Source organism: Roseburia sp. OM03-7AC (assembly GCF_003462625.1).
Lineage (GTDB): Bacteria > Bacillota > Clostridia > Lachnospirales > Lachnospiraceae > Roseburia_C > Roseburia_C amylophila.
Genome location: NZ_QTZJ01000001.1, coordinates 173,015 through 230,685 on the forward strand (window position 1 = coordinate 173,015; position 57,671 = coordinate 230,685).

Below are 57,671 nucleotides of genomic sequence, written 5' to 3' on the forward strand. Positions count from 1 at the left end.
GGGTGATACCAAGGCAACTACCATTTCCGGTATTATTGCAGATGAAATGGCACTTGGAATGATTAACCAGAAGACTACAGCAGCCCGTCTGATTCCGGTAATCGGAAAGGGAGTAGGCGATACTGTAGAATTTGGTGGATTATTCGGCTATGCACCGATTATGCCGGTAAACCAGTATTCCTGTGATGCATTTATCAACCGTGGGGGAAGAATTCCTGCACCAATTCACAGCTTTAAGAACTAGGATTTTTTGAAATGGAGAAAGAAAATGAGTGATATCCGTAAACTTGTGTTTTTTGAACGAGGCGTAGAAACATTAACTTATTTTTCACATGAGATGGCAGCGTCATTTCGCAAGATGGGATATCAGATTTTCTTCTTTGACATTCAGGCAGAATATGCTGACACAAAACGATTAAGCCGCTTTTTAAAAAGTGGCGAGACCGCAGTCATTACCTTTAACTTTATCGGATTAAGCGGAGAGGAGTTCCTGTTGGAGACAGAGTCTCAGTCTGTCTTTGCCAGCAGAAATATTCCGGTCTATTGTATTCTTGTGGACCATCCGTTGTATTATCATAAGCAGCTTGATGAGACAATTCCGAATCTGACTGTGTTCTGCATCGACCGTCAGCATATTTCTTATATGAAACGGTTTTATAAAGGGATTCCCTGTCATTTTTTACCATTGGCAGGGAATTTTCTGATGGATAAGGAAGAACGTATTTCTACAGACTTTATTCCATATGAGAACCGGGAATATGAAGTGGGTTTTATCGCAAACTATGTGCATCTTCCGGCAATTGAAGAGCATTTTACCAGCCAGACGAAGGAATATATTGATTTCTATCATGAGATATTAAATTATCTCCGCCTGCATCCGTCAGAGCCGTTAGATTCTGCCATGGAGCATTTTGTCCGCCGGGAGATTCCGGAAGTAACGGAGCGGGAGCTGATGGCATGCTTTGCAGGAATGCTTTTTTTGGATATGTATAACCGGACTTATTTCCGTGGAGAAACGGTGCGGACATTGGTAGACAATGGAGTACGGGTACATGTTTTTGGCAAAGGGTGGGAGAATCTTAAGGTAAAACATCCGGAGAATCTTATTTTAAACGGAAGGCAGCTTGATTCTGCCGAATGCGTAAAAATCATCCGGAATACCAAGATTGCATTGAATACCATGCCGTGGTTTAAGGATGGAGCCCATGACAGAATTTTTACAGCCATGTTAAATAAAGCAGTATCCCTGACAGATGGCAGCATTTATTTAAAGGAGTGTTTCTGCGATGGAAAAGATCTGGCATTTTATGAGTTAGAGCATCTGGATGCATTGCCGGAACAGGTATTATCCATGCTGGGACATCCGAAGAAAATGAAAGAAATCATAGAATATTCTTATGAACGGGCACTTAAGGAAGATACCTGGGCGAACCGTGCAGAACGTCTGAGAGAGTTCTTATAGGAAGAATTCCTTGACAAGTGTTTTGGAATATGTTTTACTAAATTCAGGTCATATGACTGACGGAACCGTGGGAATAACCACATGAAGTATGACCTGAGAAAGCCGACCGTCTGGGCAGTTAAGCTCGGGATACGTGTCGGTATTTTTTATGCATGCAAACAGGAAAAGTCACAGGAAAAATTCGAAAGAGAAAGAGACTTTGACGAAAGCTGCAGCAACTTTAAAAATTACATGGAGCGTAAGAAGGAGGAACAAAAATGAAGATGACTTCATTAGCAGAAGAACTTGGAAGCACTACTTATCCGGGAAGAGGAATTGTAATTGGAAAGTCGAAGAATGGAAAGTATGCGGTAACTGCTTATTTTATCATGGGAAGAAGCGAGAACAGCCGTAACCGTGTATTTGTTGAGGATGGAGAAGGAATCCGTACCCAGGCATTTGACCCTGCAAAATTAAGTGACCCAAGTCTTATTATTTATGCACCGGTTCGTGTACTGGGCAATAAGACCATTGTAACCAATGGAGACCAGACAGATACCATTTATGAACTGATGGATAAACAGCAGACCTTCGAACAGGCATTAAGAACCAGAGAATTTGAGCCGGACGCACCTAACTATACACCGCGTATTTCCGGAATCATGCATGTAGAAGATGGAAAATACAATTATGCAATGTCTATTTTAAAGAGCAACAATGGTAATCCGGATGCCTGCAACCGTTATACATTTGCTTATGAGAATCCGGTAGCAGGAGAAGGACATTTCATTCATACTTATATGAATGATGGCAATCCATTACCAAGCTTTGAAGGCGAACCGGTACTGGTTGATATCGGAGATGACATTGATGCATTTACCGAGCTGGTATGGAATAACCTGAATGCAGACAATAAGGTATCCTTATTTGTAAGATATATTGATATTGAAACCGGAAAATATGAAAGCCGCATTGTAAACAAGAACAAATAGGATTTTGTGAATAAGATTCGTGCGAGAGAGGAAAATAAAATGAAAGAATTAGAATTAAAATATGGTTGTAACCCAAATCAGAAACCATCCAGAATTTACATGGAAAATGGCGAATTGCCAATCAAAGTATTAAATGGTAAACCAGGTTATATTAACTTCTTAGACGCATTCAATGGCTGGCAGTTAGTAAAAGAATTAAAGAAAGCAACCGGACTTCCGGCAGCCACTTCTTTTAAACATGTTTCTCCGGCAGGTGCAGCAGTGGGACTTCCACTTTCTGAAGTAGAGCGTAAGATTTACTGGGTAGATGACATGGATGTAGAATTTACACCGATTGCCAATGCATATGCAAGAGCAAGAGGCGCTGACCGTATGTCCTCTTTCGGAGATTTCATTTCTCTTTCTGATGTCTGTGATAAAGCAACCGCACTTTTAATTAAAAGAGAAGTATCTGATGGAGTCATTGCACCGGGCTATGATGATGACGCATTAGAAATTTTAAAAGCAAAGAAAAATGGCAATTACAATGTCATTGAAATTGATCCTGACTATATTCCGGACCCAATCGAGCGGAAACAGGTATTTGGCGTTACCTTTGAGCAGGGAAGAAATGAGTTAAATATTGACGAGCATTTCTTTGACAATATTGTAACAGAAAACAAAGAGCTACCGGAATCAGCAAAGAGAGATCTGGCAATTTCCATGATTACTTTAAAATATACACAGTCTAACTCCGTATGTTATGTAAAAGACGGACAGGCAATCGGTATTGGTGCCGGACAGCAGTCCCGTATCCACTGTACCAGATTAGCAGGCTCCAAAGCAGATAACTGGTGGTTACGCCAGTCTCCACAGGTACTGAATCTGCCATTTTTAGATAAAATCCGCAGAGCTGACCGTGATAATGCAATCGACCTTTACATTGGCGAGGATTATATGGACGTACTTGCAGATGGCGAATGGGAGAAGATATTTAAGACCAGACCTGCTGTATTTACGGCAGAAGAAAAACGTGCATGGTTAGATAAGAATACCGGAGTATCTCTTGGCTCTGATGCGTTCTTCCCATTTGGAGATAACATCGAGCGCGCCCACAGAAGTGGCGTGCAGTATGTAGCACAGCCGGGCGGATCTATCCGTGATGACCATGTAATCGAAACCTGTAACAAATATGGTATGGTAATGAGCTTTACCGGAATCCGTCTGTTCCACCACTAAGAGCTGGAAAATCAGATAGGATTTGAAAGATAAGATTTTGTTTTGTGAAAGGACATTTAGTTCCTGCTATAAAATTCCGCAGTTACTAAGCAGTTTGTTTTTCTTTTTGAGATAAAAACAGTCTTTCCAATGTTTGACAAGATGTCTGTACGGTTCGTCGAAGTACGGATGCATAATAAAGGCTGTTAGGGGCACTGGGAATTTCGTCTGGCAACAGGCAACGCTGGCACAGGGATGTGCCAGCGAGGCGCATTTGAACATAGATGTGAATTTGCGCCGGTTGCCAGATAATGTGATGTATTATCCGAAATTCCCAGTGCCCCTTGCAGGCTTTATAGAGCATCCGTACCCGACGGACAGTGCAGACATCCGGTCAAAGCAACGGAAAGACAGTTTACATTCAAGAAAAACAAACTGCTAAGAACTGCTGAAATTTTACTGCCAAAGAACTAAGATGTCCTTTTACAATCAAAATCTTAGTTCTTATCAAACGCTCTTTTGATTTTTCCACCAACCAAATGGTGGAATCAGACGGCACGGCAAATTCACACCCTTACAATATTGCGTACAAACTCGCTTCTGGCATCCTGCCCGGTTTTTCCGGACAGGATGTTTTCATATAATTCTCCGGCAAAGACATCCAGATCAAAAAGGCGTGCAGCATCAGAAGATAGCATAGAGGCTGCGTTGGCACTCTTAGAAATCATCGGAACATCCGCATAATTGCTTAAAATCGTGAGGAGCCGGGAGGCGTCTTTACGGAATCCTAAGATACGAAGATAAGGAATATAATCTAAAGATTTTCCCAAACGATAATCTTCAGATGTAATCTGAAGCAGAAGGTGCGTGAAAATCCGGCTGATTCTGGTATAAGTCATATCCTTTGTTTTCAGTAACTGGCAGAACTGCTCAAAGGAATGAAACTGTTTTTGCATATTTTTTATCCGGCGGGCAATTGCTTCAGTGGAATCACCATAGGAAGCCAGTTGTGCTTCACTCTGCTGTAACAGAAGGTAAGAGAGCGGAGCAGAAAAATCATTGGCAGAAACCGGCGGATAAAGATTAAGATATTCTTTTAAAATAGAATAAGCAGCTTCCGGCAGATATGGATTTAATGCAGTGATGTCATTCCAGCTGTTTGAAAGAAGCTCTTTTCTTATGGCAGTGGCAGAGGAAAGACTGCTGTTAAGTGCCGCTTCGTGATAGCTGTCTCCGGTCCGCTGAATCAGATAAGGGGTGATGGCGGCATTCTGAGCCTGAATCGCTTTTAAATATTCAATAGCAAGAATATTATTTGGCTCATTTAAAAGGCAGGCAAGTTCATCTGCCGGGATTTGCTGGTTGGCTTCTTTTAAATAGCTGCATACCGCCTGACTTCTTGCGGCAGGATAGGACATTCCTTTTTTGAGACAGGAAGAGAGAACTTCTTTGTAGTCCTCTGGTTCGGATACGAGCAGGGAAGCAACTTCTTTTAATAAAGAAAGCTTGTCTGTTTCTGCACCAAAGCAGAGGGTGTCTACACAGCCACATTTACGCATGAGTGCAACACCTGCAGAAGCAAAAAGTTCGGCAGAAGCAGTTGCCCAGAGGGCTGGCAGCTCAATTACCAGGTCAGCACCGCAGCTTAAAGCCATTTCTGTTCGTGCATATTTGTCAATAAGAGCCGGTTCTCCCCGCTGGACGAAATTTGCACTCATGGCTGCGATAACGAAGTCAGCCTGGGTCAGGGAACGGATTTTTTCTATCTGGTAAGCATGACCGTTATGAAACGGATTGTATTCTGCAATGATTCCTATGATGCGCATAAGTCCTCCAAAGTTACAAATAATATAGTTCTATCATAGCATTATTCCCATATTTTTGGCAAATTACTTATGGAAAGCATTCATAAGAAGAATTTCGAAAAAATATTTTTCTTTGCATTTTTTCAGACACTGTACTTGAACACCATTTAAAATAGGCGTATACTAAACATACATATGCGGATTTGTAACAATGAACCGTAAAAAAATAGCAGTGAGGAGAAAACAGATGAACGTATTAGTTATTAACTGTGGAAGTTCTTCTTTGAAGTATCAGCTTATTAATTCAGATACAGAAGCTGTACTGGCTAAAGGACTTTGTGAAAGAATCGGAATTGATGGAAGATTAGTATACCAGCTTGCTGGCCATGATAAAGAGATAACAGAAGCACCAATGCCGACCCATAAAGAAGGTATCCAGATGGTACTGGATGCACTGGTAAACCCAAAGACAGGTGCGGTAAAGAGTCTTTCTGAAATTGATGCAGTAGGACATCGTGTCGTACATGGTGGTGAGAAATTTGCCCAGTCTGTTGTATTAAATGAAGAGGTATTAGCAAAAGTGGAAGAGTGTAATGAGCTTGCACCACTTCATAACCCTGCAAACTTAATTGGTATTCGTGTATGTCAGGAACTTATGCCTGGTGTACCAATGGTAGGTGTGTTTGATACCGCTTTCCATCAGACCATGCCGCAGAAGGCTTATCTTTATGGTCTGCCATATGAATATTATGAGAAATACAAGGTAAGACGTTACGGTTTCCACGGAACAAGCCACAGCTTCGTATCCAAACGTCTGGCTGAGTTCTTAAATCTTGATTATAACAATTCCAGACTGATTGTTGCCCACCTTGGAAATGGAGCATCCATCAGTGCTGTATTAGATGGTAAATGTGTAGATACCTCTATGGGACTTACTCCATTAGAGGGACTTGTAATGGGAACACGTTCCGGTGACATTGACCCGGCAATCATGGAATTCATTGCAAAGAAAGAAAACCTTGACATCGACGGAATTATGGATGTATTAAATAAGAAATCCGGTGTAGAGGGACTTTCCGGTGTATCCAGTGATTTCCGTGACCTCGAGGCTGCTTATCATGAAGGAAATCCAAGAGCAATTGCAGCATGTGAAGTATTTGCTTACCGTGTAGCAAAATATATCGGTGCTTATGTGGCTGCAATGAACGGAGTAGATGCCATTGCATTTACCGCAGGAATTGGTGAGAATACATCTTTCATCCGTGAGAAGATTCTTGCATACTTCGGATATCTTGGAATTACCATGGATAAGGAAGCAAATATGGTTCGTGGAGAGGATAAGATTATTTCTACTCCGGATTCCAAAGTAACCGTATGCATTATCCCGACCAACGAGGAACTTGCAATCGCAAGAGAAACCGTAGCTTTGGTAGGCTAAAAAAGGAAAAATATTGTTGACAAAAGCTATAGTGCTATGTATAATTGTTTAGGTGTGAAAAGGAGACAAACGTGATATTAGATTTAACCGATGTATGTTCATGTGAAAATAAAGAGCTTACGAAAGAGGCTGTAATTGAATTGACATCCTTTGATTCAAAGTTAGGTGTGTTTCCGTTCATAGAGAAAAAGCCATTCGAGCTGCGTATCGTTAATGAAGAGAATAAGGATTTACTGATTCACGGAGAAACGGACGTAAGGATAGCAATACCATGTGACCGCTGCTTGGAAGAAGTTCCAACAGATTTCCACCTTGTATTCGATAAGAAGTTCCCATTGGAAGATGCGGATGCTTCGGAAGAAGAGATGGATGAGGCAGACTACATGAAAGGATTTCAGCTTGATATTGATAAAATGGTCTATGATGAAATCTTGGTGAACTGGCCAATGAAGGTTCTGTGCAGAGAGGATTGCAAGGGGATTTGTAAGAAATGCGGTACGAATCTGAATGTCAAGACTTGTGACTGCGAGAAATCTGAGCTGGACCCGAGAATGGCAGCAATTCAAGATATTTTCAATAAATTTAAGGAGGTGTAACCAGATGTCAATTTGTCCAAAGAACAAATCTTCCAAAGGAAGAAGAGATAAAAGAAGAGCAAACTGGAAAATGACTGCTCCAAGTTTAGTAAAATGCAGTAAGTGCGGCGCTTTGATGATGCCTCACAGAGTATGTAAGAACTGCGGTTCATACAACAAGAAAGAAATTATTCCTCAGGACTAATTAAGAAGTGACCGGGAGTGTTTGCAAAAACACTCCCTTTTTACTTTATGAAAAAGATAGGCATTTGCAGAACAATTCAGGTTTTGCGAATGCCTATTCATAGAAAAGGAGAAGGTATGAGCAATATTTTTAATTATAATAATAAGCTCTTTAGTGCATTTGATAAAGTGATTAACATATTCTGCCTGAGTTTAATCTGGTTCATGGCATGTATTCCGGTTTTTACCATTGGAGCATCCTGCACTGCACTTTATTATGCAGTGAATAAAGTAATCCGCCATGGCAGAGGATATATCTGGAAAGAGTTCTGGTCATCCTTCCGTTCTAATTTCAAACAGGCAACCGTAATCTGGCTGATTTTCTTACTGATTGGTCTTGTTATGGGAGCAGACTGGTTTATCATGTTCCAGTTTATGAAAGCCGGAGCAGCGTGGGGCAAGGCTTTTGTGATTTTCGTTGTTATGCTGGTATTTGAGATTGCAATCTGGTTATATGTATATCCGAACATTGCCCGTTTTGAAAATACCAATAAAGCAATTGTAAAGAATGCGGCACTGATGTCATTTGCACATCTGCCAAAGACCATTCTTATGCTGGTGATTTTGCTGGTAATTGCATTTTTAGTATATCTGATTCCATTTTTATTAATTTTTGCACCGGCGGCATTTATTGCAATTCAGAATGGAATTATGGAGAAGATTTTCTTGCGTTATATGTCAGAGGAGGACATTGCCAAAGAAGAGGAACGGAACCGGGAATATTTCAATTAGTTTTCTGTTGATTTCTATGGAAAGTTATAGTATATTTCAATATAGGCTTAATGTGATGGCAGATTTACAGGAGGAATGTATATGCAGGAAGTCATTAGAGTGGCAGTTGATGCAATGGGAGGCGACAACGCGCCGGGCGAAATTGTAAAAGGTGCCATCGAGGCAGTAAATACACGCAGAGATATACAGGTTGTACTGGTTGGACAGCAGGAGGTTATTGCTGAAGAATTGAAAAAGTATACCTATGAGAAAGACCAGATTGAAATTAAGAATGCAACAGAAGTAATTGAGACTGCGGAACATCCGGTAAATGCAATTCGTAAGAAAAAGGATTCATCAATTGTTGTGGGAATGAATATGGTAAAACAGAAGGAAGCAGATGCATTTGTATCGGCAGGAAGTTCCGGAGCCGTATTAGTTGGTGGACAGGTGATTGTAGGAAGAATCCGTGGTATCGAGCGTCCGCCTTTGGCACCGCTGATTCCGACCGAGACAGGAGTATCCCTGCTCATTGATTGTGGAGCAAATGTAGATGCCCGTTCTTCACATCTGGTACAGTTTGCCAGGATGGGTTCCATTTATATGGAAAATGTTGTGGGAATCAAGAATCCGAGAGTTGCAATCGTAAATATCGGAGCAGAAGAAGAAAAAGGAAATGCACTGGTAAAGGAAACATATCCTTTATTAAAAGAATGCAAGGATATCAATTTTGTGGGAAGTATTGAAGCAAGAGAGATACCACATGGCGGAGCAGATGTCATTGTCTGTGAAGCGTTTGTAGGAAATGTAATCCTTAAACTTTATGAAGGACTTTCCAGTACGCTGATTGGTGTAGTAAAGCAGGGAATGCTCAGCAGCCTAAAGAGTAAGATTGGTGCAGCATTGGCATTGCCGGCACTGAAGAGGACATTAAAATCTTTCGATGCATCCCAGTATGGCGGGGCACCATTGCTTGGACTGAATGGACTGGTGGTTAAAACACATGGAAGCTCCAAGGCGAAGGAAGTAAAGAATTCCATCATTCAGTGTGTTACATTTAAAGAACAGGATATCAATAATAAAATCAAAAAAAATATAGTAATTTCTGAAACAGAAGAATAGAAAGGAAAAGATTATGGAATTTGAAAAACTGAAAAAAATTATTGCAGAAGTCCTGAATGTGGACGAAGAAGAGATTAGTATGGAAACTACTTTTGTAGATGACCTTGGCGCAGATTCATTGGATGTTTTCCAGATTATCATGGGTCTGGAGGAAGAATTTGATATTGAGATTCCAAATGAAGAAGCAGAGAAAATTGTTACTGTAGGCGATGCGGTAGAGCAGATAAAGAGTGCGCTGAACTAAAAGCAGAATAGATAGTATTCTTCAAAGGAAGCATATTGTGCGAAAGAGTCCGGCATGCCGGATTCTTTTTTGCTTTACAGGAAATTTCTTTCCTGTAAAGTAAAAAACGCTCCGCGAGGATGCACACTGCGGCGTATAAGGTAGATGCCGCAAGCGACCGCCGCAGGCGGCTTGCAAAGCGTGTTTCCCGTAGTTTGCGGGCAGCATCGACAGTTAGAAGGAGAAAACAGTGAGCAGATTACATGAATTTGAAGAAGTGATAGGATATCATTTCAACAATCAGGGATTATTAAGACAGGCATTAACCCATAGTTCCTATGCCAATGAAAGACATATGAAGAAGCACTCAGATAATGAGCGGCTGGAATTCTTAGGCGATGCAGTGCTTGAGGTTACATCCAGTGAATTCTTATACCAGAAGTATCCGGATTATTCGGAAGGTGAACTGACCAAGCTCCGGGCAAGCCTTGTGTGTGAGCCGACACTGGCATTTTGTACCAGAGCAATTGATTTGGGAAAATATCTGTATCTGGGAAAAGGAGAGGATTTAACAGGAGGAAGAAATCGGAAATCCATTCTTTCGGATGCATTGGAAGCAGTAATAGGAGCAATTTTTCTGGATGGTGGTTTTGCTAATGCAAAAGAGTTTGTGTTAAAATACATTCTGACAGACATTGAGCACAAACAGCTCTTTTATGATAGCAAGACTATCCTGCAGGAGATAGTACAGGCAGGATATAATGAAGAACTGAATTATCAGTTGATTCGGGAAGAAGGACCGGATCATGATAAGCGGTTTGTGGTAGAAGCCAGAATCGGAGAAAAGTCCATTGGAGAGGGAATGGGACATACAAAGAAAGCAGCAGAACAGGAAGCTGCATATCAGGCGCTGCTTAAGCTGAAACAGCAGGAGAATAAGCGCTCTTAAACGGAGGAAGTTATGTATCTCAAAAGTATTGAAATTCACGGTTTTAAATCATTTGCAAATAAAATTGTATTTGATTTTCACAACGGAATCACAGGCATTGTGGGGCCAAACGGTAGTGGAAAAAGTAATGTTGCGGACGCAGTGCGCTGGGTATTGGGAGAACAGAGTGCCAAGCAGCTTCGTGGCGCAAGTATGCAGGATGTTATTTTTGCGGGAACAGAGAATCGTAAGCCATTAAGTTATGCATATGTTGCGATTACATTAGACAATGCAGACCATCAGCTTGCGGTAGATTATTCAGAAGTAACGGTAGCCCGAAGAGTATACCGTTCCGGAGAAAGTGAATATCTTATCAATGGCAATCCATGCCGTCTGAAGGATGTAAGCGAGCTTTTTTATGATACCGGTATCGGTAAAGAAGGTTATTCTATTATCGGACAGGGTCAGATTGAGCGAATCTTAAGCGGTAAGCCGGAGGAAAGAAGAGAACTTTTCGATGAAGCGGCAGGAATTGTAAAATATAAGAGAAGAAAAGTAACCGCCCAGAAGAAATTAGAAAGTGAGCGGGAGAACCTGGTACGTGTCAATGACATTTTGACAGAGTTGGAGCGTCAGGTAGGACCGTTGGAGAAACAGTCAGAGACCGCAAGAATCTATCTTAAGAAAAAGGAAGAGTTAAAGACCTTGGATGTTAACATGTTCCTTTTAGAGATGGAGCGGATTGAGACCCAGACCAAAGAAGTAGAAGAAAAGTTTAAAATTGCAGATACCCAGTTAAAAGAAGACAACGAGGCATACGAGAATATCAAAGCGGAGTATGAGAAAAAAGAGCAGGACATGGAAGAAATGGATGCGAAAATCACAGAAATCCGCGAAGAACTCAGCAATACCAATGTCATGAAGGGAAAACTGGAAGGTCAGATTAATGTATTAAATGAGCAGATTAAGGCTGCACAGATGACAGATGACAGCTTAAAAGCACGTTTGGAACAGTTAGAAAGTGACCGGAAAGAAAGAAAAGAACAGCAGGAGCATTATCTTGCACAGAAGCAGGAAATTGACAGCCAGGTAGCAGAGATTGAAGCACGCAAGCAGGCAGCTTCTGATGAGTTAGAAAAGATTCAGAAGGAAATTGCCCGCTGTACACAGGGCATCGAAGAAGGCAAGAATGAGATTATTGAGATTCTGAATAATAAAGCTTCCACAAAAGCAAAATTACAGAAATTCGATACCATGGCAGAGCAGGTAAATATCCGCAAAGCCCAGTTGAATCAGCGTCTCTTAAAGCGTAAAAGCGAAGAAGCAGATTTGCAGAGTGTATTGTCAGAATATCAGGACAAATTAGCAGAAGTAAGTCGTGAGATTGAAGCATTAAAGGCAAAAGAAAAAGAGACCGCAGACTTAATTCAAAGCTGGCGTAAGAAAACAGCAGAGAACCGGAGTGCCTTAGAAAAAGCAACTATTGATTATAATAAGGGAGAATCCCGTCTTGAGACCTTAAAAAATATTGCAGAGCGTTATGAAGGCTATGGAAACAGTATCCGTAAGGTAATGGAGCAGAAGGATAGGGAAGGCGGAATCCTCGGCGTTGTGGCAGACCTTATTCAGGTGGACAAGAAGTATGAGACAGCCATTGAAGTTGCACTCAGTGGAAACATCCAGAACATTGTTACGAAAGACGAGCAGACAGCAAAGAAAATGATTGCTTATCTGAAACAGAATCGTCTGGGACGTGCCACATTCCTGCCGTTGACCAGTGTTACCGGTAAGGATAACAGCAAGCAGGATGTATTCTTAAAAGAAGAAGGCGTAATCGGAAAGGCAGATACGCTGGTAAAACATGATGCAAAATTTGACGGTGTAATGTCCTATCTTCTTGGAAGAGTCTTTGTTATGGACACCATTGACCATGCGTTGGCACTGGCGAAGAAGAGCCATTATTCTTTACATATGGTAACCTTGGAGGGTGAGTATTTAAGCCCGGGTGGTTCCATTGCCGGTGGTGCCTTTAAGAATACCGGTAATCTTCTGGGAAGAAAACGCGAAATTGACGATTTGACGAAGAGACTGGAAGAACTGAAGAAAACCATTGCATCCTGCAAGGAGCGGAGCGAAGAAATCCGCACTGCACAGGAACTTGCCATGCAGGATATGGAAAAGGTACGGACTGATTTACAGGAACAGTATTTACAGCAGAATACAGCCAGGATGAATGTAGACCGTACCTTGCAGCAGAAGAATGAAAGCGAGAGCGTATTTGAAGGCTTAAAGAATGAGAGCCAGGATATTGAAGAACAGTTGACGGATATTAAGAAGGGCAAGGAACGTACGGAAGAGGAAATCAAAGAAGCAGAAGTACGGGAAGAAGAAATCAAAGCCCAGGCAGAGCAGTTCCAGGTAATTTTAGAAGAACAGATGAAACTGGAAGAGGCTGCAACTGAAGCTGTTTCCAAGGTGCAGTTAGAGGAAGCCGGATTCACACAGAAACAGGAATTCATACAGGAAAACTTAGAACGTGTGGAAGAAGAGTTAGAGCGTGTATACAAGAATCAGGAGTCTTTGAAGAATCAGTCAGCAGAATCCAAAGAAGATGCAAAACGTCATGAGGCAGACATTGAAGCCATCCGAAAGACCATTCTTGCATCCGATGAGAATTATGCGGCATTGAATCAGAAGCTTTCTGAGAGCATTGTTGCAAAAGAACAGATGTCAGCAGAGTATAAGGGATTCTTTGAACGAAGAGAAGAGATTTCCAAGCGGATTGCAAATCTTGACAAAGAGATTTTCCGACTGAACAGCCAGAGAGAGAAGTTAGAAGAGGCAGGTGAATACCAGACCAATTATATGTGGGAGGAATATGAGCTGACTCCGCATAACGCATTGCTGCTTCGCAATGAAGAATATCAGGATTTGCCGGAACTTAAGAAACAGATTTACGGTATCAAGGATGATATCCGAAAATTGGGTGATGTCAATGTCAATGCCATTGAAGAATATAAAGAAATCAGTGAACGTTATACGTTTTTAAAGACGCAGCATGATGATTTAGTAGAAGCAGAGCAGACGCTGGTGGGTATCATTGAAGATCTGGATACCGGAATGCGCAAGCAGTTTACCGAGAAGTTTGCGGAAATCCAGCATGAATTTGACAAGGCATTTAAGGATCTCTTTGGTGGTGGTAAAGGAACCTTAGAGTTAGTCGAGGATGAGGACATCTTAGAGTGCGGCATCCGTATTATTGCGCAGCCACCTGGAAAGAAGCTGCAGAACATGATGCAGTTGTCCGGTGGAGAGAAATCGTTGACAGCCATTGCACTGTTATTTGCAATTCAGAACTTAAAGCCATCCCCATTCTGTCTTTTAGACGAGATTGAGGCAGCGTTAGATGATTCTAACGTAGGACGTTTTGCAAAATATCTGCATAAATTAACGAAGAATACGCAGTTTATTATCATTACGCACCGAAGAGGAACCATGGCAGCAGCCGACCGCCTGTACGGAATTACCATGCAGGAGAAGGGTGTATCCACACTGGTAAGTGTAAATCTGATTGAAGAAGATTTAGATAAATAAGAGAAATGAACAGAGAAAGAAGTGACAAGATGGAAGAAGAAAAGAAAGAGAAAAAAGGCTTTTTTGCCCGCCTTGTATCAGGATTAACCAAGACAAGAGATAACATTGTATCCGGTATTGATTCTGTATTTCATGGATTTTCACATATTGATGATGATTTCTATGAAGAAATCGAAGAGATTCTGATTATGGGAGACCTTGGTGTACATGCCACAGAGGCAATTTTGGACAAGTTAAAGGAACGTGTCAAAGAAGAAAAAATCAAAGAGCCGGCAGACTGTAAAGAGCTTCTGATTCAGAGTATCAAAGAGCAGATGGATGTAGGCGAGACTGCATACCGCTTCGAGGAAGAAAAATCTGTCGTTTTAGTCATTGGTGTAAACGGAGTCGGAAAGACAACCTCTGTTGGCAAGCTGGCAGGTAAATTAAAGAGTCAGGGTAAACGCGTGGTTTTAGCTGCGGCAGATACCTTCCGTGCAGCGGCAGGAGACCAGTTAAAGGAATGGGCGAACCGTGCCGGAGTAGACATGATTGGCGGCCAGGAGGGTGCTGACCCGGGCTCTGTGGTATACGATGCAGTAGCAGCTGCAAAAGCAAGAAAGGCAGATGTCCTTTTGTGCGATACTGCCGGACGGCTTCATAACAAGAAAAACCTGATGGAAGAGCTTCGCAAAATCAACCGTATTCTGGAAAAAGAGTATTCCGATGCATACCGCGAGACCTTGGTAGTATTGGATGCTACAACCGGACAAAATGCACTGGCACAGGCAAGACAGTTTGCAGAGGTGGCAGACATTACCGGAATTATTTTAACGAAAATGGACGGAACCGCAAAAGGTGGTATCGCAGTTGCCATTCAGTCAGAACTTGGCATCCCTGTAAAATATATCGGTGTCGGTGAAACCATAGATGATTTACAGAAATTTGATTCCGGGCAGTTTGTAAATGCATTGTTTGATGTAAAGGAAGATTCGGGAGAAGAAGGAGAGACAGAATGTTAACATTAGATAAATTTGAAGAAGCAAGTGAAAAAGTAAAAGAAGTAACTTTGGAGACCAAATTAATTTACAGCAATTATTTGAGTGAGCAGACCGGTAACAAAGTATATCTGAAACCAGAAAATATGCAGTTTACCGGAGCATATAAGGTACGTGGTGCCTATTATAAAATCAGCACTTTATCCGAAGAAGAAAGAGAGAGGGGACTGATTACCGCTTCCGCAGGAAACCATGCCCAGGGTGTTGCCTATGCAGCAAAATGCTATGGCTGTAAAGCAACCATCGTTATGCCAACCACAACACCACTGATTAAAGTAAACCGTACCAAGAGCTATGGTGCTGATGTAGTACTTTATGGAGATGTTTATGATGAAGCATGTGCACATGCTTATGAACTGGCTGAGAAGCATGGATATACCTTTATCCATCCTTTTGATGATTTGACGGTTGCAACCGGTCAGGGAACCATTGCCATGGAAATCTTTAAAGAACTTCCGCTGGTTGAGTATATTTTAGTTCCAATCGGAGGAGGCGGACTGGCAACCGGTGTTTCCACTCTTGCCAAATTACTGAATCCAAAGATTAAAGTGATTGGTGTAGAACCGGCTGGAGCAAATTGTATGCAGGCTTCCTTTAAGGAGGGTAAGGTTACAACACTTCCGGCAGTAAATACCATTGCAGATGGTACCGCAGTAAAGACTCCGGGAGAAAAAATCTTCCCATATATTCAGAAGAACTTAGACGATATCATCACCGTAAGTGATGATGAGCTGGTCGTATCTTTCCTTGATATGGTAGAAAACCATAAGATGGTGGTAGAGAACTCCGGTTTACTTACCGTTGCCGCATTAAAGCATCTGAATGTGAAAGACAAACGGGTCGTATCCATCCTGAGCGGTGGAAACATGGATGTCATTACCATGTCTTCCGTTGTTCAGCAGGGACTTATTTTCCGTGACAGAATCTTTACTGTATCTGTACTGCTTCCGGATAAGCCGGGTGAGCTTTGTAAAGTGTCCGGAATCATCGCAAGAGAGCAGGGAAATGTTATCAAGCTGGAGCATAACCAGTTTGTAACAACCAACCGTACCGCGGCAGTTGAACTTCGCATTACATTAGAGTGCTTTGGACCGGAGCATAAACAGCAGATTATCAATGCTTTGGAAAAAGAAGGCTATAAACCAAAACAGGTTCGTACCAGCCTGTAAGGGACGTTTATTGGAAAAGGATATTTTTCAATTTCTTTGCAGACAGAAGAAAAAAGTATAGTTTGTAATAAAATAGAAAAAGCCGCATTGGAGAGGAAGAAAAACTTCAGCTCTGATGCGGCTTTTGGAATGGTAGATTATAATTTCTCCGGCGTAAATACACCGATATCATTTCCGGTTCCGCTAAGTGGCATCTGATAACAGACAGAGTCATTGCCGTATTCATAGAAGTAAAGGTACTGTGAGGTGGTATGTAATGCGGTATAATTACCGGATATCAGTAATTCCTCATTGCTTCCGTCGGTGAGACAGCGGTAGATACCGGCACCCTCGCCATTTTTCTGATAATAGATATAATCCCCGGTGACGTTGTAGCAGTCAATTCTGGATGGAATGATAAGGTTGGCAGTACCGCTGCTTAAGGAATAAGTGCTTAGTCCATAATCGTTGTCTCCATCCATGTAATAAGCCGTGTCATTAATTACAGTCGGTTCATAACAGGTGCAGCTATAGAGTGTAGCAACAGAGTTGTCAGCAGTATCAAGCTGCAGGAGAGAGTGGGAATCGTTTTCGCCATTAAAGTACATATACTGTCCATTAGAGGAGCAGGTCTTATAAGGAAACTTAGAAACCTGTTCTTTTTTTGTTCCGTCGATTTTTATCCGATACAGGGTAGAAGCCGTTTCTTTGTCATAGTGGATATAGTAAATATAATTTCCGTACAGTCCGGCATAAAGACTTGGGTCGTCATCTAAAATGGTAACCCTGCCTCCATCACGGTTGATACGGCATAAGCTGTTAGTTCCAAAATTCAGAAAAGAGAAATTAGTATCCTCACTCTTGTTGTTTCGGACATAGTAAACATAGTGATCATCTGCATTGATATAAGAGACGGTATCATCGGAAAGCTTCTTCATATCAGAACCATCAGGATTCATGGAATAGAGTCGGTGGTTGTCGGAAGGATTACTGAAGAAAACAGTGCCGTTGCTTTCACAGAAAAGTCCACCGTTATAAAGATTACCGGCAGAATTTCCATTGACATAACCGGAATTCATTTTTGTGCGGTTAAGAAAATGAATCAGACAAAACACTGTAATCAGAATAAGAATAATTGCAATCGTGATAAAGAGCTGTTTTTTTCGTTTGTTTTTCATAAGAATCCTCCTTTGATGTTATATGTAATCAGACGATTGTGAAATTTGGAAATATGACAGGAAAGAACTTTCCTATAACATTTCCAAATTCCACAATTCTTACGATAAAAATTATAACTTTCTTTCGGGAAACTTGCAACCGAAATGGGAATGGTATATGATAGAAAAAAATAATAAGGTGAAAGATAACAATGAAAGATTTAAAAGAGATAAGAGCAGAAATTGACAGCGTGGACAAAGAGCTGGTGTCACTGTATGAAAAACGTATGGCACTGACCGAACAGGTGGCAGATTATAAGCTTTCTACCGGGAAAAAAGTCTTTGATAAGGCAAGGGAAGAAGAGAAGTTAGAAAAGGTAACTTCCATGGTAGATGACCCGTTTTTAAAGCGTGGAACAAGAGAACTTTTTGAACATCTGATGAGCATGAGCAGAAAACGGCAGTATCAGAAGCTGGCAGAAAAAGGCATTATGGAGCCGATACCATTTGAAGAGGTAGCGGCACTTCCGGATAAAAATATAAGAATCGTATATCAGGGAGAAGAGGGCGCATACAGCCAGATGGCAATGCAGCAGTTTTTCCATGATACCACAAATAGTTATCATGTGCAGACCTGGCGGGATGCCATGGAAGCAATCGCAAAAGGAGAAGCAGATTATGCAGTGCTTCCGATTGAGAATTCTTCTGCCGGAATTGTGTCAGAAAATTATGATTTGCTGGTAGAATATGATAATTGTATTGTGGGAGAACAGATTATTCCAATAGACCACTGCCTGCTCGGAACGAAAGGCTCAAAGCTATCTGATATTGAACAGGTATATTCCCATCCGCAGGCACTGATGCAGTGTGGCAGATATTTGGACGAGCATCGGAACTGGGAAAAACACAGCTTTAAGAATACTGCCATGGCAGCAAAAAAAGTAAAAGAAGATGGTCTCCTAAGACAGGCAGCCATTGCCAGCCGTCTTACTGCCGATATTTACAGGCTTGATATATTGGACGAGCATATCCAGGATAACAGCAATAACTGTACAAAGTTTGTCATTGTAACCGGCCGTAAGATATTCTTAAAGAATGCCGGAAAAATCAGTATCTGCTTTGAAATTCCGCATGAAAGTGGATCTCTTTATCATATGTTATCCCATTTTATTTTTAATGATTTGAACATGAATAAGATAGAATCAAGACCATTAGGAGAGCGGAACTGGGAATATCGTTTCTTTATTGACTTTGAAGGAAATTTAAATGAGAGTGCAGTAAAGAATGCATTGCATGGAATCAAAGAAGAAGCTGAAAACTTTAAAATTCTTGGAAATTATTAGAAAGACAGGTAAGACATTAAGATGAAACATTCAGGAGAATTAATTTTATATAAGAACTTTGAAAATGGAGAATTATTTTATAATTTTACATGGATTTTGGAAAACTATGATAGTGAATTTTACAATCGGTCTGATATAGTAGAATTGTATTATAGATGTTTGAACCAACTGATTGAACTGGCAGTGAGCCACGGTTTTGAAGGAAATCTGTGGCACTGTTTTCTTGCGTTTATTATGGTAAATAATGAAAATGCCTACAGTACCGCCTGCGAAATGAAAGGAGCAGTAAACGGAAGTATCAATGCGATTGCAGCCCATGATTTTGCTATTTTAAAAGAAATGTTTGATTATAACTTAAATGAAGTGGCAAAGACTCTGGAAATTGATGATATGGATGTGCTTCAGAATTTCAAGGGACCGGATGATAATGGAAGCGTATTTAACAAACGTATCCGTGACTGCATCTGTGAACTGGCTGTAGAACTGGCAGGAGCAAAGGATACCAATGCATTTCAGGACAGCGTAACCGGATTCTATGCAAGATTTGGTGTGGGAAATCTAGGCTTACATAAGGCATTCCGTATCCAGAATACCAATGGTGTTGTAGAACTGGCACCGATTACCAGAATCGCTCATGTGAAACTCGATGACCTGGTAGGCTATGAAATTGCCAAGAAGAAGCTGGTGGATAATACAGAAGCTTTTGTAAAGGGAAAGAGTGCCAATAACTGTCTGTTGTTTGGTGATGCAGGTACCGGTAAATCAACCAGCATAAAGGCAATTGCCAATCAGTATTATGAGCAGGGACTTCGCCTGATTGAAGTTTATAAGCATCAGTTTAAAGATTTGAACACGGTTATTTCCATGATAAAGAACCGTAATTATAAATTTATTATATATATGGATGATTTATCTTTTGAGGAATTTGAAATTGAATACAAATATTTGAAAGCTGTAATTGAAGGTGGGCTGGAGAAGAAACCGGACAATGTGCTGATTTATGCAACCTCAAACCGCAGACATCTGATTCGTGAGAACTTTTCAGATAAAGAGGAAGTGCGTGAGGATATGCATACTTCTGACACCGTACAGGAAAAACTTTCGCTGGTATATCGTTTTGGTGTATCTATTTACTTTGGAGCACCGACCAAGAAAGAATTCCAGCAGATTGTAGTAGAACTGGCAGAAAAGCAGGGAGTACATCTTCCGGCAGAAGAGCTTTTAGCAGAAGCCAACAAATGGGAGTTAAGTCATGGTGGACTTTCCGGAAGAACCGCACAGCAGTTTATCAATTATATGTTAGGACAGGAAGTGTAACAGAAGATTTACACAGGAGGAGGAGCACGGATGAAGACTTTTGCAGCAATTTATATCGGGTCTTATGAAATCAGCATGAAAGTGTTTGAGCTTTCCATTAAGAGAGGAATCCGGGAAATTGACCATGTCCGCCATAGAATAGAATTGGGAAGGGATGTTTATTCCCAGGGATATGTTGGATATGAAACAGCGGATGAATTGTGTCAGGTGCTGAAAGAATTCGTGGGGATTATGGAGATGTATCGGACGGATGAGTATGAAGCATATTCAGGTCTTGTCATCCGGGATGCACAGAACGAAGCATTTATTTTAGACCAGATACGGATTCGAACCGGACTTAATGTGAAAGTGCTGAGCAATTCGGAACATCGTTTTATCAGTTATAAGACGGTGGCATCCCAGAAGAATTTTGAGGATATGACCAGTCAGAATGCAGCAGTAGTTGATGTAGGTGGTGGCAGTATGCAGATAACACTTTTTGTAAAAGGAAAGGTAGTTACCACGCAGCATCTTCTGATTGGAATTATGCGTGTACAGGAGAAACTCTTTGACCTTGGCATGCAAAGCAGCGGTAATTATGAGCAGCAGATACAGGAAGTCGTAGATAAGGAATTAGAGGTCTTTAAAGCTCTTTATCTGCCAAAGGATGGCATCCGTTATGTTATTTTTATGGGAGATTATATCTCTGCATTTATGCCGAAAATCAGTAAAGAAAATGGCAAATGTATGGTAGATGCGGACAAGTTCTATCGTTATACGGAGAAGCTGAGAGCCAAGAATACAGGACAGATTGCAAGAGAATTAGGAATCACCAACGAGAGTGATGCATTGCTGATTCCGGCACTGGTTATCTATCGTCAGTTAGTTGCTGCATTAAATGCGCAGAATGTTGTTGTTCCGGGTGTGAATGTAAATGATGGTATAGCATATGATTATGCACAGCGGCATAATATGGTGAAAGCAACACATGATTTCGAAGAAGATGTAATATCTGCGGCGGAATGTATGTCCAAAAGATATTTCGGCTATCAGCCACATCTTGAAGCATTAGAGCAGATGGCAGTCCGGATATTTGATGCCATGAAGAAGATTCATGGATTGGGAAACAGAGAGCGGCTGATGCTAAGGACAGCAGCCATTCTCCATGACTGTGGTAAATTTGTCAGTCTGGTTAATGGACCGCAGTGCTCCTATGACATTATTATTTCTTCAGAAATTATTGGATTGACTCATCTGGAGCGTGAAATTGTGGCGTCTACGGTACTTTATAATACACTACCGATAGACAGCTATGACAGACTGGCAGATAAGATGGATCATGACAGTTATCTTACCGTAGCCAAGCTTGCAGCTATCCTTAAGGTGGCAAATGCCATGGATAGAAGCCACAAGCAGAAATTTAAGAATGTAAAGACATCTGTTTCCGGAAGAAATCTGATTATTACCATAGAGACGGAAGATGATGTGACCTTGGAAAAGGGACTGTTTGAGTCCAAGGCGTCCTTCTTTGAAGAAGTATTCAGTATGAAACCGGTGATTAAAGTGAAAAAGGTCTATAGTTAGGAGAGTATGCGAATGGAAAAATTAAAAGAATATACGAATCCGGAATATTATGAAAACCGTGAGTTGAGCTGGATTAAATTTAATGGCAGAGTATTGAATGAAGCAAGAGACAAATCCATTCCGCTGCTGGAGCGGTTAAAATTTGTCAGCATTACTTCTTCAAATCTGGACGAATTTTTCATGGTACGTGTGGCTTCTTTAAAGGATATGGTACATGCGGGCTATAAGAAAACAGATATTGCCGGTATGACAGCGTCTGAACAGTTAGCAGCCATTAATCATGATACCAGGGAATTGGTAGAACTGCAGTATTCTACTTATAACCGTTCCCTGATTCCGCTATTGAATGCAAGAGGAATCTATATTGTAGATGCCTATGAAGATTTGGAAAATTTTCAGGCAGAATATGTAGACCGTTATTTTGAAGAAAATATATATCCGGTACTGACACCGATGGCAGTGGATGCATCCAGACCATTTCCGTTGATTCGCAATAAGACATTAAACATTGTAGCTTTACTGGAAGAAAATCCGAAGAAGGATGACCTCCTTGGCAAAGAAGAAGAGAAGAAGCTTAAGGCAGAGGGGAAGAAGGGCGGAACCATCTATGAATATGCAACCGTTCAGGTGCCATCTGTATTACCAAGGCTGATTCCAATTCCATCCGTAAAGGAAGGCGAGAAATCCTTTATCCTGTTGGAGCAGATTATTGAGAAGAATATTTCCAAATTGTTCTTAGGCCATAAAGTGGTCTGTGCTTATCCGTATCGTATTATGCGTAATGCGGACCTTTCCTTTGATGAGGACGAAGCAGAGGATTTACTGAAAGAAATTGAAAAATCCCTAAAGAAACGGCAGTGGGGCGAAGTTATCCGGCTGGAAGTGGAATATGGCATTGATAAGCGTCTGCTGGCATTTTTAAAGGATGAACTTCGGGTAGAGTCAGAGGATGATATCTTTAAAATCAATGGACCGATTGATTTGACTTACCTGATGAAGATGTATGGACTGGAAGGCTGTGATGATTTACGTTACAAACCATATACGCCACAGCCGGTGCCGCAGATCCAGCAGGGAGAGAGTATCTTTGATGCGATTAAAAAAGGTGATATTTTACTGCATCATCCATACCAGACCTTTGATCCGGTAGTCGAATTTATCCGTCAGGCAGCCAAAGATCCGGATGTACTGGCAATCAAACAGACACTTTACCGTGTCAGCGGCAATTCGCCAATCATTGCATCGCTGGCGCAGGCAGCAGAAAATGGCAAACAGGTATCTGTTCTGGTAGAATTAAAAGCCCGTTTCGATGAGGAAAATAATATTGTCTGGGCAAAAAAATTAGAGAAAGCAGGCTGCCATGTCATCTATGGTCTGGTGGGCTTAAAGACCCACAGCAAGATTGCACTGGTCGTAAGAAGAGAAGAAGAAGGCATCTGCCGTTATGTACATCTTGGAACCGGAAACTATAACGATTCCACTGCAAAGCTGTACACAGACTGTGGTATCTTTACCTGTTCGGAAGCAATCGGAGAAGATGCAACAGCAGTATTTAATATGTTATCCGGTTATTCTGAACCGCTGTCCTGGAACCGGCTGGTGGTAGCACCAATCTGGCTGCGGAAGCGTTTCTTGAAATTAATTGAGCGTGAAACAAAATACGCCAGGGCGGGAAAGACAGCCAAAATTGTTGCCAAGATGAATTCTCTTTGTGACCGTGATATTATTGCAGCTTTGTATGAAGCATCAGCAGCGGGAGTGCAGATTGATCTGGTGGTACGTGGAATCTGCTGCCTGAAGGTAGGCATTCCAAAGATCAGTGAAAATATCAGAGTGCGTTCCATTGTAGGAAATTTCTTGGAGCACAGCAGAATTTTCTATTTCTATAATGATGGACAGGAAGAAATTTACATGGGAAGTGCTGACTGGATGCCGCGTAACTTAGACCGCCGTGTAGAGATTATTTTCCCTGTAGAAAATGAAGAGTTAAAGCATAAAGTAATGCATATTCTGGATGTGGAACTGGCAGATAATACGAAAGCACATCTCCTTCAGAAGGATGGCACCTATGAAAAGGTTGACAAACGTGGAAAGGTACTGGTGAATTCACAGCTGCAGTTCTGCAGGGAAGCAGAAGAAGCAGCACCAAAGCCTGCAGATGTGGTAAAAGACCGTATTTTTATTCCGGCAGAACCGGTAGAGGACTAAAGAAATCAGACACTTTTGCCGATATATAATATGAAACCATTGAAATAAAGCTCCAGGGAGGGGATTGTCGCATACGGATATGACGGTTATTTTAAGGTTCCGGTTGTTTTGCTCGTTCATGAGCAGGAAAGACAGCAGAATAGAGGGTATTCGGATGAATCCAGCCGGAAAAAATGTTCCGAAAATGAATTTGAACGAATCTTTCGAAATGCATTAGACGAGGTGAAAGACAAAAAATAGAAAGTATCTATAAAGAGGGACTGTTGTTTTACAGAAATTGTAAAATGACAGTCCCTCTTGGTGTACATGAGTAGTAAGCTATCTGCAATGCAGCGCATTTTTAATATCCGATAAAATATAATAAGGAATCGGCATATGTCTCGTTCCGTTTCCCATGGAAATATAAGGTTTGTTACTTCCGTGGAAGTCAGAGCCACCAGAAATAAGCAGATGATATTTTTGTGCAAGCTTCTTGATGTTCTGTTCGTCACCAAGCTGGTAGCTGGAATAGACGGCTTCAATACCATCTAAATGGCTTTCTTCTACCAGTGTCTGAACCAGAGCGTCCAATCGGTCTGCATTCATGCGATAGAGTACCGGATGGGCTAAAATGGCAAGACCACCGGCATGATGAATCAGGGAAATACCTTCCTGCGGAGTGATTTTAGGACGGTCTACATAATAAGGACAGTCATCCCCGATATATTTACTGAATACTGCATTCATATCTTTGGCAAGACCATGATTTACAAGGTATCTTGCAATATGTGCCCTTGTAATGACTGCATCCGGAAATTCTCTGATAAGACTGTCATAATCAATGGCAAAGTGTGCCTCCTGCTGCAGTTTATCAACCATCAGGCGGTTGCGGTCTGTGCGGGAAGAACGGAATGCATTTAATTTATCATTAAATACTTTATCGTCCGGGTTAATATATAGCCCGACCATATGGATTTCACGATCATCCAGTTCACAGGAGAGTTCAACACCGGCAATGACTTCCGGTGCATCCGGGGAGTTAAGCCGCAAGGTTTCTTCCTGTGCTTCTCTAATACCATCGATACAGTCGTGGTCAGTAAGGGCAAAGGCATATATCGAATGACGTCTGGCTTCATGAACCAGCTCAGATGGAGTAAAAGTTCCGTCAGAGCAGGTTGAATGTACATGTAAATCAATAAATCCTGTTTCCATGGTATAATCCTTTCTAACAGCTCGAAACAATTATTTTTTAGAATTATTTATGAATATGATTATAAGAGTAATCTTTCGTTTTGACAATCCGGAAGAAATGAGAAAAATCTTTTGCGTATAAAAACAAAGTCCTTTATACTGCAATTAGGAAAAATAATCTGCAGGGGGGCAGGAAGCATGAAAAAAATTTTAGAAGTAAGTATGCTTGGAACATTTCGAATGCAATATGGAAATCATTCCTTTATCATAGACCGGAAATCAACGACAAAGACGAACCGGCTGCTTCAGATTATTCTGCATGCGGGTACAGAAGGGGTAACAAGGGAAGAACTGGTGGGAAGACTATGGGAAAATGAGGAGGTCGCAAACCCATCCAACAGTTTCCGGGCAATTCTTTTCCGGGTGCGGAAACTGCTTAAGGAGCAGGGACTGCCGGAGAGCGATTATATTATAAGCCGAAAGGGAGTTTATTACTGGACACCGGAAATTCCGTATCGTTGTGATTGCATTTCTTTTGAAGAGAAGGCAGAGCATGCATTGAAACAGGCGGAAGATTTTGGAAAAACAGAATTAGAGGAAGCAGTCAGGCTGTACCGTGGAGAATTTTTGCCGGCACTGGGAGCATCGGAATGGGTAATTTTCTGGGCAACGAAATACCGGAAATTATATATGTCCTGTGTAAAGAGACTGTGCGGAATTTACCGGGATGAGCAGGAGTATCAGAAATTATATGAGATAGCAGAAAAAGCAGCGGTTCTTTATCCACTGGATGACTGGCAGGTATACCAGATGGAGGCATTGATTGCCATGAAGCGTTCCAAAGAGGCGGTGGCATTATATCATAAGACAGAAGAAATGCTGCTGGCAGAGCTTGGCAGTGAGCCTTCAAAGTCTATGCTGGAACAATTAAAACGAATCAGCAGCTGTGTTACGGAGGATGATGCCACTCATATTCAGGCAATACAGGAGAAGCTGGAAGAAGAGAGAGAGGAAGGAGCATTTTACTGTTCGTATCCTGTTTTCATTGAAAATTACCGCTTTGCAAAACGGGTTTTGCAGCGTACGGGAAAGAGCGCGTGGCTTCTTATGAGCACCATTACCGATGGGAAGGGGTATGCTTCTGAAGGCGGTGTTCATTTCGAATACATCCGGGCAGAACTGGAGCAGGCATTGAAAAACTCCCTGCGCAGCGGTGACCTGTATACCAGATACAGCACAAACCAGTATCTGATACTTTTAATAGGTATTGAAGAAGAAAATTGCGGACTTGTGATAGAAAGAATCAATGACAACATGGAACGGACGGCTGGAAAGAAATATGTGAAATATCATAAAGTATTGGTGAATGGAACAGACGAGTAGATACGAGGAGAAATACAATACAAACAGGAAGATTTAAGTACAATTCGGAAGAATAAAGAAAAAATAGAAAAATATAACGCTTTTTATAACACAGAGTAGGCTATGATTGGTTATACAATTCATAAATCAACAGGAAATGGATAAAATGAATAAAAGGAGAAAAAACATGAGAGTAGCCAAAATGTTGGGAAAAAGAATTACAGCTTTTGTAATGGCGGCATTGATGGTATTGTCCTTATCCGGAATAACCGGGATGACAGTAAAAGCTGCCGAAAAGGATGATACAATTAAGATGCAGCTGCAGGATACGAAGAAAATCGAGTGTTCTGCATGGATTGCTTACGAAACCAAATGGAGTGTTACCAGTGGAAAAAATAAGGTAACATTAAAGAATACAAATAAGAAAGAGGTATCTGTAACTGCAGATAAGACAGGAACAGTTACTTTGAAGTGTAAATATAAGAACTGGCTCCTTCAATGGGAGACAGAAGAGTATACCATTAAAATCAGTAAGAGAACTCCGGTATTTGAAGAGAGCATTTCAAATCTGACTTATAACGGAAAAGTCCAGACACTGAATGCAAAGAACTTTGTAAAGGATGGTCCAAAGAGTGGTATTGCTGGAACCTGTGACAAAGAGATTTTAAATGCAGGAACTTATACTTATACGGTTACAACACCGGCAACAGATGTATATGAGGCAGGAAGCAGGACTTATACGGTAACTGTAAATAAGGCAGAGGCAGTAATTAAGGAAAAACCATCTGCAACAATCAATCATATGTCCGGAAAACTGAGAGAGTCCCATCTGAATGGCGGAATGGCAGTAGCGGTCAATGATGAGAACCAGGAACTGGAAGGCCATTTTGAGTGGCAGAGCCCGGATGAGACACTGTGGTTTAATACTACTGGAACTGCAATCTTTGAAGATGTAGACCATCATGTAGTATTTGTGCCGGAAGGAAATGCAGCAGAGAACTATAAAGAGACTGTATTTATTGTACCGGTAAGAACCTATTTAAAAGCATTGTATGCAAATCTTACAGCCAGTGATTTTGAATATAATGGCAGTAATGATGAGAAAAACTTAAGCTGTGATGCGAATGCATACAGCTGGGGAATTGAGAAGAATCCAAGCATTTCCATCACGTATACTTATTTTGATGAGGCAGGAAATAAATTAAGCAAAGCACCGGTGGATGCAGGAACTTATACGGTAATTGCAACAGCCAGTGCAAAGAAATTTGAATCCGCAGACAGTAATGAAGCAACCTTTACTATCCGGCAGAAAACGTTGACGAATGAAATGGTAACTGCAAAGGATACTGAGTATACTGGAAACACAGTTGCAGTTGTGGTAAAGGATGGAGACAAAACATTAGTAGAAGGAAAAGATTATACTGTAATATACAGTGGAAGTAATCCAAATGCAGGAGAGGCATCAGCAGCAATTACCGGAATCGGTAACTATAAAGGAACGGTAAATACAACCTATACCATTCTTCCGAAAGAAGTGGAAAATGACAGCGTGATTGCAGCTGCAAAGGAAAAATATTATACCGGAAAAGCAGTAACACTCAGTGAAGAAGATGTGACCGTAACTTATAATGGAAAAGTATTAACAGCAGGAACTGATTATATTGTTGGTAATTACAAAGATAATGTAGAAGAGGGAACTGCTCTGGCAACCGTAACCTTTACCGGTAACTATAGTGGAACTGTAAATGTAAGCTTTGGAATCAGTAAGATTCGTGCAAAAGTATATGCCAAATATGGAAATGGAAAACTGCTGCTGTTAAGTGGAAACTGTATTTTAGACCCGGCTGTATTAGAAGAAGCAGCAGATTATGCAATCACAGAGGAAAGCGTAATCCAAGGATTCATCTTAGAGGATGAAAATGCAGGTGTAGTGACAACATATACAAAACTTTTCCGCAATACAGAGGGTTATAACGTATATGTAAAAGTAGCAGATACATTTACACAGAAGGCAGAGTTCTACATCCGGAAAGCAGGAACTGTCCGTCCGGAAGGAACAGTTGGTGATGCAACAGCAAATTATGACTATATAGGAAGAGCAGCAGTTTCTTTAAATCAGCTGAAAGTGACAACGGATATGTCTGGTTTTACTGCACCAGCCTCTTTTGATGCAGAAAAGAATTATGATGGAAAGATGCCGGTAACACTTGCATCTGTTTTAGATGCATATGCAGCGAACAGCGGCATTGCAGGGGATGATGCAAGATTCTACCGCATCGAATGGTACCGGATGATTAATCCGAATTCCTGGCATATTGATGGAGAAATTGTTGATAACAGTTATACCGTTACTTTTATGGTAGACGGAAATGTATATCAGGAAGTACGTGAAGTAAAGGGAACGGAAGTTTCTGTAACAGATCCTGTAAAGGCAGAGACAGAGACAACAACCTATGAATTTACCGGCTGGACTTTAGAAGATGGCAGTAAAGTAAATGTTGCAGATTTAAATGATAGTACCGTAGTGTATGCTTCTTTTGATGAAAAGGAGAAAGGAACTGAGCCGACCGAGCCAGTTGGACCGACCGGACCAACCGAACCAACCCAGCCGACTGAGCCAACTGAGCCGACTGAGCCAACCGAACCGACTGAGCCAACCGAACCGACTGAGCCGACCGAGCCAACTGAGCCGACCGAGCCAACCGAACCAACCCAGCCGGCAGAATCAACGGAACCGGCACAGCCGGCAAATCCAGCCCAGCCAGCATCATCAGAAACAGCGGTAACTCCGGCAGATAACAATACACAGCCGGAGACAGCCGTACAGACACCGGTAATCCAAGCACAGACTCCGGTTACACAGACCCAGGTGGCACAGACACCAGTCAGACAGCAGCAGGCAGCACAGCAGCCACAGGATGCAGAAGAACCGGTGGTATTAGAAGATGAAGAGGTTCCGCTGGCGAATGTAACGGACGATAATGCAAAACAGGAAGTAACTGCATTAGAAGATGAAGCAGTTCCTCTGGCAGCAAATCCGGCGGGAGAAGATAACTGTATCATCCATTGGATTATGATGATTCTTACGATTGTATTTGCAGGATATAATGTAGTAAGGGCAGTACTTCGTCAGAAGAGAAATGCATAAAGGCAGGAGGCAGAAAGTATGAAAATAGTAGATGGAATCATTGCTGTTATATATGTAATTGCTATGGCAGTGCTGTTTTTCTTGAGAGACTGTGAGAAAGATCTTCCAATGGGAATTCTGGCACTGGCTGTTACCGCAGCTGCAGTAGCATGTATGGTTATCCAGAATAAAAAGCGTGATAGCAAAGCAGCAAGAGCTTAAAAAAATAATATAAATAAGTATTGCAGGCAGGACGATAGAAAATGAAAATACATTTTGTCGTCCTGCTGTTTTTAGTTGCCAGCCATTTGAAGAAAGCTTTCACTTGACATTATTTTGAAATTGAGTTATTGTATTAATTAAATAATACAATAATAATTGCAAAGAAGAAAAGGGAGATTAGGTATGGCAAAGAAAAAGAAGAAAATGGAGTTTGAAACAAAGCAGATAAAGCTGCCTCATGTAAAGGGGCTGTCCATTGTACTTCCGGTTATTTATATTTTATGGGTGGCAGTGATGTATTATCTTCTGCTTCCGGCACTGAATATTCATTCCAGAGGTTTATGGCTGTTTGTATTAGGCGTTATGTTATTCCCGTTAGGAATAATAGGTGCGTTGGTATCGGCAGCCAGGAAGGCGGAAGGTAAGTCCGCAGGAAAGCTGGAAAAGCCGGTAAACGGTATTTTTGCAGCAGTTGGAGTAATCGGAATTCTGTTCCTGATTCTTTTATTTTATGGCAGCAAAATGTTCCATGCACAGGCATATGCAGATATCCTGACCATCGAAGACAGTGACTTTAACAGCGATATCAATACAGCATCTTCTGTATCAAAGATTGCGTTAATGGATACGGACAGTGCAGTATTGCTGGGTAATCGTGAAATCGGAAGCCTTTCAGAAGTGGTGAGCCAGTATAATGTATCGGAAGACTACACACAGATTGATTATCAGGGGGCACCAACGAAAGTATCTGCATTAGAGTATGCCGGCTTCTTTAAATATATGGGAAATAAGGAAAATGGTGTTCCAGGTTATATAACTGTTGATCCGGTAGGACAGAAGGCGCAGTATGTTCCGGTAAAGGAAGGAATGATTTATGTTCCGTCTGCTTACTTTGGCAAGGATTTAAGAAGGCATATCCGTATGAATTACCCGGATAAACTTTTCGGAAATCTTCATTTTGAAGTGGACGAAGATGGAAAACCATACTATATTGCCAGTGTATACAAATACACCATCGGTTTATTTGGTGGAGAAACTGTTGAGGGTGCAATCAGCTGTGACCCAATCAGCGGAGACTGTCAGTATTATGATGCATCAGAAGTGCCGAACTGGATGGATGATGTCTTTGACGGGGATCTTCTGGTGGAACAGTATAACTGGTATGGAGAATTATCTAATGGATTTATGAACAGCATCTTCGGCAAAAAAGGCTGTAAGAAATGTACGGAAACGGTAGTAGAGGATGAAGACGGAGATGAGGAATCTTACGAAGCAAACTTCGGCTATGTTGCCAAAGACGGGGATATCTGGATTTATACCGGAGTTACTTCTGTCAATGATGATGCCTCCAATATCGGGTTTATACTGGTAAATGAGCGGACTTCAGAAGCACATTATTACAGTATTGCGGGAGCAGATGAAAGCTCTGCAATGGCTGCTGCAGAAGGAGAAGTGCAGGAGAAAGGATACCGTGCATCTTTCCCGTCTTTGATTAATGTAGATGGTCAGCCGACTTATATTATGGTATTAAAAGATGCCAGCGGCATAGTGAAGCTTTATGGCATGGTAAATGTAGAATCTTATAATATGGTAACAACAGCAGCCAGTCTCGATGAGTGCTTTGCAAAGTATCGTAAGATGACAGGCAGTGATGGTACAGAAAACACTGGGAATCCGGAAGAGGCAGAAAATTCTTCCGGGGACAGCAACAGCACTGCAGGTAATGCACAGACAGCAGCCAAGGGAAAAATAATTCCGGAAGGTGAGACAGAGACAAGAAGTTTTGTAATCAGTGAAGTGCAGTATGTTGAGATTGCAGGAGAGACTTATGTTTATCTGGCAGGAGACGACGGTATGGTATACTGGCAGAAGTTTTCTGATAATGAACAATTGATTTTCCTGCATGCGGGAGATACCGTTACTGTAAATGGAATTAAGGATAAAGATAATATTTACTGGATAGATACCATTGGAATCATGCAGTAGGAAGGCGAAGAAATGGAAGCAGCAATCCTTGTAGTAATTATGATTGCAGGATTTACTTATTCAGCAATTAAGACAAAAGAAAGTTGGAAGAACCGCTGCAAACGGACACTGAAAGAAAAATATGGAAAAGAACCTGAGAAAAAGGAATTCAAAAGAGAATTGATAAGAAATTATCTGGATACTGTGGGTGGAACACAGCAGGTGGATGAGGTCACATGGAATGACCTTAATATGGATGATGTGTACCAGAGAATCAACAACTGTGATTCCACTATGGGAGAAGAAATTTTATATGCAAAGCTTCATTATGCGAAGCAGACGAAGGAAGAAGAGGAGCTTTTAGAAAAAAGAATAGCTTTTTGTGAAGCAGATGATGAAAAACGCTATCATCTGGAAGAAACTTTGTCAAAGCTTGGAAAGAGAGACGAGGCTTACTATATTCCATCCTTTATCCAGACAGTAGAGGATTTTGCAATTTCAAATCTCTGGGTTTATCAGATGCTCCGGATATTGCTGATGGTAGTTGTTGTGGCGGCAGTCGTATTTCATAATATATATGCTCTGTCAGCTTTGGTGGTAGTATTTCTTGTGAATTTGTCGGTGTATATCTTTACGGTCCGGCTGAAGTTTGACCAGGAGATTCATATGATGGGAACGGCGGCATACCTGATTACGGTAGCACGAGAACTGGAGCAGGAATACCGGAAAGACAAAATATGTGAGGAACTGGCACCGCTGCTTCCGGTATTTGCCAAAATGGATAAGAAGGCATTTCTGCTAAATATCCAGAGCAGAAATGCCATGGGAGATGTGTTTGAAATGCTGCAGGATTTCCTGCTAGGAGTAACCCAGTGGCATATCCTTACTTATATGAAAGTATTGAATCAGTTTATGGATAACCAGGATGCTTATCTTAAGATTTACCGGGTGGTAGGAGAACTGGATGCAGCGGTCAGCACAGGCTCTTTCCGAAAGAGTCTGCCTCTTGTGACAGTACCGGAATATGAGGAAGCAAAGCAGCTTGAGATGGAAGAAATTTATCATCCGCTGCTTCATGGAGCAGTGACCAATTCTATGGAACTTCAGCATAACTGCATTATCACAGGCTCCAATGCTTCCGGTAAGTCAACCTTTATCAAGACCATAGCTGTCAATGTGATACTGGCACAGAGCATTCATACCTGCACCGCAAAAAGAATGCATCTGCCTCATGCAAAAATGATTACTTCCATGGCGGTAAGAGACGATATTTTATCCGGTGACAGTTATTTTATTAAAGAGATTAAATATTTAAAACGTATCCTGGATGCTTTGTCGGAGGATGAACTGGTTATCTGTGTTATTGATGAAATCTTAAGAGGAACCAATACCCAGGAGCGTATTGCAGCTTCAAAAGCAATCATGGAATATCTGGCACATCATAACTGCATTGCAATTGTGGCATCCCATGATAAGGAATTGACGGAGCTTGAAAAAATTGGTTATGACAATTATCATTTTTCCGAAGAGTTTGGAGAAGCGGATATTGTATTTGATTATAAATTGCAGAAGGGACCAGCAAATTCCCAGAATGCAATTCGCCTGCTTTCCTTTACCGGGTTCCCGGAAACGATTATTGAGAGGGCGGAAAATATCAGAAGCGAATATCGGTAAAAATAATGCTTGACGAACGAAATGACATATGGTACTATAAGCAAGTTGAAGAAAGTAGAGTATCCACTCTCACCTTAGCACAATCAAGTGACTAAGTGTTTATAATGAGTATGCAATGAGCGAATCATTTTGAAGTGGATAGTCTGTCTATCCACTTTTTTTGCGGAAATAAACGGAAAGTTGTCTGGCAAAGCTGTGGTGAATTTAATTTTGGAGGTGTACGACCATTAGCGAGTTAATGATCAATGAACAAATCAGAGATAAGGAAGTCCGCCTGATTGGCGCGGATGGTGAACAGTTAGGTATCATGTCGGCAAGAGAAGCATATAAGCTGGCACAGGAAGCAGAACTTGATTTAGTAAAGATTGCTCCTGGAGCAAAGCCACCTGTATGTAAGATTATCGATTACGGTAAATACAGATATGAGCTTGCAAGAAAAGAGAAGGAAGCACGTAAGAAACAGAAAACGGTTGAATTAAAAGAAGTTCGTCTTTCTCCAAATATCGATACCAATGATTTGAATACCAAAATGAATGCCGCAAGAAAGTTCATTTCCAAAGGAAATAAAGTAAAAGTTACACTTCGTTTCCGTGGCAGAGAAATGGCACATGTACAGGCAAGCAAACATATTCTGGATGATTTTGCAGAAGCACTTGCAGATATTGCAGTAGTGGAGAAAGCACCAAAGCTGGAAGGCAGAAGCATGGGTATGGTGCTGGCAGAGAAAAGATAATGATTTTAAGGAGGAATAAATTATGCCAAAACAGAAAACAAGCAGAGCAGCAGCAAAACGTTTCAAATTAACAGGAACAGGAAAATTAAAGAGAAACAAGGCTTATAAGAGACATATCTTAACAAAGAAAACAACTAAGACTAAGAGAAATCTTAGAAAACCTGCAATGACAGATGCAACAAATGTTAAGAATATGAAGAAGATTTTACCATATTTATAAGAATTGGTTAAGGAGGAATAGAACATGGCAAGAATTAAAGGCGGCTTAAACGCTAAAAAGAAACATAATAGAACATTAAAATTAGCTAAAGGTTACAGAGGAGCACGCTCCAAACAGTATAGAGTAGCAAAACAGTCTGTCATGAGAGCCTTAACAAGTTCTTATGCAGGAAGAAAACAGAGAAAGAGACAGTTCAGACAGTTATGGATTGCCCGTATTAACGCAGCAGCAAGAATGAATGGATTATCTTACAGCAAATTTATGTATGGTTTAAAATTAGCTGGTGTTGATATGAACCGTAAAATGTTAGCTGAGATGGCTGTAAATGATGCAGAAGGATTTGCAACATTAGCAGAGCTTGCAAAAACAAAACTTGCTTAGTTTTAAGAAGTGGACAAGTTATAAAAGAGGATTGTGGTTATTCGCAATCCTCTTTTTTGATGTTTGGTTCATTTGAAGTTTTTGCGGAAGCATCCTGCCCGGAAGCTTCTTTTTTGATGGAATCCAAATCTTCTCTTAAAGAGTAATGATTCTTAAGTAAGCGGTATACCATGGTATAAGCCCAGATGAGAACCGGGACAACCACAGTGGCATAGATGGAAGCCTTAAGACAGTTTGTGGCAAAATCGCTTCCAATCAATGCAAAAACAAGAGTGGAAACATAGAGGGCAACTAAGAGTACAACACCGATAATTGCAAGAATCTGTTTTGTCTTTTTCATATATGACCTCAACTTTCTTTGATGACCTGTTTTTAGAAAAAAGCAATATACATTATTTTAACATTTGACAGCAGATAGTCAATCAGAAAATGTAAAGTTGCAGAGGATAAATACTTGAAAAAAGCACAAAATATGCTATACTGAAACAAGCGTTATACGACTAAATATGGATTAAAGGATGGATATGAACAATGGCATTATTAGAAGAATGGCAGAAGATTGCTTATGATCAGCAGGCAGATAGAGGAAAATTACAGAAGTTCTGGCAGAGATATTTTATGTTAGAGAAGGGCGTATATGAGAAGCTTTTAGCAAACCCGGATGAGAAGGTAGAAGGAACTGTAAAAGAGCTGGCAGAGAAATACGACCTCAGCATTATGGATATGACTGGATTCTTAGATGGAATCAATGACAGCCTGGTAACACCAAACCCAATTGATACTATGGAAGAGGATACCAAGGTAAGCCTTGCATTCGATAAAGAAAAATTATACAAGAACATGGTAGATGCCAAAGCTGACTGGCTCTATGAATTACCACAGTGGGATGAAATTTTTGATGCAGATACCAAGAGAAAGCTTTATTTAGAGCAGAAGAAATCCGGCACTGTTGTAGTTGGAAAGAAAGTCGGAAGAAATGATCCGTGTCCTTGTGGAAGTGGAAAGAAATATAAATTCTGCTGCGGAAGATAAGAATAAAATATTTTGGAAAACATTTGGAAAATATTTCACAGAAAAACTCTTTACATAGCAGAAAAAAGAGTATACAATAGCTTTTGTCAAAAGGACAAAACAAAGAAGAGACGAGTAGCATAACAGGAAGTCAAAGAGAGGAATACATCTGGTGAGAGTATTCTGATGGAGCGTAATGTGAAGACCAGCTCTGAGTGACCCCAATCCGGTCCGGTGATTCCGTTATCATCAGAATGAGCGGTTGTACGATAAGTACAGCAAGCAGGGTGGAACCACGATAGAGTATCGTCCCTGATGCATAAATTTTATGCATCAGGGATTTTTTACTTTGCAGTTATTAATACTAATATAATAAGAAAAGGAGACTTGAACATGAAAATCACATTAAAAGATGGCTCAGTAAAAGAGTACAGTGAAGCAAAATCAGTCTATGATATTGCAGCAGATATCAGCGAAGGCCTTGCAAGAGTTGCATGCGCCGGTGAAGTAGACGGAGAAGTGGTGGATTTACGAACCGTTCTTGACAAGGACTGCAATTTAAATATTATAACAGCAAGTGATGAAGAAGGATTAAAGGTAATCCGCCATACTGCATCCCATGTGCTGGCTCAGGCGGTAAAGAAATTATTCCCGGATGCAAAGATTACGATCGGACCGGCAATTGAAGATGGATTCTATTATGATTTTGATCATGCCCCATTTTCAAGAGAAGACCTCGATAATCTGGAAGCAGAGATGAAGAAGATTATCAAGGAAGGTCATGAATTAAAACGATTCACACTTCCAAGAGAGGAAGCAATCAAATTCATGCAGGAACGTAATGAGCCATACAAAGTAGAACTGATTGAAGAATTACCAGAGGGAGAAGAAATTTCTTTCTATGACCAGGGCGGCTTCGTAGATTTATGTGCTGGCCCACATCTGATGACAACCAAGGGCGTAAAGGCATTTAAGCTGACATCATCTTCCATGGCATATTGGAGAGGTAATTCTGACAAAGCAAGATTACAGAGAATTTATGGTACTGCTTTTAATAAGAAGGAAGAGTTAAAAGAATACTTAGAGAAATTAGAAGATGCCAAACGCCGTGACCATAACAAACTTGGTCGTGAAATGGGATTATTTACCACTGTTGATGTTATCGGACAGGGACTTCCTTTATTTACACCAAAGGGAACCAAGATGATTATGAAACTGCAGCGTTGGATAGAAGACTTAGAGGATAAAGAGTGGGGTTATGTACGTACCAGAACTCCGCTGATGGCAAAGAGTGACCTCTATAAGATTTCCGGACACTGGGATCACTACATGGATGGAATGTTCATTTTAAATAAGGACAGCGACGACAAAGAGACAATGGCACTGCGTCCGATGACCTGTCCATTCCAGTATTATGTATACATGAATGAACAGCACTCTTACAGAGATCTGCCATATCGGATGTCAGAGACTTCTACATTGTTCCGGAATGAGGACTCCGGAGAGATGCATGGACTTACCCGTGTCAGACAGTTTACTATTACAGAGGCACATATTATTCTTTGCCCGGAACAGGCGGAAGAAGAACTTACCAGATGTACTGAGCTTTGCCATTATGTAATGACTACACTTGGTATCGATGGAGATGTTACTTACCGTCTGTCCAAATGGGATCCGAACAACAAAGAAAAATATCTGGGCGACGAAGCATATTGGAACAGTACCCAGCAGTATCTGCGTGATGTTATGGATAAGAATGGCATCAAGTATACAGAAGCAGATGGGGAAGCTGCATTCTACGGACCAAAGATTGATATTCAGGCAAAGAATGTATATGGAAAAGAAGATACCATGGTTACCATCCAGCTTGATTGTGCAAGTGCAGAGAAGTTTGGCATGTACTATATCGATGAGAAGGGTGAGAAAGTACTTCCTTGGATTATCCATCGTACATCCATGGGATGTTATGAGCGTACCCTTGCATGGCTGATTGAACATTATGCAGGAAAATTCCCAACCTGGCTTTGCCCGGAACAGGTAAGAGTATTGCCGATTTCTGAAAAATATGCAGACTATGCAGAGCAGGTAAGAAAAGAATTAGCAGCTCATGATGTAGATGTAACGGTTGATAACCGTTCTGAGAAAATCGGATTCAAGATTCGTGAAGCAAGACTGGATAAGCTGCCGTACATGCTGGTAGTTGGTCAGCAGGAGGCAGAGGACGGAACCGTATCCGTAAGAAGCCGTTTTGCAGGAGATGAAGGTGTAAAACCTTTAGGAGAATTCATTGATGCAATCTGCGAAGAGATTCGTACAAAGGAAATCCGTAAGGAAGAAGTTGCAGAAGAAAAATAAAAATGCAATAAAATCTAATTTTTAATTTTATAATTTACATGGATTCAAAAAGACTGTTGCTGGCAATTTGCACCGGACAACAGTCTTTTTTACTTTACAGGAAAGCAGCCGCCGCAGGCACGAGAATGTGTCAAGGTACATTCTTTTTTACATGAAGTTGGTAACATAAAAAGATTTCCTTTGGAGATACTAAACATGTAACGAAAGAAAGGAGATGATTTTTGTGACAGAATTAAAATGTTCTGTAAGAAGCTGCAGTTTCCAGAAAGATGATTGCTGTTGCCGTGGAAATATTACGGTAGAGGGTGCACATGCAAACCGCAACAGTGAGACAAGCTGTGGAAGTTTTGAAGAGAAGAAAAACTGTGGATGTGCCAATTCGACCGGTAAACCGCCTAAGATGAGCGATGTTACCTGTGAGGCAGTAAACTGTAAATTCAATGAAGGAAGAAAATGTCATGCAAAAGACATCCAGGTAGCCGGAACGAATGCCTGTACCTGTATGGAAACAGAGTGTGCCAGCTTCTGTTGTTCCTAAAAAGTGGAATATCAGTAAGTTTTAGCAAAATATTTCTGTGTCTACTCTTAACAGATTGGACACAGAAATTTAGAAGAATCTTAAGAAAAATACTATTGTAAATGAGATGAAAGAAAGTATAATGTGATTGAAGCATAAATAAAGCAGAAGTAATGTGTAAGGTGTAGATGGTAAACAGGAGGAAGCAAATGAGAAAAAAATCACATATTTTGCTGGCACGTTATATTGCAAAGAATACAGAGGATGAAGAACTTAAGAAACATAGACTGTCTTTTTATATTGGCAGCATCCTGCCGGATTGCAAACCATCTTTTGTATATAAGAAACATGAAATCAATGGGACGTTTCCGGATGTGAAAAAGATGGTGAATCAATTGATTTTCGGTAAACAGCAGGGGAAACTGACCCGTAAACGCCGGTATTATATGAATCTCGGGCAGGTAACGCATTATGTAGCTGATTATTTTACTTATCCGCATAACAAGATTTATCCGGGAAACTTAAAGGATCATTGTTCCTATGAAGAACAATTGAAGCGAAGCCTTAAAAATTATATTATGAGCCGGAATATGGAAGCAGGAGAAAAAGTGCAGGCTGATTTTTCTGATGCAGAGGCACTGTATGAATATATTTTAGAGAGGCATAAACAGTATCTTGGAAGAAAAATTAATATAGAAACAGATATTCGGAATATAGTAGCAACCAACCGGATGCTGGTGGAGGCCATTGCCGATTTGTTTTATAAAACACAGCATAAGGAAAAAATGCCGCTTGCTGTCGAATATTGACGAAAAAAGATGTTATATTTTGTTTGATTTTTGGTGATGAGCAGAGTAAAATGAATTTACAAAGAACAACACAGAGATGGGACACAGCATAGGAGAAATGCTTATGGATGAAAGGGAAGCACTTCGCATTGCGATTGAACGTGCAAGAATCCGACTGGATGAAGCACTGGAACGAGCGAAAAGTATGGATGAATGCTATGACCTGAGCCTGGAAGTGGACAGACTGATTGAGAACTATGTATCGCTATGTGAGCAAAAAGAACTTGTACCAATAAGATAAAAGTAAAGAGTAAGTGGAAAGAAGTACATTGAGAAATGTGCTTCTTTTTTTGTGCATTTTTATGTGTAGTATATTGATTTTTTCCCAAAAGTGGGGTAATATGTATTCATAAGTGGAGGAAAGTGGTTGAAAATGGCACAAAGTGGTGGATAAGTTGATAACTTTGTGGATAAATAGCAACCGGACTGAGGTGTTTGACAATGTTCATGGGAGAGTACAGTCACAACATAGACGCCAAGGGCAGAATGATTGTTCCTTCCAAATTCAGAGAACAGCTCGGTGATGAGTTTGTAGTAACGAAGGGTTTGGATGGGTGTCTTTTTGTGTACCCAAATGAAGAATGGCAGAACATTGAAGAAAAATTCCGCAACGTACCACTTACCTCAAAAGATGCAAGAAAATTCTCACGTTTCTTCTTTGCAGGAGCAACAACCTGTGAAGTGGACAAGCAGGGAAGAATTCTTCTTCCGGCAGTGTTAAGAGAATTTGCCGGATTAGAGAAAGAAGTCGTATCAGTCGGAGTCTTAAAGCGAATTGAGATTTGGGACAAGAACAGATGGCAGGATACCAATACTTATGATGACATGGATGAAGTTGCAGAGCACATGGCAGAACTTGGCTTGAGTATCTAAAGGAGTGAACATGGAATTTAAACACACATCGGTTCTCTTGCATGAGACCATAGACAATCTGAATATTCGCCCGGACGGAATTTATGTAGATGGAACGCTCGGTGGAGCGGGACATTCTTCCGAAATTGTAAAAAGGCTGAATGAGAACGGAAGGCTGATAGGAATTGACCAGGACGAAGATGCAATTGCAGCAGCCAGTGAGCGGTTAAAGGATTATTCTGATAAAGTAACCATTATCCGCAGCAATTACTGCAATATGAAAGAAGAATTGAATCGTATCGGAGTGACGAAGGTAAATGGAATCCTTCTTGATCTGGGAGTATCTTCCTTTCAGTTAGATACACCGGAGCGTGGATTTACCTACCGGGAGGAAGATGCACCACTGGACATGAGAATGGATCAGCGTCAGACATTAACGGCAAAAGATATTGTAAATGATTACAGTGAATCAGAGCTGTATCGTATCATAAGAGACTATGGGGAAGACCGGTTCGCAAAGAATATTGCAAAGCATATTGTCGCAGCCCGGGCAAAGAAACCAATTGAGACAACCGGAGAGCTGACCGCAATTATCCGGGCATCCATACCGATGAAAGTGCAGAGTACTGGCGGACATCCGGCAAAGAGAACGTTTCAGGCAATTCGTATTGAACTGAATCGTGAGCTGGAAGTCTTATCGGATACCCTGGATGAGATGATAGACCTTTTAGAGGAAGATGGAAGAATCTGTATCATTACCTTCCATTCCCTGGAAGACAGAATTGTAAAGAACATCTTTCGCAAAAATGAAAATCCATGTACCTGTCCGAAAGAATTTCCGGTGTGTGTATGTGGCAGGAAACCAAAAGGAAAAGTAATCACTAGAAAACCGATTCTTCCAACAAAATCTGAAATGGAAGAGAATCCGAGAGCAAAAAGCGCAAAATTAAGAGTATTTGAACGGCATATCAATGACTAGGGAGAGACGTGAAAATGGAGAAGACAAGAAGAAATTATCGAACACAGACTTACATAGATGGAAACACTGTCCGTAAATTAGAAGCTGCACCGGATTATCGCAGAGAACAGGAAGAAAAGCAGCGGGAGGAAATCAGACAGCGCAACAGACGTATGGCGCAGAAGAATCAGGAGAAGTCAGCACATATGGATTTGGGTTATGTGGCATTTTTATCTGTATCGCTGCTGGTTATGTGTGTGGCAGCAGTACTGTATATCCGTCTGCAGTCTGGAATTACAACGCATTTAAAGACAATTTCTGCATTAGAAAGCCAGGTAGCTGAATTAAAGGCAGATAATGATGCGGCAGAAAAAAGAATCGAGACAGCAGTAGATCTTTCAACCATCAAGGATATAGCAATGAACCAGCTTGGCATGAGCTATGCGGGACCGGACCAGATTATACATTATACGGTTGATAAAGAAGATTATATGAATCAGTTTGAGGATATTCCGAATAAGTAGGAAACAAACGTGGTGGTAAAATGGCAGGAAAGAGACGCGGCGGAAAGAAAATAGCAAAATTTAGTAAGAAAATGCAAAAGAAACTTGTAGTGCTGTTTGTAATAATAGCACTACTTTTGTTGGGATTAATTGTAAGATTGATGTATATTGAACACACCAGTGGAAAGAAATACGAAAAGAAAGTATTATCCCAGCAGAAATATGACAGTACGGTCATTCCTTATCAGCGTGGAAATATTACAGACTGCAAGGGAACGATACTTGCAACCAGCGTGGATGTATACAATGTGATATTAGACTGTAAGGTATTAAACAGTGATTCGGCAGATATTGACCCGACCATCGATGCACTGATAACCTGTTTCCCACAGCTGAATGAAACCGATTTACGTAATCTGATTACGGATAAGCCAAAGAGCCAGTACAATGTTCTGGCAAAGAAATTAAGCTATGAAGAGATTCGGGCGTTTGAAGATATGCAGGCGGCAGAAAAGGAAGCTTCCGATAAGAAGAGCGGCGATGCAGAGAAAAAAGGAAAAATTAATGGAGTCTGGTTTGAAAAAGAATACCAGAGAGAATATCCATATGGTTCTCTAGCCAGTGCGGTAGTAGGATTTACTACCAGCGGTAATCTGGGAATGAATGGAGTGGAAAATTCCTATAACAGTGTTTTGAATGGAACCAACGGAAGAGAATATGGTTATCTGAATTCCGACAGTAATTTTGAGAAGACAGTAATCGATGCCCAGAATGGTAATGATGTTACACTGACCATTGATGCAAATATCCAGAAAATCGTAGAAGATAAGATTGCTGCATTTGAAGAAGAATACAGGGATGCAGCAAGAGAAGGTGCTGGAAGTAAACATGTGGGAGTTATTGTAATGAACCCCCAGAATGCTGAAGTGCTTGCCATGGCAAATTATCCAAATTATGACAGTAGTAATCCAAGGGATTTGTCTGCCTATTATACCCAGGAAGAAATTGATGCTATGGATGACGATGCAGAACTGGATGCTTTAAACCAGTTATGGTCTAATTTCTGCATTACTTATACTTATGAACCGGGCTCTACCGTAAAACCTTTTACCGTAGCCTGTGGTCTGGATACCGGAACTTTAGACCCGAACCGTACTTTTATCTGTGATGGATACGAGACGATTTCCGGTCATGACATTCACTGTGTAAATACCAACGGACATGGACTTGAAACAGTAGAAGATGCCTTAAAGAATTCCTGTAATGATGCCCTGATGCAGATGTCTTATGATATCGGACCTGAGAATTTCTCCAAGTATCAGCAGATTTTCGGCTTTGGTACCAAGACAAACATTGATTTACCGGGAGAAGCTAGAACTGATTCCTTAATTTATACCGAAGACCAGCTAAGCACCATTAACCTGGCTACCAATTCCTTTGGACAGAACTTTAATGTTACCATGATACAGGTGGCAAGTGCTTTTTGTTCCATTATTAATGGTGGTAACTATTATCAGCCACATGTGGTAAAGAAAATAACAGATGAAAATGGGAATGTCATACAGGAAGACAATGGAACCTTGTTAAAGAAAACAGTGTCTTCATCTACCAGTGAATTATTAAAACAGTATCTTTATGCAACGGTTTCCGATGGTACCGGAAAATATGCAAAAGTGCCGGGATACTCTATGGGTGGAAAGACCGGAACAGCACAGAAGCTTCCTCGAGGACAGGGAAATTATCTGGTTTCCTTTATCGGTTTTGCACCAGTAGACAATCCGCAGCTTTTGGTATATGTAGTAGTAGACGAACCAAACGCAGAAGAAGAGTTTCACAGTACCTTTGCACAGGAAATCGCAAAGGGAATTTTCGAAGAGACATTGCCTTATCTTAATATTTATCCGGATGAGGACATTGTTGTAACAGAAGAGACAGACCCGGCAGAAGCACCGGCAGATGGAACAACAGATGTTCCGGATTCTGCACCGGAGGATTCTATGGTAGACCAGACACCGGATATTGCAGAGGAAACAGTACCACCGGAGGATGGTTTACAGCCACAGGATGTAGCACAATAGAGAAAACAACATAACCTTGTAAAAGTTGTAATAGATTATAATAACTGCTTTTATGAGGTTATGTTTTTATGTTTCAGCAAAAAATGCAGGAGGAAGAAGAAAACAGATTTTGCATCTATCGGAATAAAACCTTTAACCGACGAAAAATTATGATTATTTTTGTGGCAGCATTACTGCTGATGGTATTTCTGATGGGACGACTGGTGTATCTTATGATATTCTGTTCAGAATACTATGGGGTCCGGGCGGAGAATCTCCATGAAAGAGAAAGGGATATCAAGGCGGCAAGAGGAAATATTTATGACAGAAATGGTGTGGTTTTAGCAGAAAATAAGACGGTATGTACGATTTCTGTGATTCACAGCCAGATAGAAGACCCGGAAAAGGTAATTGCAGTTTTAACAAAAGAGCTTGGCATGTCAGAAGAGACAGTGCGGAAGCGGGTAGAGAAGGTTAGTTCCATTGAACGGATTAAGACGAATGTGGAGAAAGAAACCGGAGATGCGATTCGATCTTATGAACTGGCGGGCGTGAAGATCGATGAAGATTATAAACGGTATTATCCTTATAATGAACTGGCTTCTAAAGTAATCGGATTTACTGGCGGGGACAATCAGGGAATTATCGGAATAGAAGTAAAATATGATGAATATCTGGAGGGCATCAATGGAAAGATACTTACATTGACAGATGCCAGAGGCGTAGAGATCAAAAATGCCGGAGAGCGGCGGAGTGAGCCGGTAGAAGGAGATGACCTTTATTTAAGTCTTGATTATAATATCCAGATGTATGCAGCGCAGGCGGCAGTAAAGGTGCGGGAGGAAAAACAGGCAGATAGTGTCAGCATCCTTGTGATGAACCCACAGAACGGCGAAATTCTTGCTATGGTAAATGAACCGGAGTTTAATCTCAATGAACCTTTTGCCTTAAATACGGAGAATGACACGGAATTGAGCGAAGAGGAGAAGCAGGATGCTTTAAATAAAATGTGGAGAAACCAGTGCATCAATGACACTTATGAACCGGGATCCACTTTTAAGATAATAACAGCATCCGCAGCCTTGGAGGAGGGAAAAGTAAGTCTTTCTGACCAGTTTAACTGTCCGGGATATAAGATTGTGGAGGACAGGAGAATCCGATGCCATAAAGTGGGAGGGCATGGGGCAGAGGATTTTACCCATGGCATTATGAATTCCTGCAACCCGGTGTTCATAGAAATCGGACTTCGTATCGGTTCCGACCGCTTCTGCGATTATTTTGAACAGTTTGGTTTATTATCCAGGACAAATATAGATTTACCGGGGGAAGCATCCACCATTATGCATAAAAGAGAAAATATCGGTCAGGTGGAGCTTGCAACCATGTCCTTTGGGCAGTCCTTCCAGATTACACCGATTCAGCTTGCAACTACGGTTTCCTCTATTATAAATGGAGGAAACCGTGTGACGCCGCATTTTGGCGTGGAGACGAAAAATGCAGAAGGAGAAGTGACACATACTTTTGTCTATGGACAAAAGGAACATATTGTAAGCGAAGAAACTTCCACCACCATGCGCTATTTGCTGGAAAAAGTAGTATCTGAGGGCAGTGGAAAGAATGCGGCTCTTGAAGGCTTTTCTATTGGCGGCAAAACCGCAACGTCCCAGACGCTTCCACGTAGTGAAAAAAGGTATATTTCTTCTTTTTTAGGCTTTGCTCCGGCTGACGATCCGCAGGTACTTGCCTTAATTATTATCAATAATCCACAAGGCGTTTATTATGGTGGAACCATAGCAGCACCGGTCTGCCGGGATTTGTTTTCCAATATTCTGCCATATCTTGGCATTGAGCAGGCACTGGTTACAGAAGATGCGGAAATTCAGGAAAATCCGTGAAACTTTGGGAAGATATCTTGCAGGAAATCTCTAAATAACGTATACTAGATAAGTTGAAATGATATACAAAAAGAAAATAAAAAGAGGTGCAGTTATGACGTATCATGTTATTCTTCCGGTTATTATCGCTTTTGCAGTGAGTGCATTGTTAGGACCGGTCGTAATTCCTTTTTTAAGAAGATTGAAAGTTGGTCAGACGGAGCGGAAAGAGCTTGAATCCCATCAGAAGAAAATGGGAACCCCTACCATGGGTGGATTGATGATTATCGCAAGTATTATTGTAACCAGTCTGATTTATGTAAAAGATTATCCGAAGATTATTCCGATTCTCTTTATGGTAGTAGGATTTGGCGTAATTGGATTTTTAGATGATTATTTGAAGGTTGTACTGAGACGGTCGGATGGACTGCTTGCATGGCAGAAAATGTTATGCCAGCTTGTAGTGACCACTGTTTTTGTGGTATACATGGTGAAGTTTTCAGATGTTTCCCTTACAATGCTGCTTCCATTTTCCGGTGGAAAATACTGGAATATTGGCTGGCTTGCAATTCCGGTCATGTATTTTGCAGTAATCGGAACTGTAAACGGAGTCAACTTTACCGATGGCTTAGATGGTCTTGCTACCAGCGTAACCATTATCGTAGCAACCTTCTTTACTGTAGTTGCAGTGGGAACCAACAGCGGAATCGAACCGATTACCTGTGCTGTAGTAGGTGCATTGATGGGATTCCTTCTGTTTAATGTATATCCGGCAAGTGTATTTATGGGAGATACCGGTTCTCTTGCACTGGGTGGATTTGTGGCAGCTACCGCATATATGCTTCAGATGCCAATTTTCCTTCTGATTGTGGGACTGATTTATCTGGTAGAAGTATTATCTGTTATCATTCAGGTAACCTATTTTAAAAAAACAGGTGGAAAGAGAATTTTCCGTATGGCTCCGATTCATCACCACTTTGAATTAGGTGGCTGGTCAGAGACCAGGGTAGTGGCAGTATTTTCAATTGTAACAGCAATCTTATGTCTGGTTGCATTGATTGGATTATAAAGAGACAGGAGTGAATAAAATGGAATTTCAGGAGAAAAATGTACTGGTATTTGGCTCTGGGAAAAGTGGAATTGCTGCAGCAGAGCTGTTAGAAAAACAGAATGCGAATATTTTCGTTTTTGAAGGAAATGAAAAGCAGAGTGTAGCAGAAATCAAAGAAAAATCGGAGAGCTTTGCCAAGGCAGAAATCTATGTGGGCACCCTTCCGGAAGAAGTGATGGATAAACTGGATTTTGTTGTGTTAAGTCCGGGTGTTCCAACCGATTTACCATTGGTAAATGCCATGCGTGATAAGAAAATTACGATTATTGGTGAGATTGAGCTTGCTTATCAGGTGGCAAAAGGAAAAATCCTTGCAATTACAGGAACGAATGGCAAGACGACAACCACTACACTGGTGGGAGAAATTTTATCCAATTACTTTAAGGATGTAAAAGTCGTAGGAAATATTGGAATTCCATATACATCGGTAGCGGCAGATACCACAGAAGAAACGGTAACAGCAGCAGAAATCAGCAGTTTCCAGTTAGAGACAATTGTAGATTTTGCTCCGGATGTATCTGCTATTTTAAATATTACACCGGATCATCTGAACCGTCATCATACCATGGAAAATTATATTAAGGCAAAAGAGGACATTACAAAGAATCAGAAAGCAAACGATGTCTGCGTCTTAAATTATGAGGATGAAGTACTTCGCAAATTTGGGGAATCCTTATCCATGAAAGTGCTCTGGTTTGACAGTAAAAAGCCGGTACAGAATGGATGTTATTTAAGTGGTGAGAAGATTATTTATGTCTCTGAGGGCAAAGAGGAAGAAGTCATTGATGTCAATGAGCTAAATATTCTTGGAACCCATAATTATGAAAATGTTATGGCGGCAGTTGCCATGACCATAAGTATCGGAGTACCGATGGATGTCATTGTAAAAACACTGCGTGAGTTCCAGGCAGTAGAGCATAGAATTGAATATGTTACGGAGAAACGTGGCGTAAAATTCTATAACGATTCCAAGGGAACAAACCCGGATGCAGCGATTAAGGGAATTCAGGCAATGAACCGTCCGACACTTCTCATTGGCGGTGGCTATGATAAGCAGTCTGAATATGATGAATGGATAGAAAGCTTCGATGGTAAAGTAAAGAAATTAGTATTAATCGGAGTAACAAAAGAGAAGATTGCAGACTGTGCAAAGAGACATGGATTTACAGAGTATGTATTCGCAGACAGTCTCGAAGAGGCCGTAAATATCTGCTATGACAATGCAGTTTCCGGTGATGCCGTATTATTATCACCGGCATGTGCAAGCTGGGATATGTTTAAAAGCTACGAAGAACGAGGAAGAATATTTAAGGATTTGGTGCGCAATTTAAAGGAGTAGTGATTTATGGGCCGCAGACCGGGAAGAAAATCAGGCACAAAAGAAAAGACAATTAAATATTTTGACTATACACTTTTGTTTGTTATTATTTTCTTAGTGTGTTTTGGTCTGGTTATGCTGTACAGCACCAGTTCTTATAATGCACAGATTGAGTATGGCGATGGAACTCATTATCTAAAGCGGCAGGCATTTGCATGCTGCCTTGGATTTGCTGCCATGTTTGTGATTTCCAAGATTGATTATCATGTGTGGAAGAGACTGTATGGTGTGGCATACATAGGCGCATTTTTACTGTGCGTTTCCGTTATCTTTTTAGGATCGAATGGAAATGGTTCTACCAGATGGTTCCGCCTTGGTCCGCTTTCTTTCCAGCCATCTGAGTTTGCAAAGCTTGCTGTCATTATTTTTCTTGCAACGGTAATCAGCCGCATGCAAAAGAAGATTGGCGATCTGAAGGAACTGATGAAGGTAATGGTTTTACTGCTTCCGCTGGTTGGACCGGTTGCTTATACGAACTTAAGTACCGCGATTATCATTGTGGGTATCGCAGTGGCAATGGCGTTCGTGGCAAGCCCGAAATATGCGCAGTTTGTGGGAATGGCAATCGCAGTATTCGCTTTCGGAGCAGTCTTTATTGTACTGGCAAGCTATCGTGCAGAACGTATCAAAATCTGGCTCCATCCGGAGAATTATGATAAAGGTTATCAGACCATGCAGGGCTTATATGCCATTGGTTCTGGAGGACTTTTTGGAAAAGGACTTGGTGCCAGTATGCAGAAGCTTGGGTTCGTACCGGAAGCGCAGAATGATATGGTATTTTCCATCATCTGTGAGGAACTTGGATTATTCGGAGCAATCTGCCTGATTTTGCTGTTTATCTTAATGCTGTGGCGTTTTATGGTAATTGCCAATAATGCGAAAGATTTATATGGTGCATTGCTGGTGGTTGGTATTATGGCTCACATTGCCATTCAGGTAATCCTTAATATCGCCGTTGTAACCAACAGTATTCCAAATACCGGTATCACACTTCCTTTTATCAGTTATGGTGGTACTTCGGCATCATTCCTCTTAGCAGAAATGGGACTTGCGTTAAGTGTTTCCAGAGGAATTCAGTTGGAGGGATAGGATATGATACGAGAAGAACGCAGAAAGAAGAGAAGAAGAAAACATATCCTGATTGGATTTCTGACTACACTGTTGATTCTGGCACTGGCAGCACTCATTGTAATCAAGGTATTTACCGTAAAAAATGTCGAAGTAGAAGGCAATAAATTATACAGTGATGAGCAGATTAAGGAATGGGTCTTAAATGATGACTATTCCTGGAATACATTATATGTATATTTTAAATATCGTTTCTTTGATACACAGAAAGTTCCGTTTATTGATACGATGGAGGTGAGTGTCAAATCACCGCATACCCTTCATGTAGAAGTATATGAAAAAGGACTGCTGGGCTACTTATATATGGATTCCCTGGGACAGAATGTCTATTTTGACAAAGATGGCTTTGTAGTGGAAATGTCTACAGATGTCATCGAAGGAGTACCGCAGATTACCGGACTGGCTTGTGGGGAAGCAGTACTTTATGAAAAGCTTGACGTAAGCGGAAAAGATACCCTAAAGGATTTGCTGGCAGTAACCCAGACCTTAAAGAAGTATAATCTGGTTCCGGATACCATCAATTATGATGACCAGGGAAATGTAACCCTGCAGTACGGAACGATTACGGTGAATCTTGGACAGGCAACCAGCCTTACGGAAAAAGTAGTTCGTATGGAGAAAATTATGCCAAATCTGGAAGGACTTACAGGCATTCTTCATCTGGAAGACTGGACAGAAGATACCACAGATATTACTTTTGAAAAGACGGCGTAATTTTTTCAAAAAAACAGAAAATATAGGTTGATTATTTTTACGAAAAATTATATGATAGAGTATATGAGTAAATAAAGGCATACTTTTTATGAGAAATCTGTAAAGCAGATTTCTCATAGATTACATATAGAATGAGGGAGAGAAGGAGGAACTACCTTGCTTGAAATTAAAACAACAGAAGCAGAATCCAGTGCTAAAATTATTGTAATTGGTGTTGGTGGTGCAGGTAATAATGCAGTAAATAGAATGATTGATGAAAATATTGGTGGTGTTGAGTTTGTTGGAGTAAATACCGATAAACAGGCATTACTTTTATGTAAAGCACCTACGTTGATTCAGATTGGTGAGAAGCTTACCAAAGGACTTGGAGCAGGAGCACAGCCGGAGGTTGGAGCCAAAGCTGCAGAAGAGAGTATGGAAGAGTTGTCAGCAGCTATTGAAGGTGCAGATATGGTATTCGTAACCTGTGGTATGGGTGGCGGAACCGGTACAGGAGCAGCTCCTGTTGTGGCAAAGATTGCAAAGGATCAGGGAATTCTTACCGTTGGTGTTGTAACTAAGCCGTTTAAATTTGAAGCAAAAGCAAGAATGGTAAATGCTTTAAGCGGTGTTGACAAGCTTCGTGAGAATGTAGATACCTTGATTGTAATTCCAAATGATAAATTATTAGAGATTGTAGACCGCAGAACAACCTTCCCGGATGCATTAAAGAAAGCAGATGAGGTGCTTCAGCAGGCGGTTCAGGGAATCACAGACCTGATTAATATGCCGGCATTGATTAACCTTGACTTCGCAGATGTTCAGACTGTTATGAAGGACAAGGGTCTTGCACATATCGGTATCGGTATGGCTAAGGGTGATGATAAGGCAATTGAGGCAGTCAAACTGGCTGTTACCAGTCCATTGCTTGAGACAACTATCAATGGAGCAAGCCATGTTATTATCAATATTTCCGGTGATATTTCTCTTATGGATGCCAATGATGCAGCAAGCTATGTAGAAGATCTTGCCGGCGATAATGCAAATATTATCTTTGGTGCAAAATATGATGAGACTATGACAGATGCTGCAACGATTACTGTAATTGCAACAGGACTGGAAGAGAATGCAGCAAAAACCACTGCATCTTCTAATCTTATGTCCGGATTGAAATATCCAAATACAGCAGCAACCACCAGACCGGTCATTAATTCCGGACTTGTAAACCGTACTGCTAATGTTACAACCAACAGCAGTTTCGGAGCAACATCTACTCTGGGACAGACTGCTGCACAGCAGCCGGCTCCGGCAGCTTCTCCATTTATTGGAATTACCAAACCAAAGAGACCGGAAAGCACTGTTCATGAGAAGGATATTAAAATTCCGGAGTTCTTAAAGAGTACCAAAAAATAAGAACTATCATTTTGAAAAGGATAGCAATAAAATTATAGTGTAAGAGTAGAAAAGGAATTTGAAGTTCCTGTATGATACGACGCTTAGAACATTTGAAATGTACCAGATACTGGTGACAGCCATTGTTCTAAGCGTTTTTTGCGTTGTCAGGCATCCGTAAGAAGCTGCCGGTGGCAGCTTCTGTAGGTAAGATTTGCAGAGTGCATTACGTTTCTTTTGCAACTTCCCTGCCGGGCAGTCGGATTCTGTCAATGAAATGAAAGAATGGCGGCATCTGTTTTGACAAAATATGCAGAGGAAAGTTTGTATAATGCAGGAAAGGAAGGGAGGTGGCATGTATTTATGAGATATATTTAGATGTTCTTTTTGTCAATAATTTCCTGATGGATGTGCTGAATCTGTTCCTGACAGGCATTTTTTTGCGGAATCTCATACATAAGGGCAGGATACTGCTTGCTGCCTTATTTGGAAGTGGTATGGGAGTCATTTGTTTTCTGATGCTTTCATCCTATAGATTGTATCGGCTGATTATGTATGTACCGGTTCCGCTTGGCATGGTTATGATTGCATTTTTTACGAGGAAACATACGACACAAAGAGTCGCTTTTCTGATAAAAAACTGGCTTGGCTGTTTTTTGTTTTCGATTCTGACAGGAGGCTGCATGCAGTGGCTCAATAAGAGCCTTTTTTATGGGCAGCATTTTTATCTGGCAATGGTGCTGACGGCGGGAATTGCTGTGTCAGCATCCATAATATGGCGCAGCAGAAAGGAGAGAAGCCGGCATCTTTATCAGGTGCGTCTTTGCTATCATGAACATGAATTGCTGTTAGAAGCCTATTATGATACCGGAAATCTGCTGATCGACCCCTATGTGGGAAAACCGGTCAGTATCATAGATAAAGAGCTTCTGATGCCGATTTTCCGGGAAGATGAGCCGGTAGTACGACTGTTGCCATTTAGCAGTATGGGAGAGAAAAACGGCTTGGTAGAAGCACTTACCGTAGAAGAACTTTATATTAAAGAAGGAAAAAAAGAGCGGCAGATTTTACAGGCGGTGATTGCACTTGGAAGTCCATCGTTGTTTCAAAAGAAGGAATATCAGATGATTTTAAATTGCCATCTGCTATAGGATGGAATGTGAATAAGAGAGGAAAGAGGAGTTGTAATGTATTTAAAAGTAGATATACCGGAGCATTTTCAGTTTCGCATTGTGCGTAGTTTAAAAGATATGCTGCTTCGTAAGGAGACGGAGATTCACTATATCGGAGGGGCAGAGGTGCTGCCGCCACCGCTTCCGGCGAAAGAGGAAATGGAATGTATCGGACAATTGGTGAAAGAGCAGAGTGAGACTGCAAGAAAGAAATTAATCGAGCATAATCTGAGACTTGTAGTATACATAGCGAAGAAATTTGACAATACGGGAGTAGGAGTGGAGGATTTGATTTCTATTGGAACCATCGGATTAATCAAGGCAATTAATACTTTTAATCCGGAAAAAAATATCAAGCTTGCAACCTATGCCTCCCGATGTATTGAAAATGAAATTCTGATGTATCTGCGTAGAAATAATAAGACGAAATTAGAGGTATCCATTGATGAGCCGTTAAATGTGGACTGGGACGGAAATGAATTATTACTTTCGGATATTTTAGGAACAGATGAAGATGTCATTTACCGGGATATTGAAACTGAGGTTGAAAAGAAGCTTTTGAATAAAGCAATTGAGCATTTAAGCGGCAGGGAGCGGACGATTATTGAACTGCGGTTTGGCATCAATTCGAAAAATGATAATGAACTGACCCAGAAAGAGGTGGCGGATTTATTAGGAATTTCCCAGTCCTATATTTCCAGGCTGGAGAAAAAGATTATGAAACGATTGAAGAAAGAAATTGTGCGATTTGAATAAAAAACGAATAAAATGTATACATTTTTTGTCCAATATGATAAAATGATACTATCATAAGTTCGACAATAAAGAGATGGCGAGGAGATGGTATTATGTTATTGGAGTTTTTAGGGGCTGCACATGAAGTAACTGGAAGTTGTCATTTTCTGCAATGTCAGGATAAGCGGATACTGGTGGATTGTGGTATGGAGCAGGGACCGGATTTATATGTGAATCAGGAGATTCCGGTGAATGCATCTAATATTGATTATGTGTTTGTAACACATGCCCATATCGACCATTCAGGCTTACTTCCATTGCTGTATAGTCATGGATTCCGGGGACAGATATTTGCGACAACAGCAACCAGCGAACTTTGTAATATCATGTTAAAGGACAGTGCACACATCCAGATGTTTGAAGCAGAGTGGAGAAACCGTAAGGCCAGGAGAGCCGGATTACCGGAAGTAGTGCCTCTTTACGATATGGATGATGCACAGGGGGTTTTAGAGCATTTTGTACCATGTGATTACAATAAAATCATTGAAATCTGTGATGGAGTAAAAATCCGGTTTGTAGATGCAGGACATCTTCTTGGTTCATCCAGCATTGAGGTATGGCTGACGGAAGAAGATAAGACTGTGAAAATTGTATTTTCCGGAGATATCGGTCATGGCAATAAGCCATTGATTAAAAATCCGCAGTTTATCGATGAAGCAGATTATGTATTGATTGAATCAACTTATGGTGACCGGATACATGCAGATCCGCCGGATTATGCACCGGAACTTGCGGCAGTAATTAAGCGGACATTTGCAAGAGGTGGTAATCTTGTCATTCCGGCATTTTCTGTAGGTCGTACACAGGAAATGCTATATCATCTGCGACGGATTAAGACAGAACATCTGCTGCCGGAGTTTGAAGATTTTGAGGCCTATATCGACAGCCCGCTGGCTGTGGAAGCAACAAATATTTTCCATAAGAGTGTAGAAGACTGCTTCTCTGATGAGGCAAAGAAATTAGTGGAGCAGGGTATTAATCCGATTGGATTCCCGGGACTGAAAACGTCTGTTACCAGTGATGAATCCAAAATGATTAACTTCAGCAAGAAACCATTGGTTATCATTTCTGCTTCCGGTATGTGTGAGGCTGGCCGTATCCGCCATCATTTAAAACATAATTTGTGGAGACCGGAAAGCACGATTCTGTTTGTAGGATATCAGGTACCTGGAACCTTGGGTCATGCACTTTTGAATGGAGCCAAAGAAGTAAAACTTTTCGGTGAAAATATTCAGGTACATGCAGAAATTTTAAATCTTCCTGGTATCAGTGGCCATGCAGACCGTGATATGCTGACAAAATGGGCATCTGCATTTAAAAATCCACCAAAGCGTGTCTTTGTGGTACATGGTGAGGATAAGGTCTGTGATGAATTTGCAGAGCATCTGCATACGGAATTAGGCTATCAGGCGGTTGCACCATATAGTGGTGATACCTATGACTTATTAGAAAATGTCTGTGTTCATGAAGGAAGCCGTGAACTGGTTGAAAAGAAGAAAGACAAACCGGCAAAGGCATCCTCTAATGTGTTTGCAAGACTGCTGGCGGCGGGTCAGAGGCTGCTTAGTGTCATTCAGAAGAATGAAGGTATCCCAAATAAAGATCTTGCGAAATTTGCTGACCAGATTAATTCTCTGGCAGATAAGTGGGACAGATAGGAAGTTGAAAAGGAACTTGGAAATAAAGAAATAGAAAAGTATCATGAAAAGTAACCAGAAAAGACATTCGTATCCGGGAAAATGCCGGTGCGGATGTCTTTTTTTACTCGAGAAACTCGCAAAGCGTGTTTCTCGCTACTTGCTGTCAAGCATTTACAAATGACTATGGAAAAAGAAGAAATATTCCGATATATAAGTGTAAGATAAAATGCAAGGAACAGATTACGAAATCAGGAGGAGATGCGATGGCAGTCAGACTGAATTTATTTTCCAATACGGAGCAGGATACAAAGAAGGTATCTACGGTGGAGGAATTGCCGCAGTATATGCTGAAATGCATTTATGATAATAATGTGGCAGAAGAAAGTGAAGAAGCAAAACAGGAAAAAATGGCGAAAATCAAACGGAAATTAGAGGCTGGAAAGAAGCTGACCAAAGAAGAACTTTCATGGCTTCAAAGAAATGACCCCATTGCATATGCCCATGCGATACGGATTCAGATGATTGCAGAGGAAGTGGAGAACGAGCTGAAAACTGCAAAGAGCAAAGAAGAAGCAAACCGTATTGTATCCACCGCTGTTTCCGGTATATCGGACAATGATCCGGATAAGGAATATATTGTAGCAGCAGTAAACAGGGTGTCAGATGAATTCCATAAATCCGGTGCCTATAGCAGACTGCCGGGAACTCAGGAAAGTGCAGAAAAGAGAAAGCAGAAAAAGGAAAATGGGATTTCTTTCAAGCGAGAGGATGAAAAGGAAGAACTGATGAACTGGAGTCCGTTGCAGGAAGTCATTGAGAAACTACCGACATTTACAGCCGGAGCATAGGATAAAATAAAAATCCGCATATCAGAGTATATCTGGTATGCGGATTTTTTTATGAAATCGTATTAATATCCTAATTCCTCTCCGATGAGAATTACTTTGATTCTTCCCGGAATACCACTTCTTCTGGTGATAACAACCTGATTACAGATACACTCCGGTGAGAGGCAGTCGGCACATGTTCCGGTGAGTGCACATGGCGTTTTCTTGCTAAGGCGGATGCAGTTGGCAGGAGTAGCAGTATTATGTACCCGGTCAAGAGCGTCGTCAACTGTTTTTACAACCTTATTCATACCGGCCATAACGATGACTTCCTTCGGGCCATAGATGAGTGCTGCAACCCGGTTGCCATTTCCGTCAATATTGACAAGCTGTCCGTCAGAAGTGATTGCATTGGAACTCATAAAATAATAATCTGCATTCAGACACTGATGATAAATTGCAGTTGTTTCTTCCGGTGTGGCAGCTTTGCTTCTGTCATAAAGAGTGATGTCAGTCTTATTTTGCAGAGCAGCCATCATACCACTTTCGGTTAAAGTCATGGAACCGCCAAAACCAACGGTTGCCTGTGTCGGCAGCATGGAAGTGGCAAGTGCAACGGCTTCTTCTTTGGTGGCACAGTAATATGCGTCAATCTGTCTTTTCTTGAATTTTTCAATCATGGACGTAGCGAGTGTTTCATAAAATTGTTTCTTTGGATCCATAAAGATACCTCCTTGATGCGTAAGTGTATGGTGAGAAAAATTCTTAATATACACCATACAAAATATATTACATCATAGGATGGGGATTTGGCAATCCGAAAAGTCAGATAGATTGTTTCATTGACAAAAAACATAAATGAGCACAAAATGGGTACAAATAAAGGATAAAAGATACATGTAAGAAAAGAGGAACCAAATGCAAAATAAAATTACAATAGAAGAATGCCAGAAATTATTAGAGCAGAATCCCTTTGGAAGTCTGCTGCAGATGAAGATAACAGAGGCAGAACTTGGAAGGGTAAAGGCAGAACTGCCATTCAAAAAAGAGTTTACAAATATCTATGGAGATTTGCACGGCGGAGTACTGTATTCGGCAGTGGATACCATATGCGGAATTGCGGCAGGAACCTATGGATATTATGTGACTACTGTGGACGGACAGATCCGCTATTTAAAAGCGGCGCGTGCAACAGAATATGTTACATGCACCGCCAAAGTGGTAAAACCCGGAAGGAACCTCACAGTAGTAGCATTTGAAATTACAGATGCCAATGGAATGCTTTTAAATACCGGTGATTTTACCTTTTATAATCTGAAAGAAAAAGAGATTTTATAAATTTTCATTTTTTAATGCATCCATGATATTTTCAGAAGAAAGCTTACGCATGGAATAAATCATGGTTGCAGCAACGACGACAAACACACTGCCAATGGCAATGACAAAGCTATACCATGGAATAAAGAATCCAAAGTCGATTCCATCACTGACTGCCCGATAAATAAGCCAGGTGATTCCAATAGAAGCCGGAAGTCCGTAAAGGAGTCCCTTGCAGCCATAGAGCAGACATTCAAACTGCATCATTTTTCGGAAGCCCTTCGGAGAAAGACCGATGGACTTTAACATGGCAAATTCACGTTTTCGTAAAATAATATTGGTAGAAA

General features: G+C 41.0%; 52 protein-coding genes, 1 riboswitch and 1 other annotated feature (2 of these 54 running past the window's edge). Of the genes, 46 read left to right on the forward strand and 6 right to left on the reverse strand.

The annotated features are described in order from the left end of the window. From DXB39_RS00865 to DXB39_RS00885, 4 genes are all read left to right on the forward strand, one after another. Positions 1-244: the final stretch of a PFL family protein gene (locus DXB39_RS00865; protein WP_117698745.1), read on the forward strand. It extends 1,121 nt beyond the left edge of the window; only the last 244 of its 1,365 coding nucleotides appear in the window; the start codon falls outside the window, past its left edge; the stop codon is at positions 242-244. Positions 245-268: 24 nt separating this feature from the next. After that, entirely contained in the window at positions 269-1,462 is a 1,194-nt protein-coding gene (locus DXB39_RS00870; RefSeq protein ID WP_117841216.1) for a glycosyltransferase family protein, read from the forward strand. 42 nt (positions 1,463-1,504) lie between these two features. Continuing rightward, positions 1,505-1,585, forward strand: a riboswitch (ZMP/ZTP riboswitch). 134 nt (positions 1,586-1,719) lie between these two features. Then, positions 1,720-2,433, forward strand: a complete 714-nt coding sequence (locus DXB39_RS00880) for an IMP cyclohydrolase (RefSeq protein WP_022244078.1) — start codon at positions 1,720-1,722, stop codon at positions 2,431-2,433. Positions 2,434-2,472: 39 nt separating this feature from the next. Next, complete coding sequence (locus DXB39_RS00885) at positions 2,473-3,651, forward strand: phosphoribosylaminoimidazolecarboxamide formyltransferase (RefSeq protein WP_117841215.1); 1,179 nt, start codon at positions 2,473-2,475, stop codon at positions 3,649-3,651. A gap of 545 nt (positions 3,652-4,196) precedes the next feature. On the opposite strand, the gene DXB39_RS00890 is transcribed toward DXB39_RS00885, so the two are convergent. Next, positions 4,197-5,456 carry a nucleotidyltransferase gene (locus DXB39_RS00890; protein WP_117841214.1) on the reverse strand — a complete coding sequence of 420 codons (1,260 nt, stop codon included), beginning with the start codon at positions 5,454-5,456 and terminating at the stop codon, positions 4,197-4,199. A 226-nt stretch (positions 5,457-5,682) separates the two neighbouring features. On the opposite strand from DXB39_RS00890, the gene DXB39_RS00895 reads away from it, so the two are divergent. The 10 genes from DXB39_RS00895 to ilvA all read left to right on the forward strand — a co-directional run bounded on the left by DXB39_RS00895 (position 5,683) and on the right by ilvA (position 16,475). Beyond that, entirely contained in the window at positions 5,683-6,873 is a 1,191-nt protein-coding gene (locus tag DXB39_RS00895; protein WP_022244081.1) for an acetate kinase, read from the forward strand. Between the two features lie 71 nt (positions 6,874-6,944). Beyond that, on the forward strand, positions 6,945-7,469 hold the full coding sequence (locus DXB39_RS00900) for a YceD family protein (protein WP_197420842.1): 525 nt from the start codon (positions 6,945-6,947) through the stop codon (positions 7,467-7,469). A 4-nt stretch (positions 7,470-7,473) separates the two neighbouring features. Further along, positions 7,474-7,653, forward strand: a complete 180-nt coding sequence (rpmF, locus tag DXB39_RS00905; protein ID WP_022244083.1) for a 50S ribosomal protein L32 — start codon at positions 7,474-7,476, stop codon at positions 7,651-7,653. A 116-nt stretch (positions 7,654-7,769) separates the two neighbouring features. Beyond that, positions 7,770-8,423, forward strand: a complete 654-nt coding sequence (locus tag DXB39_RS00910; protein WP_022244084.1) for a YesL family protein — start codon at positions 7,770-7,772, stop codon at positions 8,421-8,423. A gap of 81 nt (positions 8,424-8,504) precedes the next feature. Then, complete coding sequence (gene plsX / locus DXB39_RS00915; RefSeq protein ID WP_117841212.1) at positions 8,505-9,524, forward strand: phosphate acyltransferase PlsX; 1,020 nt, start codon at positions 8,505-8,507, stop codon at positions 9,522-9,524. A 13-nt stretch (positions 9,525-9,537) separates the two neighbouring features. Further along, positions 9,538-9,768 (forward strand): acyl carrier protein, encoded by a 231-nt coding sequence (gene acpP / locus DXB39_RS00920; RefSeq protein WP_022244086.1) that lies wholly within the window; start codon positions 9,538-9,540, stop codon positions 9,766-9,768. 229 nt (positions 9,769-9,997) lie between these two features. Next, a complete protein-coding gene (gene rnc, locus DXB39_RS00925) occupies positions 9,998-10,696 on the forward strand; it encodes a ribonuclease III (protein ID WP_022244087.1) in 699 nt (232 codons plus the stop codon). A 12-nt stretch (positions 10,697-10,708) separates the two neighbouring features. Further along, on the forward strand, positions 10,709-14,269 hold the full coding sequence (gene smc, locus DXB39_RS00930; protein ID WP_117841211.1) for a chromosome segregation protein SMC: 3,561 nt from the start codon (positions 10,709-10,711) through the stop codon (positions 14,267-14,269). Positions 14,270-14,274: 5 nt separating this feature from the next. After that, positions 14,275-15,270, forward strand: coding sequence for a signal recognition particle-docking protein FtsY (gene ftsY, locus DXB39_RS00935; protein ID WP_117841210.1), 996 nt, complete (start codon positions 14,275-14,277; stop codon positions 15,268-15,270). Continuing rightward, positions 15,264-16,475: a threonine ammonia-lyase gene (gene ilvA, locus DXB39_RS00940; RefSeq protein WP_022244090.1), complete on the forward strand. Its 1,212-nt coding sequence runs from the start codon at positions 15,264-15,266 to the stop codon at positions 16,473-16,475. The genes ftsY and ilvA overlap by 7 nt, the downstream gene beginning before the upstream one ends. A 137-nt stretch (positions 16,476-16,612) precedes the next feature. On the opposite strand, the gene DXB39_RS00945 is transcribed toward ilvA, so the two are convergent. Beyond that, complete coding sequence (locus DXB39_RS00945; protein ID WP_117841209.1) at positions 16,613-17,632, reverse strand: DUF5050 domain-containing protein; 1,020 nt, start codon at positions 17,630-17,632, stop codon at positions 16,613-16,615. Positions 17,633-17,823: 191 nt separating this feature from the next. Here DXB39_RS00945 and pheA point away from each other — a divergent pair, with 191 nt between their 5' ends. Genes pheA through DXB39_RS00965 form a run of 4 tightly spaced genes read left to right on the forward strand, consistent with a single transcriptional unit; the run spans position 17,824 to position 24,042 of the window. Then, positions 17,824-18,954 (forward strand): prephenate dehydratase, encoded by a 1,131-nt coding sequence (pheA, locus tag DXB39_RS00950; RefSeq protein ID WP_022244094.1) that lies wholly within the window; start codon positions 17,824-17,826, stop codon positions 18,952-18,954. A 21-nt stretch (positions 18,955-18,975) separates the two neighbouring features. Further along, on the forward strand, positions 18,976-20,271 hold the full coding sequence (locus DXB39_RS00955; protein WP_117698734.1) for an ATP-binding protein: 1,296 nt from the start codon (positions 18,976-18,978) through the stop codon (positions 20,269-20,271). A 30-nt stretch (positions 20,272-20,301) separates the two neighbouring features. Next, complete coding sequence (locus DXB39_RS00960; RefSeq protein ID WP_117841208.1) at positions 20,302-21,834, forward strand: Ppx/GppA phosphatase family protein; 1,533 nt, start codon at positions 20,302-20,304, stop codon at positions 21,832-21,834. Positions 21,835-21,846: 12 nt separating this feature from the next. After that, complete coding sequence (locus tag DXB39_RS00965) at positions 21,847-24,042, forward strand: RNA degradosome polyphosphate kinase (protein WP_117841207.1); 2,196 nt, start codon at positions 21,847-21,849, stop codon at positions 24,040-24,042. Between the two features lie 318 nt (positions 24,043-24,360). On the opposite strand, the gene DXB39_RS00970 is transcribed toward DXB39_RS00965, so the two are convergent. Then, entirely contained in the window at positions 24,361-25,233 is an 873-nt protein-coding gene (locus DXB39_RS00970) for a PHP domain-containing protein (RefSeq protein WP_117841206.1), read from the reverse strand. A gap of 177 nt (positions 25,234-25,410) precedes the next feature. On the opposite strand from DXB39_RS00970, the gene DXB39_RS00975 reads away from it, so the two are divergent. From DXB39_RS00975 to rplT, 8 genes are all read left to right on the forward strand, one after another. Further along, complete coding sequence (locus DXB39_RS00975) at positions 25,411-26,595, forward strand: AfsR/SARP family transcriptional regulator (RefSeq protein ID WP_117698730.1); 1,185 nt, start codon at positions 25,411-25,413, stop codon at positions 26,593-26,595. 166 nt (positions 26,596-26,761) lie between these two features. Continuing rightward, complete coding sequence (locus DXB39_RS14990) at positions 26,762-29,722, forward strand: hypothetical protein (protein ID WP_243005992.1); 2,961 nt, start codon at positions 26,762-26,764, stop codon at positions 29,720-29,722. A gap of 18 nt (positions 29,723-29,740) precedes the next feature. Beyond that, the gene (locus DXB39_RS00985) at positions 29,741-29,923 is read left to right on the forward strand and encodes a hypothetical protein (RefSeq protein ID WP_117841205.1); all 183 of its coding nucleotides are present in this window, start codon (positions 29,741-29,743) and stop codon (positions 29,921-29,923) included. Positions 29,924-30,106: 183 nt separating this feature from the next. Next, entirely contained in the window at positions 30,107-31,909 is a 1,803-nt protein-coding gene (locus DXB39_RS00990) for a hypothetical protein (protein ID WP_117841204.1), read from the forward strand. A gap of 12 nt (positions 31,910-31,921) precedes the next feature. Then, positions 31,922-33,562 (forward strand): MutS-related protein, encoded by a 1,641-nt coding sequence (locus tag DXB39_RS00995; protein ID WP_117841203.1) that lies wholly within the window; start codon positions 31,922-31,924, stop codon positions 33,560-33,562. A gap of 238 nt (positions 33,563-33,800) precedes the next feature. Beyond that, positions 33,801-34,295 (forward strand): translation initiation factor IF-3, encoded by a 495-nt coding sequence (gene infC, locus DXB39_RS01000; RefSeq protein ID WP_022244104.1) that lies wholly within the window; start codon positions 33,801-33,803, stop codon positions 34,293-34,295. A gap of 22 nt (positions 34,296-34,317) precedes the next feature. Continuing rightward, positions 34,318-34,515 (forward strand): 50S ribosomal protein L35, encoded by a 198-nt coding sequence (gene rpmI, locus DXB39_RS01005; RefSeq protein WP_022244105.1) that lies wholly within the window; start codon positions 34,318-34,320, stop codon positions 34,513-34,515. Positions 34,516-34,539: 24 nt separating this feature from the next. Then, complete coding sequence (gene rplT, locus DXB39_RS01010; protein WP_022244106.1) at positions 34,540-34,896, forward strand: 50S ribosomal protein L20; 357 nt, start codon at positions 34,540-34,542, stop codon at positions 34,894-34,896. A gap of 37 nt (positions 34,897-34,933) precedes the next feature. On the opposite strand, the gene DXB39_RS15175 is transcribed toward rplT, so the two are convergent. Further along, the gene (locus DXB39_RS15175; protein ID WP_330408315.1) at positions 34,934-35,236 is read right to left on the reverse strand and encodes a hypothetical protein; all 303 of its coding nucleotides are present in this window, start codon (positions 35,234-35,236) and stop codon (positions 34,934-34,936) included. A 191-nt stretch (positions 35,237-35,427) separates the two neighbouring features. Between DXB39_RS15175 and DXB39_RS01020 the strand changes: the two genes are divergently transcribed. The 19 genes from DXB39_RS01020 to DXB39_RS01105 all read left to right on the forward strand — a co-directional run bounded on the left by DXB39_RS01020 (position 35,428) and on the right by DXB39_RS01105 (position 56,028). Continuing rightward, the gene (locus DXB39_RS01020; RefSeq protein WP_117841202.1) at positions 35,428-35,928 is read left to right on the forward strand and encodes an SEC-C metal-binding domain-containing protein; all 501 of its coding nucleotides are present in this window, start codon (positions 35,428-35,430) and stop codon (positions 35,926-35,928) included. Between the two features lie 93 nt (positions 35,929-36,021). Beyond that, positions 36,022-36,224, forward strand: a binding site (T-box leader). A gap of 76 nt (positions 36,225-36,300) precedes the next feature. Continuing rightward, positions 36,301-38,262, forward strand: a complete 1,962-nt coding sequence (gene thrS / locus DXB39_RS01025) for a threonine--tRNA ligase (RefSeq protein WP_117698317.1) — start codon at positions 36,301-36,303, stop codon at positions 38,260-38,262. A 223-nt stretch (positions 38,263-38,485) separates the two neighbouring features. Then, positions 38,486-38,800, forward strand: a complete 315-nt coding sequence (locus DXB39_RS01030) for a DUF1540 domain-containing protein (RefSeq protein WP_022243376.1) — start codon at positions 38,486-38,488, stop codon at positions 38,798-38,800. A 188-nt stretch (positions 38,801-38,988) separates the two neighbouring features. After that, the gene (locus tag DXB39_RS01035; RefSeq protein WP_022243375.1) at positions 38,989-39,588 is read left to right on the forward strand and encodes a zinc dependent phospholipase C family protein; all 600 of its coding nucleotides are present in this window, start codon (positions 38,989-38,991) and stop codon (positions 39,586-39,588) included. Between the two features lie 103 nt (positions 39,589-39,691). Continuing rightward, positions 39,692-39,868: a hypothetical protein gene (locus tag DXB39_RS14730; RefSeq protein ID WP_022243374.1), complete on the forward strand. Its 177-nt coding sequence runs from the start codon at positions 39,692-39,694 to the stop codon at positions 39,866-39,868. Positions 39,869-40,068: 200 nt separating this feature from the next. Further along, entirely contained in the window at positions 40,069-40,500 is a 432-nt protein-coding gene (gene mraZ / locus DXB39_RS01040) for a division/cell wall cluster transcriptional repressor MraZ (protein ID WP_022243373.1), read from the forward strand. Between the two features lie 10 nt (positions 40,501-40,510). Further along, complete coding sequence (gene rsmH / locus DXB39_RS01045) at positions 40,511-41,458, forward strand: 16S rRNA (cytosine(1402)-N(4))-methyltransferase RsmH (RefSeq protein ID WP_117841201.1); 948 nt, start codon at positions 40,511-40,513, stop codon at positions 41,456-41,458. A 14-nt stretch (positions 41,459-41,472) separates the two neighbouring features. After that, a complete protein-coding gene (locus tag DXB39_RS01050; protein WP_022243371.1) occupies positions 41,473-41,961 on the forward strand; it encodes a hypothetical protein in 489 nt (162 codons plus the stop codon). A 20-nt stretch (positions 41,962-41,981) separates the two neighbouring features. After that, positions 41,982-44,018: a peptidoglycan D,D-transpeptidase FtsI family protein gene (locus DXB39_RS01055; RefSeq protein ID WP_022243370.1), complete on the forward strand. Its 2,037-nt coding sequence runs from the start codon at positions 41,982-41,984 to the stop codon at positions 44,016-44,018. Positions 44,019-44,086: 68 nt separating this feature from the next. Then, the gene (locus tag DXB39_RS01060; protein WP_242997837.1) at positions 44,087-45,892 is read left to right on the forward strand and encodes a peptidoglycan D,D-transpeptidase FtsI family protein; all 1,806 of its coding nucleotides are present in this window, start codon (positions 44,087-44,089) and stop codon (positions 45,890-45,892) included. Positions 45,893-45,986: 94 nt separating this feature from the next. Next, on the forward strand, positions 45,987-46,940 hold the full coding sequence (gene mraY, locus DXB39_RS01065; RefSeq protein ID WP_117698314.1) for a phospho-N-acetylmuramoyl-pentapeptide-transferase: 954 nt from the start codon (positions 45,987-45,989) through the stop codon (positions 46,938-46,940). 19 nt (positions 46,941-46,959) lie between these two features. Further along, entirely contained in the window at positions 46,960-48,321 is a 1,362-nt protein-coding gene (murD, locus tag DXB39_RS01070; protein WP_117841200.1) for a UDP-N-acetylmuramoyl-L-alanine--D-glutamate ligase, read from the forward strand. Between the two features lie 6 nt (positions 48,322-48,327). Further along, a complete protein-coding gene (gene ftsW, locus DXB39_RS01075; protein WP_117841199.1) occupies positions 48,328-49,449 on the forward strand; it encodes a putative lipid II flippase FtsW in 1,122 nt (373 codons plus the stop codon). 3 nt (positions 49,450-49,452) lie between these two features. Next, positions 49,453-50,202: a cell division protein FtsQ/DivIB gene (locus DXB39_RS01080; RefSeq protein WP_117841198.1), complete on the forward strand. Its 750-nt coding sequence runs from the start codon at positions 49,453-49,455 to the stop codon at positions 50,200-50,202. Positions 50,203-50,358: 156 nt separating this feature from the next. After that, the gene (ftsZ, locus tag DXB39_RS01085; RefSeq protein WP_022243364.1) at positions 50,359-51,594 is read left to right on the forward strand and encodes a cell division protein FtsZ; all 1,236 of its coding nucleotides are present in this window, start codon (positions 50,359-50,361) and stop codon (positions 51,592-51,594) included. A gap of 329 nt (positions 51,595-51,923) precedes the next feature. Beyond that, entirely contained in the window at positions 51,924-52,724 is an 801-nt protein-coding gene (locus DXB39_RS01090; RefSeq protein ID WP_117841197.1) for a sigma-E processing peptidase SpoIIGA, read from the forward strand. A gap of 36 nt (positions 52,725-52,760) precedes the next feature. Then, positions 52,761-53,501 carry an RNA polymerase sporulation sigma factor SigE gene (gene sigE / locus DXB39_RS01095; protein WP_022243362.1) on the forward strand — a complete coding sequence of 247 codons (741 nt, stop codon included), beginning with the start codon at positions 52,761-52,763 and terminating at the stop codon, positions 53,499-53,501. Between the two features lie 92 nt (positions 53,502-53,593). Continuing rightward, on the forward strand, positions 53,594-55,198 hold the full coding sequence (locus tag DXB39_RS01100) for an MBL fold metallo-hydrolase RNA specificity domain-containing protein (RefSeq protein WP_117841196.1): 1,605 nt from the start codon (positions 53,594-53,596) through the stop codon (positions 55,196-55,198). 245 nt (positions 55,199-55,443) lie between these two features. Further along, a complete protein-coding gene (locus DXB39_RS01105; protein ID WP_117698308.1) occupies positions 55,444-56,028 on the forward strand; it encodes a hypothetical protein in 585 nt (194 codons plus the stop codon). 62 nt (positions 56,029-56,090) lie between these two features. Here the strand turns inward: DXB39_RS01105 and DXB39_RS01110 are convergent, their stop codons facing one another. Continuing rightward, entirely contained in the window at positions 56,091-56,729 is a 639-nt protein-coding gene (locus tag DXB39_RS01110) for a lactate utilization protein (RefSeq protein WP_117698307.1), read from the reverse strand. Between the two features lie 196 nt (positions 56,730-56,925). Between DXB39_RS01110 and DXB39_RS01115 the strand changes: the two genes are divergently transcribed. Next, a complete protein-coding gene (locus DXB39_RS01115; RefSeq protein WP_117698306.1) occupies positions 56,926-57,345 on the forward strand; it encodes a PaaI family thioesterase in 420 nt (139 codons plus the stop codon). Here DXB39_RS01115 and DXB39_RS01120 read toward each other — a convergent pair. Next, positions 57,340-57,671: the final stretch of an ABC transporter permease gene (locus DXB39_RS01120; RefSeq protein ID WP_117841195.1), read on the reverse strand. It continues 2,278 nt past the right edge of the window; the window shows 332 of its 2,610 coding nt (coding positions 2,279-2,610); its start codon lies beyond the right edge, outside the window — the gene reads right to left on this strand; the stop codon is at positions 57,340-57,342. The genes DXB39_RS01115 and DXB39_RS01120 overlap by 6 nt on opposite strands.

What these genes read in the sequence shown, in the direction of transcription:
- DXB39_RS00975 (WP_117698730.1), top strand. Translation starts at nt 25,411, where the DNA reads ATGAAAAAAATTTTAGAAGTAAGTATGCTTGGAACATTTCGAATGCAA.
- DXB39_RS00970 (WP_117841206.1), bottom strand. Translation starts at nt 25,233, where the DNA reads ATGGAAACAGGATTTATTGATTTACATGTACATTCAACCTGCTCTGAC.
- rsmH (WP_117841201.1), top strand. Translation starts at nt 40,511, where the DNA reads ATGGAATTTAAACACACATCGGTTCTCTTGCATGAGACCATAGACAAT.
- DXB39_RS00870 (WP_117841216.1), top strand. Translation starts at nt 269, where the DNA reads ATGAGTGATATCCGTAAACTTGTGTTTTTTGAACGAGGCGTAGAAACA.
- DXB39_RS00885 (WP_117841215.1), top strand. Translation starts at nt 2,473, where the DNA reads ATGAAAGAATTAGAATTAAAATATGGTTGTAACCCAAATCAGAAACCA.
- rpmF (WP_022244083.1), top strand. Translation starts at nt 7,474, where the DNA reads ATGTCAATTTGTCCAAAGAACAAATCTTCCAAAGGAAGAAGAGATAAA.
- rpmI (WP_022244105.1), top strand. Translation starts at nt 34,318, where the DNA reads ATGCCAAAACAGAAAACAAGCAGAGCAGCAGCAAAACGTTTCAAATTA.
- smc (WP_117841211.1), top strand. Translation starts at nt 10,709, where the DNA reads ATGTATCTCAAAAGTATTGAAATTCACGGTTTTAAATCATTTGCAAAT.
- sigE (WP_022243362.1), top strand. Translation starts at nt 52,761, where the DNA reads ATGTATTTAAAAGTAGATATACCGGAGCATTTTCAGTTTCGCATTGTG.
- ftsW (WP_117841199.1), top strand. Translation starts at nt 48,328, where the DNA reads ATGGGCCGCAGACCGGGAAGAAAATCAGGCACAAAAGAAAAGACAATT.
- mraY (WP_117698314.1), top strand. Translation starts at nt 45,987, where the DNA reads ATGACGTATCATGTTATTCTTCCGGTTATTATCGCTTTTGCAGTGAGT.
- DXB39_RS00910 (WP_022244084.1), top strand. Translation starts at nt 7,770, where the DNA reads ATGAGCAATATTTTTAATTATAATAATAAGCTCTTTAGTGCATTTGAT.
- DXB39_RS01115 (WP_117698306.1), top strand. Translation starts at nt 56,926, where the DNA reads ATGCAAAATAAAATTACAATAGAAGAATGCCAGAAATTATTAGAGCAG.
- DXB39_RS01100 (WP_117841196.1), top strand. Translation starts at nt 53,594, where the DNA reads ATGTTATTGGAGTTTTTAGGGGCTGCACATGAAGTAACTGGAAGTTGT.
- thrS (WP_117698317.1), top strand. Translation starts at nt 36,301, where the DNA reads ATGAAAATCACATTAAAAGATGGCTCAGTAAAAGAGTACAGTGAAGCA.
- ilvA (WP_022244090.1), top strand. Translation starts at nt 15,264, where the DNA reads ATGTTAACATTAGATAAATTTGAAGAAGCAAGTGAAAAAGTAAAAGAA.
- DXB39_RS14730 (WP_022243374.1), top strand. Translation starts at nt 39,692, where the DNA reads ATGGATGAAAGGGAAGCACTTCGCATTGCGATTGAACGTGCAAGAATC.
- DXB39_RS01050 (WP_022243371.1), top strand. Translation starts at nt 41,473, where the DNA reads ATGGAGAAGACAAGAAGAAATTATCGAACACAGACTTACATAGATGGA.
- DXB39_RS00895 (WP_022244081.1), top strand. Translation starts at nt 5,683, where the DNA reads ATGAACGTATTAGTTATTAACTGTGGAAGTTCTTCTTTGAAGTATCAG.
- DXB39_RS00995 (WP_117841203.1), top strand. Translation starts at nt 31,922, where the DNA reads ATGGAAGCAGCAATCCTTGTAGTAATTATGATTGCAGGATTTACTTAT.
- DXB39_RS00960 (WP_117841208.1), top strand. Translation starts at nt 20,302, where the DNA reads ATGAAGACTTTTGCAGCAATTTATATCGGGTCTTATGAAATCAGCATG.
- DXB39_RS01105 (WP_117698308.1), top strand. Translation starts at nt 55,444, where the DNA reads ATGGCAGTCAGACTGAATTTATTTTCCAATACGGAGCAGGATACAAAG.
- mraZ (WP_022243373.1), top strand. Translation starts at nt 40,069, where the DNA reads ATGTTCATGGGAGAGTACAGTCACAACATAGACGCCAAGGGCAGAATG.
- DXB39_RS15175 (WP_330408315.1), bottom strand. Translation starts at nt 35,236, where the DNA reads ATGAAAAAGACAAAACAGATTCTTGCAATTATCGGTGTTGTACTCTTA.
- DXB39_RS01080 (WP_117841198.1), top strand. Translation starts at nt 49,453, where the DNA reads ATGATACGAGAAGAACGCAGAAAGAAGAGAAGAAGAAAACATATCCTG.
- rplT (WP_022244106.1), top strand. Translation starts at nt 34,540, where the DNA reads ATGGCAAGAATTAAAGGCGGCTTAAACGCTAAAAAGAAACATAATAGA.
- DXB39_RS01035 (WP_022243375.1), top strand. Translation starts at nt 38,989, where the DNA reads ATGAGAAAAAAATCACATATTTTGCTGGCACGTTATATTGCAAAGAAT.
- DXB39_RS00990 (WP_117841204.1), top strand. Translation starts at nt 30,107, where the DNA reads ATGGCAAAGAAAAAGAAGAAAATGGAGTTTGAAACAAAGCAGATAAAG.
- pheA (WP_022244094.1), top strand. Translation starts at nt 17,824, where the DNA reads ATGAAAGATTTAAAAGAGATAAGAGCAGAAATTGACAGCGTGGACAAA.
- plsX (WP_117841212.1), top strand. Translation starts at nt 8,505, where the DNA reads ATGCAGGAAGTCATTAGAGTGGCAGTTGATGCAATGGGAGGCGACAAC.
- ftsY (WP_117841210.1), top strand. Translation starts at nt 14,275, where the DNA reads ATGAACAGAGAAAGAAGTGACAAGATGGAAGAAGAAAAGAAAGAGAAA.
- DXB39_RS01060 (WP_242997837.1), top strand. Translation starts at nt 44,087, where the DNA reads ATGTTTCAGCAAAAAATGCAGGAGGAAGAAGAAAACAGATTTTGCATC.
- murD (WP_117841200.1), top strand. Translation starts at nt 46,960, where the DNA reads ATGGAATTTCAGGAGAAAAATGTACTGGTATTTGGCTCTGGGAAAAGT.
- DXB39_RS00955 (WP_117698734.1), top strand. Translation starts at nt 18,976, where the DNA reads ATGAAACATTCAGGAGAATTAATTTTATATAAGAACTTTGAAAATGGA.
- DXB39_RS00880 (WP_022244078.1), top strand. Translation starts at nt 1,720, where the DNA reads ATGAAGATGACTTCATTAGCAGAAGAACTTGGAAGCACTACTTATCCG.
- acpP (WP_022244086.1), top strand. Translation starts at nt 9,538, where the DNA reads ATGGAATTTGAAAAACTGAAAAAAATTATTGCAGAAGTCCTGAATGTG.
- infC (WP_022244104.1), top strand. Translation starts at nt 33,801, where the DNA reads ATGATCAATGAACAAATCAGAGATAAGGAAGTCCGCCTGATTGGCGCG.
- DXB39_RS14990 (WP_243005992.1), top strand. Translation starts at nt 26,762, where the DNA reads ATGAGAGTAGCCAAAATGTTGGGAAAAAGAATTACAGCTTTTGTAATG.
- DXB39_RS01110 (WP_117698307.1), bottom strand. Translation starts at nt 56,729, where the DNA reads ATGGATCCAAAGAAACAATTTTATGAAACACTCGCTACGTCCATGATT.
- DXB39_RS00890 (WP_117841214.1), bottom strand. Translation starts at nt 5,456, where the DNA reads ATGCGCATCATAGGAATCATTGCAGAATACAATCCGTTTCATAACGGT.
- DXB39_RS00965 (WP_117841207.1), top strand. Translation starts at nt 21,847, where the DNA reads ATGGAAAAATTAAAAGAATATACGAATCCGGAATATTATGAAAACCGT.
- DXB39_RS01020 (WP_117841202.1), top strand. Translation starts at nt 35,428, where the DNA reads ATGGCATTATTAGAAGAATGGCAGAAGATTGCTTATGATCAGCAGGCA.
- DXB39_RS00985 (WP_117841205.1), top strand. Translation starts at nt 29,741, where the DNA reads ATGAAAATAGTAGATGGAATCATTGCTGTTATATATGTAATTGCTATG.
- DXB39_RS00945 (WP_117841209.1), bottom strand. Translation starts at nt 17,632, where the DNA reads ATGAAAAACAAACGAAAAAAACAGCTCTTTATCACGATTGCAATTATT.
- DXB39_RS01055 (WP_022243370.1), top strand. Translation starts at nt 41,982, where the DNA reads ATGGCAGGAAAGAGACGCGGCGGAAAGAAAATAGCAAAATTTAGTAAG.